This is a genomic window from Heyndrickxia sp. FSL W8-0496 (assembly GCF_038007825.1).
Lineage (GTDB): Bacteria > Bacillota > Bacilli > Bacillales > Bacillaceae_C > Heyndrickxia > Heyndrickxia oleronia.
Genome location: NZ_JBBOXX010000001.1, coordinates 692,843 through 750,513, shown reverse-complemented (window position 1 = coordinate 750,513; position 57,671 = coordinate 692,843). Strand labels below are relative to the sequence as shown.

The 57,671-nt window shown below is 36.1% G+C and carries 48 protein-coding genes and 1 riboswitch (1 of these 49 cut by a window edge); of the genes, 10 read left to right on the top strand and 38 right to left on the bottom strand.

The window, feature by feature from the left end:
• The 3 genes in view from NST63_RS03955 to NST63_RS03945 are tightly spaced (at most 59 nt apart) and all read right to left on the bottom strand, a layout consistent with a single transcriptional unit that may run on beyond the window.
• On the bottom strand, positions 1 to 36 hold the 5' portion of the coding sequence (locus NST63_RS03955; protein ID WP_078109614.1) for a PTS fructose transporter subunit IIB. 264 nt of this gene lie to the left of the window's left edge; the window shows 36 of its 300 coding nt (coding positions 1–36); it begins with the start codon at positions 34 to 36; its stop codon lies off the left edge, out of view.
• A gap of 27 nt (positions 37 to 63) precedes the next feature.
• Complete coding sequence (locus NST63_RS03950) at positions 64 to 510, bottom strand: PTS sugar transporter subunit IIA (protein WP_078109615.1); 447 nt, start codon at positions 508 to 510, stop codon at positions 64 to 66.
• Between the two features lie 59 nt (positions 511 to 569).
• Positions 570 to 2,633 carry a PTS sugar transporter subunit IIA gene (locus NST63_RS03945; RefSeq protein ID WP_180212241.1) on the bottom strand — a complete coding sequence of 688 codons (2,064 nt, stop codon included), beginning with the start codon at positions 2,631 to 2,633 and terminating at the stop codon, positions 570 to 572.
• 337 nt (positions 2,634 to 2,970) lie between these two features.
• Here NST63_RS03945 and NST63_RS03940 point away from each other — a divergent pair, with 337 nt between their 5' ends.
• The 5 genes from NST63_RS03940 to NST63_RS03920 all read left to right on the top strand — a co-directional run bounded on the left by NST63_RS03940 (position 2,971) and on the right by NST63_RS03920 (position 7,240).
• Positions 2,971 to 3,204 carry a glutaredoxin domain-containing protein gene (locus tag NST63_RS03940; protein ID WP_058004634.1) on the top strand — a complete coding sequence of 78 codons (234 nt, stop codon included), beginning with the start codon at positions 2,971 to 2,973 and terminating at the stop codon, positions 3,202 to 3,204.
• Positions 3,204 to 3,584 carry a ribonucleotide reductase stimulatory protein gene (locus NST63_RS03935; RefSeq protein ID WP_078109617.1) on the top strand — a complete coding sequence of 127 codons (381 nt, stop codon included), beginning with the start codon at positions 3,204 to 3,206 and terminating at the stop codon, positions 3,582 to 3,584. The genes NST63_RS03940 and NST63_RS03935 overlap by 1 nt, the downstream gene beginning before the upstream one ends.
• Positions 3,556 to 5,748, top strand: a complete 2,193-nt coding sequence (gene nrdE, locus NST63_RS03930) for a class 1b ribonucleoside-diphosphate reductase subunit alpha (protein WP_341041345.1) — start codon at positions 3,556 to 3,558, stop codon at positions 5,746 to 5,748. The genes NST63_RS03935 and nrdE overlap by 29 nt, the downstream gene beginning before the upstream one ends.
• 11 nt (positions 5,749 to 5,759) lie before the next feature.
• The gene (nrdF, locus tag NST63_RS03925) at positions 5,760 to 6,722 is read left to right on the top strand and encodes a class 1b ribonucleoside-diphosphate reductase subunit beta (protein ID WP_078109619.1); all 963 of its coding nucleotides are present in this window, start codon (positions 5,760 to 5,762) and stop codon (positions 6,720 to 6,722) included.
• A gap of 89 nt (positions 6,723 to 6,811) precedes the next feature.
• Entirely contained in the window at positions 6,812 to 7,240 is a 429-nt protein-coding gene (locus NST63_RS03920; RefSeq protein ID WP_180212244.1) for a dUTP diphosphatase, read from the top strand.
• A gap of 99 nt (positions 7,241 to 7,339) precedes the next feature.
• Here NST63_RS03920 and NST63_RS03915 read toward each other — a convergent pair whose 3' ends face one another.
• The gene (locus NST63_RS03915; RefSeq protein ID WP_071974743.1) at positions 7,340 to 8,098 is read right to left on the bottom strand and encodes an SDR family NAD(P)-dependent oxidoreductase; all 759 of its coding nucleotides are present in this window, start codon (positions 8,096 to 8,098) and stop codon (positions 7,340 to 7,342) included.
• Between the two features lie 168 nt (positions 8,099 to 8,266).
• On the opposite strand from NST63_RS03915, the gene NST63_RS03910 reads away from it, so the two are divergent.
• Complete coding sequence (locus NST63_RS03910; protein WP_341041344.1) at positions 8,267 to 9,499, top strand: helix-turn-helix domain-containing protein; 1,233 nt, start codon at positions 8,267 to 8,269, stop codon at positions 9,497 to 9,499.
• A 47-nt stretch (positions 9,500 to 9,546) separates the two neighbouring features.
• Here NST63_RS03910 and NST63_RS03905 read toward each other — a convergent pair whose 3' ends face one another.
• Positions 9,547 to 10,482 (bottom strand): nucleoside hydrolase, encoded by a 936-nt coding sequence (locus NST63_RS03905; RefSeq protein WP_058004720.1) that lies wholly within the window; start codon positions 10,480 to 10,482, stop codon positions 9,547 to 9,549.
• Positions 10,483 to 10,666: 184 nt separating this feature from the next.
• Positions 10,667 to 10,770: riboswitch (purine riboswitch) on the top strand.
• 170 nt (positions 10,771 to 10,940) lie between these two features.
• On the opposite strand from NST63_RS03905, the gene NST63_RS03900 reads away from it, so the two are divergent.
• Positions 10,941 to 12,134, top strand: a complete 1,194-nt coding sequence (locus NST63_RS03900) for a nucleoside transporter C-terminal domain-containing protein (RefSeq protein ID WP_341041340.1) — start codon at positions 10,941 to 10,943, stop codon at positions 12,132 to 12,134.
• 405 nt (positions 12,135 to 12,539) lie between these two features.
• On the opposite strand, the gene NST63_RS03895 is transcribed toward NST63_RS03900, so the two are convergent.
• The 9 genes from NST63_RS03895 to NST63_RS03855 all read right to left on the bottom strand — a co-directional run bounded on the left by NST63_RS03895 (position 12,540) and on the right by NST63_RS03855 (position 22,736).
• A complete protein-coding gene (locus tag NST63_RS03895) occupies positions 12,540 to 13,040 on the bottom strand; it encodes a cupin domain-containing protein (protein WP_078109624.1) in 501 nt (166 codons plus the stop codon).
• A gap of 189 nt (positions 13,041 to 13,229) precedes the next feature.
• Positions 13,230 to 14,330, bottom strand: a complete 1,101-nt coding sequence (locus NST63_RS03890) for an SEC-C metal-binding domain-containing protein (protein WP_341041338.1) — start codon at positions 14,328 to 14,330, stop codon at positions 13,230 to 13,232.
• A 587-nt stretch (positions 14,331 to 14,917) separates the two neighbouring features.
• Entirely contained in the window at positions 14,918 to 16,276 is a 1,359-nt protein-coding gene (locus NST63_RS03885) for an FAD-dependent oxidoreductase (protein WP_445663888.1), read from the bottom strand.
• Between the two features lie 13 nt (positions 16,277 to 16,289).
• Positions 16,290 to 17,126 (bottom strand): carbohydrate ABC transporter permease, encoded by an 837-nt coding sequence (locus tag NST63_RS03880; RefSeq protein ID WP_341041336.1) that lies wholly within the window; start codon positions 17,124 to 17,126, stop codon positions 16,290 to 16,292.
• On the bottom strand, positions 17,116 to 18,051 hold the full coding sequence (locus NST63_RS03875; RefSeq protein WP_436580529.1) for a carbohydrate ABC transporter permease: 936 nt from the start codon (positions 18,049 to 18,051) through the stop codon (positions 17,116 to 17,118). Before NST63_RS03875 ends, NST63_RS03880 begins: the two co-directional genes overlap by 11 nt.
• 14 nt (positions 18,052 to 18,065) lie before the next feature.
• Positions 18,066 to 18,764: a hypothetical protein gene (locus tag NST63_RS03870; RefSeq protein WP_436580530.1), complete on the bottom strand. Its 699-nt coding sequence runs from the start codon at positions 18,762 to 18,764 to the stop codon at positions 18,066 to 18,068.
• A 95-nt stretch (positions 18,765 to 18,859) separates the two neighbouring features.
• Positions 18,860 to 20,128 carry an ABC transporter substrate-binding protein gene (locus NST63_RS03865; RefSeq protein WP_341041333.1) on the bottom strand — a complete coding sequence of 423 codons (1,269 nt, stop codon included), beginning with the start codon at positions 20,126 to 20,128 and terminating at the stop codon, positions 18,860 to 18,862.
• A 96-nt stretch (positions 20,129 to 20,224) separates the two neighbouring features.
• A complete protein-coding gene (locus NST63_RS03860; RefSeq protein ID WP_180212250.1) occupies positions 20,225 to 20,926 on the bottom strand; it encodes a response regulator transcription factor in 702 nt (233 codons plus the stop codon).
• Positions 20,904 to 22,736: a sensor histidine kinase gene (locus tag NST63_RS03855; protein ID WP_341041331.1), complete on the bottom strand. Its 1,833-nt coding sequence runs from the start codon at positions 22,734 to 22,736 to the stop codon at positions 20,904 to 20,906. Before NST63_RS03855 ends, NST63_RS03860 begins: the two co-directional genes overlap by 23 nt.
• Before the next feature lie 227 nt (positions 22,737 to 22,963).
• Between NST63_RS03855 and NST63_RS03850 the strand changes: the two genes are divergently transcribed.
• Positions 22,964 to 23,497 (top strand): RNA polymerase sigma factor, encoded by a 534-nt coding sequence (locus NST63_RS03850; protein WP_341041330.1) that lies wholly within the window; start codon positions 22,964 to 22,966, stop codon positions 23,495 to 23,497.
• On the top strand, positions 23,481 to 24,389 hold the full coding sequence (locus NST63_RS03845) for a hypothetical protein (RefSeq protein ID WP_341041328.1): 909 nt from the start codon (positions 23,481 to 23,483) through the stop codon (positions 24,387 to 24,389). The genes NST63_RS03850 and NST63_RS03845 overlap by 17 nt, the downstream gene beginning before the upstream one ends.
• Positions 24,390 to 24,457: 68 nt before the next feature.
• Here the strand turns inward: NST63_RS03845 and NST63_RS03840 are convergent, their stop codons facing one another.
• On the bottom strand, positions 24,458 to 25,321 hold the full coding sequence (locus NST63_RS03840) for a polysaccharide deacetylase family protein (protein ID WP_341041326.1): 864 nt from the start codon (positions 25,319 to 25,321) through the stop codon (positions 24,458 to 24,460).
• Positions 25,322 to 25,619: 298 nt separating this feature from the next.
• On the opposite strand from NST63_RS03840, the gene NST63_RS03835 reads away from it, so the two are divergent.
• Positions 25,620 to 26,462, top strand: a complete 843-nt coding sequence (locus NST63_RS03835; RefSeq protein WP_216384265.1) for an aldo/keto reductase — start codon at positions 25,620 to 25,622, stop codon at positions 26,460 to 26,462.
• 208 nt (positions 26,463 to 26,670) lie between these two features.
• Here NST63_RS03835 and NST63_RS03830 read toward each other — a convergent pair whose 3' ends face one another.
• The 23 genes from NST63_RS03830 to NST63_RS03720 all read right to left on the bottom strand — a co-directional run bounded on the left by NST63_RS03830 (position 26,671) and on the right by NST63_RS03720 (position 57,516).
• On the bottom strand, positions 26,671 to 27,441 hold the full coding sequence (locus tag NST63_RS03830) for a fumarylacetoacetate hydrolase family protein (protein WP_341041325.1): 771 nt from the start codon (positions 27,439 to 27,441) through the stop codon (positions 26,671 to 26,673).
• A gap of 50 nt (positions 27,442 to 27,491) precedes the next feature.
• On the bottom strand, positions 27,492 to 29,669 hold the full coding sequence (locus tag NST63_RS03825) for a malate synthase G (RefSeq protein WP_341041323.1): 2,178 nt from the start codon (positions 29,667 to 29,669) through the stop codon (positions 27,492 to 27,494).
• A gap of 15 nt (positions 29,670 to 29,684) precedes the next feature.
• On the bottom strand, positions 29,685 to 30,758 hold the full coding sequence (locus tag NST63_RS03820; protein ID WP_341041321.1) for an NAD(P)/FAD-dependent oxidoreductase: 1,074 nt from the start codon (positions 30,756 to 30,758) through the stop codon (positions 29,685 to 29,687).
• Between the two features lies 1 nt (position 30,759).
• Positions 30,760 to 31,089, bottom strand: coding sequence for a (2Fe-2S)-binding protein (locus NST63_RS03815; RefSeq protein WP_212945473.1), 330 nt, complete (start codon positions 31,087 to 31,089; stop codon positions 30,760 to 30,762).
• Positions 31,090 to 31,126: 37 nt separating this feature from the next.
• Positions 31,127 to 32,215 carry an NAD(P)/FAD-dependent oxidoreductase gene (locus NST63_RS03810; protein WP_341041319.1) on the bottom strand — a complete coding sequence of 363 codons (1,089 nt, stop codon included), beginning with the start codon at positions 32,213 to 32,215 and terminating at the stop codon, positions 31,127 to 31,129.
• Positions 32,205 to 32,528, bottom strand: coding sequence for a (2Fe-2S)-binding protein (locus NST63_RS03805; protein WP_071974725.1), 324 nt, complete (start codon positions 32,526 to 32,528; stop codon positions 32,205 to 32,207). The genes NST63_RS03810 and NST63_RS03805 overlap by 11 nt, the downstream gene beginning before the upstream one ends.
• Positions 32,529 to 32,644: 116 nt before the next feature.
• Positions 32,645 to 33,766, bottom strand: coding sequence for an NAD(P)/FAD-dependent oxidoreductase (locus NST63_RS03800; protein WP_341041318.1), 1,122 nt, complete (start codon positions 33,764 to 33,766; stop codon positions 32,645 to 32,647).
• 40 nt (positions 33,767 to 33,806) lie between these two features.
• Positions 33,807 to 34,832 (bottom strand): ABC transporter ATP-binding protein, encoded by a 1,026-nt coding sequence (locus NST63_RS03795; RefSeq protein ID WP_341041317.1) that lies wholly within the window; start codon positions 34,830 to 34,832, stop codon positions 33,807 to 33,809.
• Complete coding sequence (locus NST63_RS03790; RefSeq protein WP_341041316.1) at positions 34,829 to 35,821, bottom strand: ABC transporter ATP-binding protein; 993 nt, start codon at positions 35,819 to 35,821, stop codon at positions 34,829 to 34,831. The genes NST63_RS03795 and NST63_RS03790 overlap by 4 nt, the downstream gene beginning before the upstream one ends.
• 15 nt (positions 35,822 to 35,836) lie before the next feature.
• Positions 35,837 to 36,763 (bottom strand): ABC transporter permease, encoded by a 927-nt coding sequence (locus NST63_RS03785; RefSeq protein ID WP_436580532.1) that lies wholly within the window; start codon positions 36,761 to 36,763, stop codon positions 35,837 to 35,839.
• Between the two features lie 11 nt (positions 36,764 to 36,774).
• Positions 36,775 to 37,692, bottom strand: a complete 918-nt coding sequence (locus NST63_RS03780; protein ID WP_180212263.1) for an ABC transporter permease — start codon at positions 37,690 to 37,692, stop codon at positions 36,775 to 36,777.
• A 75-nt stretch (positions 37,693 to 37,767) separates the two neighbouring features.
• Positions 37,768 to 39,321 carry an ABC transporter substrate-binding protein gene (locus tag NST63_RS03775; RefSeq protein WP_180212264.1) on the bottom strand — a complete coding sequence of 518 codons (1,554 nt, stop codon included), beginning with the start codon at positions 39,319 to 39,321 and terminating at the stop codon, positions 37,768 to 37,770.
• A 37-nt stretch (positions 39,322 to 39,358) separates the two neighbouring features.
• Positions 39,359 to 40,714, bottom strand: a complete 1,356-nt coding sequence (locus NST63_RS03770; protein WP_212945472.1) for a M20 family metallopeptidase — start codon at positions 40,712 to 40,714, stop codon at positions 39,359 to 39,361.
• Between the two features lie 100 nt (positions 40,715 to 40,814).
• Positions 40,815 to 41,537 carry a GntR family transcriptional regulator gene (locus tag NST63_RS03765; RefSeq protein ID WP_180212266.1) on the bottom strand — a complete coding sequence of 241 codons (723 nt, stop codon included), beginning with the start codon at positions 41,535 to 41,537 and terminating at the stop codon, positions 40,815 to 40,817.
• Positions 41,538 to 41,826: 289 nt separating this feature from the next.
• Positions 41,827 to 42,624, bottom strand: coding sequence for an ABC transporter permease (locus tag NST63_RS03760; protein ID WP_341041312.1), 798 nt, complete (start codon positions 42,622 to 42,624; stop codon positions 41,827 to 41,829).
• Positions 42,621 to 43,544, bottom strand: a complete 924-nt coding sequence (locus tag NST63_RS03755) for an ABC transporter permease (protein WP_071974836.1) — start codon at positions 43,542 to 43,544, stop codon at positions 42,621 to 42,623. Before NST63_RS03755 ends, NST63_RS03760 begins: the two co-directional genes overlap by 4 nt.
• Positions 43,545 to 43,548: 4 nt before the next feature.
• The gene (locus NST63_RS03750; protein ID WP_341041309.1) at positions 43,549 to 44,616 is read right to left on the bottom strand and encodes an ABC transporter ATP-binding protein; all 1,068 of its coding nucleotides are present in this window, start codon (positions 44,614 to 44,616) and stop codon (positions 43,549 to 43,551) included.
• Positions 44,617 to 44,631: 15 nt separating this feature from the next.
• A complete protein-coding gene (locus tag NST63_RS03745; protein WP_242598293.1) occupies positions 44,632 to 45,708 on the bottom strand; it encodes an ABC transporter substrate-binding protein in 1,077 nt (358 codons plus the stop codon).
• Between the two features lie 359 nt (positions 45,709 to 46,067).
• Positions 46,068 to 46,790 carry a GntR family transcriptional regulator gene (locus tag NST63_RS03740; RefSeq protein ID WP_341041308.1) on the bottom strand — a complete coding sequence of 241 codons (723 nt, stop codon included), beginning with the start codon at positions 46,788 to 46,790 and terminating at the stop codon, positions 46,068 to 46,070.
• Positions 46,791 to 47,335: 545 nt separating this feature from the next.
• Entirely contained in the window at positions 47,336 to 48,445 is a 1,110-nt protein-coding gene (locus NST63_RS03735; RefSeq protein ID WP_212945471.1) for a response regulator, read from the bottom strand.
• Complete coding sequence (locus tag NST63_RS03730) at positions 48,442 to 51,495, bottom strand: ATP-binding protein (RefSeq protein ID WP_341041307.1); 3,054 nt, start codon at positions 51,493 to 51,495, stop codon at positions 48,442 to 48,444. The genes NST63_RS03735 and NST63_RS03730 overlap by 4 nt, the downstream gene beginning before the upstream one ends.
• 45 nt (positions 51,496 to 51,540) lie before the next feature.
• The gene (locus NST63_RS03725; protein WP_212945469.1) at positions 51,541 to 51,681 is read right to left on the bottom strand and encodes a hypothetical protein; all 141 of its coding nucleotides are present in this window, start codon (positions 51,679 to 51,681) and stop codon (positions 51,541 to 51,543) included.
• A gap of 87 nt (positions 51,682 to 51,768) precedes the next feature.
• Positions 51,769 to 57,516, bottom strand: a complete 5,748-nt coding sequence (locus NST63_RS03720) for an S-layer homology domain-containing protein (RefSeq protein ID WP_341041306.1) — start codon at positions 57,514 to 57,516, stop codon at positions 51,769 to 51,771.
• Between the last annotated feature and the right edge of the window lie 155 nt (positions 57,517 to 57,671).

The window sequence follows — 57,671 nt, the reverse complement described above, 5'->3', positions numbered from 1 at the left end:
TGATCCACAAATAGATAACACTTTAAATTGTTTCATATCCAATTTCCTCCTAATTTTTTTGAACTATTGGATTTGTACTAGCTTTAATATTTCATTGCAATCTTCTTCACTTTGTGCATTTTTTATCTTTTCTAAAGATTGGTCATCCTTAAAAATAGCCATTAATGCACTTAATAATTTTGTCTGTTCCTTTGGTTGCTTTACACCGAGGAGAAATACAATATCTATGTCCACTTCTTGTGAAGGATCTTCCATCAATCGAAATTTAACAGGATTTTCTAGAGTTGCTATAGCCAAAAACGTTTCGTTCACATGCATAATATCTGTATGAGGGATTGCTACATTAATACTTCCGGTTTTAAGCCCTGTAGGTAATTCTTTTTCCCTTTCTATTACAGCTCCAATATAGGAATCCTTTACATAGCCTTCTTCATATAATTGTTTACCTAGCCTCTTAATCACTTCTCTATCCTTTTCTGCTCTCACCTTAGCTTTAAACAACATATTCATTCCCCATTAACTCCCTTCTCAGGATTCAACTTATTACCATTTATAGACTTAAGAACCCTTTAATCTCCCGAATAGTTGTCAATGATTTTACTAACCACTTTAATGGAAGTTGCTTTAACTAATTGTTCTCTATCTTCCCTTGAGCCTGCTAATTTCATCAATTGCATTAAAGCATGAATATGCTCTTGCTTATCCTTCGTTGCAATGACAACTATTAGATTCATTTTACTATTTCCATAGGGAACACTTTGTTTTAGGCATAGTAAGCTCATTCCTACCTGATTGACCCCATCTTCTGGGGCAGCGTGAGGAATAGCTATATTAGGACCAATGACAATATATGAATCCTGTAAACTATTCCGTATCATTGCATCTACATATCGTGGTTCTACTTTTTTTCCTTCGACTAACGGTTTGGCACAAATCCTAATCGCGCTCTCCCATGAATCAACTGTATCAAGTAAAGTAATCGTTTCTGGAACTAATAATTCATTTAATTGAATGACATGATCCGCTTTTCTACTATTAACTACGGTTGTGTTCATATCACGATGAATATATCTCTTTAGCTCTTTTTTCAATGCCTTTTCATTTTTTATTTCTGCATAATTAGATATAATTCGCATAAGCTCGTTCTCATCGATATCAGTTGGAACATAACCATGAACCGTTAGCATCACCTGTTTTCTTAGTCGATTCTTTTCTTCTTTTCCAAGTACGACCTTTGTAACAAACAACTTCTTATTGGTCTCTAAATATGTAGGGGAGAAAACTACATCATATTCTAATGGATAATTTAGGAACTCCCTTACAGATAAATTATCTAAGAAAATAAATTCTGGAAATAATTCGACCATTTCATTGTACATAAGCTTCGAAACAGATATACCTTGCGGGCAAACAACGACAGCTTTAACTTTTCGTTCAATGCTCTCTCCCTGCTTCTTCATCCAACCGCCGATAAGCATTGTAATATAGATTGTTTCATGCTCCGGTATTTCTATTCCTATTAAACTTTCTAGCGGTTTTGTTGATTGCTTGACTAAGTGATGCATTTCTTTCATCTCATCCTGAAGTGTACCTTGCATGTAAATTTTATCTGTTAAGTGATATTTGATTCGATAATAAGCAGGTTTAATATGCTGTAACAATTTATCTAGAAGCTGTTCTCGATCTTCGAAATAAATGCACGCTCTTTTCTCAAATTTTCGGAGCATCCGATCAATGGCAGGGAGTAAGTTTGGAATCCTATCTTCTAGCATATCGTCTGATGAAACGACATTTGTTGTTAGCAAATGTAAAGTGATAAATAGACGTTCTGTTTCTGGTATCTTAGGATAATCGTATAGAATTTCTTCTGTTGCCTGATATTCCTTTGTATTAGATAATTCCTCATAATTAATGGAAAATGAATCGATTATATTTCCTTTTTCTATTCTTTTTAGAATAAATATGAGGATCATAGGCATCATTTTTATTTTTTCATCGGTAAATTTAAGATTTAGCTTATTTTCTACCTTCTCTACCCTCTTAGAAAATTTAAGTAATTGTTGATCATTTACTCCTGCCATTTCTTTCAATCTGCGCTCTCCTGCATGTACATTCCACATCATACTAATAATATGGATAAGAAGTTTTCGGATTTGAAATTCCTTCCCTTCTATTACATATCCACTCTTTCTCGAATAACGAATGATTAATCCATATTCCTCCTCCAATTGTTTCTGTACTAGCTTTAAATCACTCAGTACTGTATTTTTGCTAACTTTTAAATATGAAGTAAAATGATTCAAAGACAGTTCTTCCGTAGACAATATAAGTAGCGAAATGATCATATTTAGACGTTGTTCCTCCGTGAATAGAACCTCATCCTCTTTTTGCTTTTTACTTTCATTCGCCACATTAAATTTCTCAAAAATAGTTCGATCAATGATAAAATGTGCTTTCCTTGTTCTTTCAATAACAGGAAGATTATGATCCAAGAGATATTTATTGATTTTGTCGATACTATATCCAAGTTGTCTACGGGATAATTGATATTTTTGCTCTAAGATCATGCTTGTCGTACTAGGATCATTAAACAACTCATTTAAAATCAATTGATCTCTTTCATTCAATCTCAACCGATCGCCTCCTCCCTCGCATTCATTATAACTCCTATTTTTCCAACACTGTAAACGATTTCATCCAAGCTTAATGAACATTTACTGTTCAATATTGTGATTTACAAAAACATTCCAAAAAATCAATAAACAATCATACTGTTAATATCACAACAAAATAAAAAATCCCTGTAGACCATGTATCATCTAGCTTTACATGTTGATATTTTACCACTTTAAAGCAGTGGGGGTCTGACCCCCAAAAAATTTTAAAAATTCCTTTTGATGAAATCGTGAGAGGGAGTTGTTATAATTACATAATATGATATGAAAAATATGTAGAATGGTGGTATAGATTATGTCGAAAGTTACGGTGTATACAAAGAATGGTTGTCCTCAGTGTGAGATGACGAAGGTAGTTTTGAAGGGGGAAGGTATTGAGTTTGACACATTTAATGTGGAAGAGGATCAAAAGGCATATGATTTTGTTGTTAATACACTAGGGCTTCGTCAAATGCCAGTTGTGGTAGTAGAGGGGCAAGAACCATTTACTGGTTTTCAACCTGATAAATTAAAGGAACTTGCTAATTAATGCTAATTGTTTATCTTTCGTTAACTGGTAATGTTCGAAACTTTGTAAGGAGAACTGGTTTTGACTCTTTTGAACTTAGTTACACCAATCCATTATCAGAGATTAACGAGGATTTCATCGTCATTGCCCCTTCCTATGATGACGATATTACAGAAATTATTAGTTCATTTATCGATTATAAAAATAATCAAGACTATCTAAAAGGATTTGTAGGTAGTGGAAGTTTAAATTATGATGATAAATATTGCTTTAATGCAAAGGATCTATCATTAAAATATAGAAAACCATTAATTTTTACATTTGAATTTAGTGGAACCGATAACGATATCATTAATTTTAAGAAGGAAGTGAATGAATTTGGAATCGCCAGCGTTAAGTAAAAAAGTAAAAGAGGATACATTCTTTACTTTAAATAACCTTTTGAATATACCGAAGGACGGGAGAATTCAATTAGATAAAGATAAAGAAGCTGTAAAAGCATACTTTTTAGAATATGTTAACCCAAATACCGTTTTCTTCTATACATTAGATGAAAAATTAGACTATCTAGTTGAAAATGAATACATTAAAGAAGACTTCTTAACAAAATATACTCGCGATTTTGTTAAAAAATTATTCAAAAAGATTTATAATAAAAAATTCCGTTTTCGCACCTTTATGGGCGCATATAAGTTTTATTCACAATATGCCATGAAAACGAATGATGGTAAAAGATTTCTAGAAAGATATGAAGATAGATTAGCATTTAATGCCCTTGCATTAGCGGATGGCAATGAACAATTGGCATTAGACTTTGCCGATGAATTAATTCATCAACGATATCAACCTGCTACACCTACCTTTTTAAATATCGGTAAAAAAAGAGCGGGAGAAATGGTTTCATGCTTCTTATTAACCGTATCAGATGATATGAACTCAATTGGTAGAAGTATTAATTCAGCATTGCAGCTTTCGAAATTAGGCGGTGGTGTTGGTATTAGTTTATCCAATATTCGTGCGAATAACGATCCAATTAGAGGGGTTTATGGATTGGCTGATGGGGTCGTACCTGTTATGAAATTGTTTGAAGATGCCTTTTCCTATGCCAATCAAGGTGGTGCCAGAGATGGCGCGGGTGTCGTTTATTTAAATGTCTTCCATCCCGACATTGTAGACTTCCTATCTGTTCGTAAAGAAAATGCGGATGAGAAAGTACGGATTAAAACACTCTCACTTGGTTTAATCGTTCCAGATAAATTCTATGAATTAATTAAGAACAATGACTATATGTATCTATTCTCACCACATGATGTCGAAAAGGTTTATGGCAAACCATTCGCTTATATTGATATCACTAAAGAATATGACAAAATGGTTGAAAATCCTAATATTCGTAAATCAAAAATCAAAGCTAGGGATTTAGAGACTGAAATTAGTAATCTGCAAAATGAAAGTGGATATCCTTATATCATCAATATTGATACAGTTAATCGTGCAAATCCGATTGATGGAAAAGTGATCATGTCCAATTTATGTACAGAAATTTTCCAAGTGCAAAGAGACTCAATGATTAATAATGATCAAACCTATGAAATTTTAGGAAACGATGTTAGCTGTAATTTAGGATCAACGAATGTCGTCAACTTAATGTCGTCACCTGACTTTGGAAAATCTGTAAGAACGATGCTCCGTGCCTTAACTTACGTAACAGACAATTCAAAAATTGATGTTGTTCCTCCTGTTAAAAATGGGAATGATATGTACCATTCAGTAGGTTTAGGGGCTATGAATTTACATGGGTTTTTAGCAAAAAGTAAAATTCATTATGGTTCTCCTGAAGCATTAGAATTCACTGATATTTATTTCATGCTATTAAACTATTGGACTTTAGTAGAAAGCAATAATATTTCAATAGAAACTGGACAAGTTTTTAGTGAATTTGAAAAATCAAAATATGCTACGGGTGAATATTTTAACAAGTATTTAGAGGAGCCTGAATTCGAGTTTAAGCATGAGAAAGTTAAAGATTTATTTAAAGATATCTTTATCCCTCGTCACAAGGATTGGCTTCAATTAAAAGAGTCAGTCATGGAGCATGGACTTTATAATGCCTATAGACTCGCAGTTGCACCAACAGGATCGATTTCATATGTCAACGAAGCGACTGCATCCATCCACCCAATTACGCAACGAATTGAGGAACGTACAGAAGGAAAACGCGGTAAGGTTTATTATCCTGCACCTTATCTATCTAATGAAACGATTCCTTACTATGAATCTGCCTATGATATTGATCAAAGGAAAATTATCGACACCTATGCCACTGCCCAAAAACATGTTGATCAAGGTTTAAGTATGACTTTATTTTTGAGATCAGAACTCCCATACGGAATGTATGAATGGAAAATTGATAGCGAATATCCTACTAAGAAAACAACTAGAGACTTAAGTATCTTAAGAAACTATGCTTGGAAACAAGGGATTAAGTCGGTTTACTATATTAGAACCTATACGGATGATGGAACCGAGGTTGGAGCTAATTATTGTGAATCGTGCAGTATTTAAGGAGGATTCGAATGTCAAAAGAATGGGATTATTATGAAGCGATAAATTGGAACAATATAGAAGATATGTTAGATAAAATTACGTATGAGAAATTAACTGAACAATTTTGGTTATCAACTCGTATGCCTGTATCAAAGGATAAATCGGATTGGACAAAATTGCCGGACCCTGAGAAGCGTTTGGTGGAAAAAGTATTTGGCGGATTAACCATGCTAGATACCCTTCAATCAGAAAACGGAATCGATGCATTGAGAAAAGATGCAAAAACACAACATGAGATCGCCGTCCTAAATAATATTCAATTTATGGAATCTGAGCATGCACGAAGCTACTCATCTATTTTTAGTACATTGAATACGAAAAAAGAAATTGACGATATATTTAGATGGGCTAGAGAAAATGATCTTCTGCAAAATAAAGCACGGATCATTGACGAAATATATAAGAATGGTACGCCGCTTGAAAAGAAAGTTGCCAGTGTTTTCTTAGAGTCATTTTTATTCTACTCAGGGTTCTACACGCCATTATATTATTTAGGAAGAGCAAAATTAATTAATGTTGCTGAAGTCATTAAGCTGATCATTAGAGATGAATCAGCACATGGTGCATACATTGGATATAAATTTAAGATCGGCTTTGATCAATTATCAGATACGGAAAAAGAAGAAATCAAATCTTGGACTTATTCATTGCTTTATCAATTATATGAGAACGAAGTGAAATATACAGAAGCTTTATATGATGAAGTTGGTTGGACAGAGGATGTTAAAGTGTTCTTACGATACAATGCAAATAAAGCATTAATGAATCTAGGCTTATCACCTCTTTTCCCAGATTCCGCGGATGACGTGAACCCGATTGTCATGAATGGATTATCTACGGGAACAACCAATCATGATTTCTTCTCAACAGTTGGGAATGGCTATTTACTTTCCGTTGTGGAAGATATGAAGGAATCAGATTATAACTATTAAGCAAATGATAGATAGGGTTGTCTTGGGGGTCTGACCCCTTCGCTTTTTGGACGACCCTATTTTTTATTCAATAGAAAAGGAGAACTATCATGCAAATTAAGATAAAGTATTTTGATGAAAAATTAACGAGAATTAATAAAATTGTGCAAGGTGACTGGTTAGATTTACGTGCAGCGCAAACAATTGAAATGAAAAAGGATGAATTTAAATTAATTCCACTAGGGGTAGCTATGGAAATACCTGAAGGCTATGAAGCACATATTGTCCCACGTTCAAGCACATTCAAAAACTTTGGGATAATTGAAACCAATTCGATGGGAGTTATTGATGAATCTTATAAAGGTGATAATGACCAATGGTTTTTCCCCGCATATGCCTTACGCGATACTGTCATTGAATTCAACGATCGAATTTGCCAATTTAGAATCATGGAAAAAATGCCAGCTGTTGAACTAATAGAGGTTGACCACTTAGGAAATGAAAACAGAGGTGGACTAGGTTCCACTGGAGTGAAATAAGCTTGTATTTGCTTGAAACAGCTGCTCATAAAATGACTGAAAGCCCTGCTGAGATAATCTCGGACAGGGCTTTTCACATCTATTTGACTTTCGAATTTTTTATAATGTTAAGCCGCCATCGACAACAACAATGGATCCTGTCATATAGCTTGCACGATCCGATGCTAGGAAGGAAACCATTTCTGCTAATTCTTCAGGTTCGGCATAACGACCGATTCTCATGTTTGGAATTTCTTCTGGAACATAACCAGATGTTTCAAACATTTCTGCCACACTTTTTGTGATACCTGTTTGAACACCACCAGGGCAAATGGCATTAATACGAATGCCCTTTTTCACATATTCCAATGAAGCTGATTTCGTTAAACCAACTACCGCATGTTTTGTCGCAGAGTAAGCTGCTAGGCTGTGTTCACTGCGGATACCAGCCGTTGATGCAGTATTAATGATTGAACCGCTTCCTTGGCTTTCCATCACTTTTATCACATGTTGCAATCCTAAAAACACACCTTTTATATTAACAGAAACTAGACGATCAAATTCTGATTCCTCTATTTCAGTAAGTGGAGCAAACTTTTGAATGATCCCTGCATTGTTGAAGAAAATATCAATACGTCCAAATGTTTCAACTGCCTCATTAACATAACGCTTTACATCTTCACTTTTAGATACATCTGCTTGAACAAAGATTCCTTCTCCACCCTGTTCTTTTACCAACTTTAATGTTTCTTCCCCTGATTCCTTGTTGAAATCTACTAATACAACCTTTGCACCATTATTTGCAAGTTTAAGACTACTCGCTCTTCCAATCCCACTTCCAGCGCCAGTTATAATTGCAATTTTGTTTAATAATTCCATGTTTTTTTCTCCCCTATCTTTTTTGACTTGGTTTACATAGAAAATTGTATTACTTAATCATATTGATTTATTGTACTTTTTTACGCAAAATAGTATTTTTTTAATATATAGATAAAAAATATAATCGCTTTCATTTTTTTGATACAACATACGAAATGAGGAAATCAGATGAAAAACTCCTTAACTGATTTACCATATATTTGCAAACTTTTACATGATACCCATCAAATTTCGGTGTTTTTTCTTAATTCATTCCAAGAATTTGAATATGAATATTTATCAAGTGACATTCGAAATGGACCCTATTATATTCCGTTGAAGGAACTACTAGTTGTCCATTCCTATCAGAAGAATCCAGAGGAGTTCCCTATCTTTTTTACGAAAGCAGAAATGAATTTTTTTATTATTCACCTGCAGGAAAGCAAGCAATATTTAGGTTCCCTTATCATTGGTCCATCTTTAAAAAGTGAAATATCCGATGAGAGCATTCGTATTATTATGGATACATATAAAGACAACCCTAATAAAAGAAAACTGATTGAATTTTATCAATCATTACCCATCATTGATCAACCTGCATTTCTTTCACTCAGTTTATTAGTTTATTACATGATCTATCATCAACCATTAGATTCTTCATTAGTGATTCAAAATAACAAGGAGCTCGCATCCTTTCATGCTCAAATTGAAAATTCCGAGCTTGAACTCTCAAAAGGTCGGCGAAATTCTATTTTTCATACAAATCTTTCCTATGAAAGAGTGCTACTGGACTATGTAAGAAAAGGTCGTAAAGATCAATTAAAGGAAATCATCAATTACTCGATTGTAGGGGAAGCGGAGCTAGGCTTATTATCTAAACGGAGCCGTATAAGAAGCGAAAAGAATTTAATGATTACTGGAATTGCCCTTGTATGTAGAGCAGCAATTGAAGGTGGATTAAATGAAGAAACCGCGTTCACATTAAGTGATTTCTATATTCAACAGCTAGAAGAGCTGGAACACATAAACGCAATATTAACGTTGATGGAAGAGGCCATTTATGACTTCACTAATCGAGTATGCGAAGCCAATCAACAAAAATATTCTACGGCCATCACAATCTGTCAACAGTACATCTATAACCATTTGTATGAGGATATTACATTGGATCAACTAGCCGAGATCAGTCACTTAAGTTCAAATTATCTATCCTCTCTCTTTAAAAAGGAAGTAGGCCAATCTATCAGTGAATATATTCAACAACAACGAATAGACGAAGCAAAAAAGCTACTAACACTAACCAATTACCCAATCACCGACATCAGTGCATGGCTAAGCTTCAACGACCAAAGCTACTTCATCAAGATATTCAAAAAATTCACCGGACTCACTCCAAAACAATATCGAAATGACAAACAATAAAAGCAGTGGGGGTCAGACCCCCACTGCTTTAAAGTAGTAAAGAACAATTACGCTTGTTTAGCCAATTCTGTTATATAGTCAAAGAATTCATCACGATTTACATCGTAAACGAGATTGACTGGACGACCCTCATCTGTTTCAACTGTTCGGCCTTGGCTTGGTCCATTTGTGTGAACAATGCTGTTGATCCGTTTAACCTTCACAAGATCACTATTGCCAACAAATGCCGTTGTTAACACATCCCATAAATAATAGGTTGAGTTGGTTGCAAAGTGCACAAGTGGTGGTACCATTGCATAGCATTGGCCAAGAAAGTCGACACCAATGTATTTACGCTCCGCTGCCCAACGATTCCGAACATCAACCGTGAGTGGTACTTGGTTCGTGCTTTCAAGGGCGACTAAATCAATTTCTATCTTCGATTCCCATACACGTCCAGCTGCTTCCGGATCCCAAAATACATTCCATTCCGCAGTCCCATCATGCTCAGGCTCGGCTACATTTCCTGCTTCACGGAAAGTGCCTCCCATCCAAACAAGTCGTTCAATTTTCTCCTCAATATCAGGTGCTACATCTAATGCACGGGCAAGATCAGTAAGTGGCCCAGTAAATAATAAAGTCGTTTTCCCCTCTGTCGCTCGAAGGCAATCAATCATATGAAGATGTGCAGGCTTCTCAGCTACAGGAGTTTCGACTTTTCCTGATTCATTTAAAATAGGCAAAGCATCGACATAAAATGCATGCATACGCCAATCTTTTGGAAAAGGATTTTTCCCACGAGAATTGGATTCGGCTACATCCAGACCACCCTGTCCGAAGCGATCAATGATTTTTCTACTTGCAAACACAGCAGGCTCCAAATAGCAATCTGCTGGAATAACCGATACACCCGTTAGCTTAACATTCTCCATTTTCAACAATAAGAATAACGAAATTAAGTCATCGACTCCACCATCATGATTAAAATAAATATTCTTTTTCATGTCGTTCTCCTTTTCCATTGATTTCACACCCATTATACAAGATTATTCTAATATATCAATAATTCGAACCTTGTCAACTATTAACAAAATTACATAACTAACTTTTAATAATAATATAAATATTAAAACATCTCATATTTCCATTGATTCATACCCCACTCTAAGTTAGAATGTGTTTATTCTTAAAAACACAAATTAATATCCTTGTATAATATCAGTGGTAATGGTCTGATAGTTTCTACCTGGCAGCCGATAAAATGCTAGACTACAAGGAAGTATGAATAATGAGAGATTATGAATACATTTAATTAATTGCTCCTACCTTAAGAGCAACTAATTCTTAGTATCCCAATTATTTAAAAACTCTTATTTTTTCATGCTTTCTGTCAGTCGGCTGAAGGTATGAAAGAATAAGGGTTTTTTAATTTATCAAATAACATTTAATTGGGGTTGATGACTTGTTCTTTTTATTAAATATACTAGGTGTACTAATTGTTGCAGGACTTGTATTCCTTTGTTCACCAGCTAAGCGAAAAATAAAGTGGCGACCGCTTGCTAGTCTGTTTATTGTTGAACTCATAATTACATGGTTTATGTTAAGCACCCCTGTTGGAACATGGATTATTAATCAAATTGCTAGATTCTTTACTTGGTTAGTATCATGTGCAAATGCTGGAATTTCGTTTGCTTTTCCATCAGTGATGGCAAATGAGACCGTTGATTTCTTCTTTAGTGCTTTAATGCCAATCATTTTCATAGTAACATTCTTCGATATTTTATCTTATTTCGGAATTATGACTTGGATCATTGATAAGGTAGGCTGGGTCATCTCAAAAATTTCTGGTTTGCCAAAAATGGAAAGCTTCTTCTCTATTCAAATGATGTTTTTAGGAAATACAGAAGCATTAGCCGTTATTCGTGAGCAGCTAATGGTGTTAAAAAGCCAGCGACTTCTAACATTCGGTATCATGAGTATGAGCAGTATCAGCGGTTCCATCATCGGAGCTTACTTAACAATGGTACCAGCTGAATACGTATTTGCAGCGATTCCATTAAACTGTTTAAATGCCCTGCTATTAGCTAGTATTTTAAACCCTGTTGATGTTAGCAAAGAAGAGGATATTGTCTATGTTCCACCGAAAGAGGAGAAAAAGGACTTCTTCTCTACGATTTCAAACAGTATGCTCGTCGGAATTAAAATGGTTATTGTTATCCTAGCAATGGTTATCGGATATGTTGCATTAACCACTTGTCTTAACGGGATTCTCGGATTCTTCATTCATGGCTTAACCATTCAAAAGATTTTCGGAATTATTTTCAGCCCATTCGCTTTCCTTCTTGGATTAGGAAGTCACGATGCCATGTATGTTGCCTCATTAATGGGAATAAAAATCTCAACAAACGAATTTGTTGCCATGATGGACTTAAAAAACCATTTGAAAGACATGTCACCACATACAGTTGCCGTAACCGTTACATTCTTAACCTCATTTGCCAACTTTAGTACAGTCGGCATGATCTATGGGACATATAACTCCATTTTCGGGGAAAGCAGTTCAAGTATTATCGGGAAAAATGTTTGGAAGCTTTTAGTCAGTGGTATGGCCGTATCTTTACTAAGTGCGATGATTGTTGGATTGTTTGTTTGGTGATAGAAATTAATTTTATCATTGCCATTAAGGGGCTGTCTGAAAAGACAGCCCCTTCTTTTTTTTTAAGCAACTTATGCGTATAAATTCTAAAGTCTATTTTCGCCAACATTGTTACTATTTAAGGAAGGTTTTTACTAATAACTATCAGTTCAAGAACGCTCTTTCTTTCATTTCACTTAGAATAGAACTGCAAACTCCATAGACCTCTGAATCCCTTTTTGGAAAACCTGCAATTGAACATTTCAAAAGCATGCGAAAACAGCCTTTCTAAAAGACTCAGGCGGTATCCATTTTTATCTGTGTACCCCCACCAAATCCAGAATGCTAAACAAATCGCGAGGAAAAAAATAAAGGGATTCCCAAGTGGGTTATCCCTTTTATTTGACTATTTTTATAAAAAATTATTTATTCCGGAAGATTCTCATAAGCCAGCTTTTTAATTATTTCCTTATGTTGAGGATATTGAGAAATAAGATCTGCCTGCGTAAAAAGTTCAAAATCCTGAAAATCAAATCCTGGGGAGACCATACATCCAACTAAAGAACCTGTATCGTTCTCCAACACTGAAGATCCGAAAATGGCGTGTTTCGGAACTAAAAATTGTGGCACCTCTCCGTTCTCAATATTCAATCCTAATTTAACTTCCTCATATTCCCCGTTTTCATGAATCATATGAATGGTTAACGGACTTCCAGCATGGAAATACCATAATTCATCCGATTTCAATCTGTGAAAATGAGAAACATCCTGAGATCTTAATAAAAAGTAAATACTTGTATAAAGCTTTCGCTCACCATAAATATTTACCTTTTCCCCCGATTGAAAAGTTTCCTTGTAAAATCCACCCTCTGGATGAGGAATCAATTCTAGTTTTTCTATCCAATATTCTATTTCACTTTTTTTCATTGTCATAATCCTTTCAACAACGTTTTAACGTCTTTATAAGGAAAGTATAGCAAATATTTATGTCGTTCTCCAAAGGGGCACTTTTGTCCTTTGAAGAAATATCTAGCAACTAAGAAAAAAAGAATGCCCCCCCACAATGTATATACAATGAGGGAACATTCTTTTCTTAGTGGAACTATGGATGCTTATTTAACCTAACACTTCGTTAATGGTGTCCGCTTCACCAGAATTAAATTCATCTAGCTCAAGCTTGTCATGCAATTTTTTAATTTCATCAACAAGGACATATTCAAGATCTTTAAATTTTGATGATATACTACTGCTTGAAACATTAAAATCATCAGCTAATTTCTTTTGTGTGAGGGATCCCCCTACCGACAGAATTCTATCAACTAGATAGACCAAGGCTGCTTCATAAATAGCTGACTTTTTAATGGATGGTTTTTTCATCATGCAGTATTTATGCCAAAGCAATATCCCCATTTCTGTAGCAGTTTCACCAAGTGGGTATGCTTTCATATATTCTTGATAATCGACTGCCACTTCCTTATGCTGTGGCGCTATCCACTCTAAATCATCAATCGATACTTCCACTTGCCCAAATAAAAAGTAATCTAGCACCTCAAGAAATGAGGAAGACATAAAGTGAATAGGAGTTGCTTTCCCACTTCGTTTATATAAATTAATGATGCCCTCTTCTATTCTTACTGATGTACTAGCCGGCATATCTAAAAATGTCGCAAAGAAGAACGATTCTCCTCCTGCAGTTAAGATGGTTCCTAGGATCATGCCTTCTGGTTCTATATTATGTTCTTCTTCTAGCACCTTCACCTTTGTTATCTCATTAGTAAAGATGTCTCGAACGATCACATAGTCATTTTCCACTTGTTGTTGAATTTTGAATACAGAAGGGGTCACATTTCTCCATGTTTGTAAACTATCCTTTATTTTTTGTCTATTAAACGTATGTATATGCTCGTCGATATACTCTGCTATAATCGTCTTTCCTTTTAACTCAACGGAAGTAATAAACCATAATAGATTAAAGAAGTAATATAATTCTTTCACCTCTTTTGGAACATCATATTCCTTCAGGTACTTACCCAAATTCGCATCTATCTCTTCTTGATGATTTTTCATTGCAAATTTGATAATATCCATCTGGATATCAGATAGTTCTTTTTCTATTAAATGTTCCATTGATACAACCGTATTATTTTTTCCACAGCATTTTTTATACTTTTTCCCGCTTCCACATGTACATAAATCATTACGTCCTATCTTCGCCATAATCAACTTACCTTTCCTCTGCTAATCTTATGTTGTAAAATATATTCCAAAAATGGACACCATTCTTCTTCATTTCATCACATACGTACATTATCTCTTCAATAAGTCATTGATCAGCAATGCCCCATAAAACTCATAGAAAAACTATGAACTTCGCATTCTTTGCTATTCTGATGACAATATACTGCCTACAATGAGCCTTATCCAGCACGTATCCCACAAAGGGCGAGTATTGTTCAAAAAGCTAAACTACTATCATTTGTAGAAAAATGGGGGCAAAAATTTTTTGCCCCATTTGTCCATATATAATAGTGAGCAATCATAGGAGCTTTGTCAAATAATTTTCATGGGAAGAATCACATAAAAATATCTCTTGGACGATGTTTCGTGTTTGAGTCGGGGACTGAAGAACTCTTTCCCGGCGCTCCATTCTTTGTTTCGTGGTAGATTGATATATAGTGAGGAGAAACCAAAATAAGGGGAGCAATCCAATAATTACTTTTAAAAACTTGTGGATATTGATTTGATTTAAAACCTACAAAACTGGATATCCCTCAACCAAAAAAGGGGGATCACCCATCCCCTTTTCACAAAACTACCCCGTTCTCACGTAACTGTTCTCTTAATAGAGAAATATTCAAATCTTTAGGATGAACTCTTTCTTTTAATGAAAGGGCCGCAGCAGTCCCAGCGGCTTGCCCTGTTGCCATGCAGCTTGGGGATAATCTTGTTGTTGCCAGAGCTTCATGGGTGGTTGAAATACATCGTCCACCAATTAGTAGATTATTAATTCCTTTAGGTACGAGACAACGATACGGAATACCATAGCTTCCATCTCCTTGAATATCATTTGCCTGTACACCTTTTCCAGTAGGATCATGAATATCAACTGGATAACCACTAAGAGCAATTGTATCCTCATATTTCCTACCGGCAATGACATCCTCAATGGTTAATGAATATTGTCCATCTATTCTACGTGTTTCTCGAATACCAATTTGAGTGCCCACAGCAGATATTGACGCCTTTTCAAAACCAGGAATTTTCTCTTTCAAAAAATCTGCCATCATTAAGACTTGTTTACGTCCTTCCTTTTCCCCTTCTGTTAAATCAAACACATTTGTACCATCTAATCCTTGAACACGTGTGCAATTTACTAACACTTCATCCTCTTCAGGTCCTGCAAAGAATAATACTTGGTCTCTATTAATCGGAACACCTGATTCATTCCATTCCTTATAAAAGCCTTGAACTCCTGTTAAAGGAAGCTCATCTAATTCATTAATCGGCGTTTTTTTATAAAAATTGCTTGGGTTTTCTTTCATTATCTGCTTTACCTTATTTAAATCTACTCCGCGCATTCGAAACTTCATTGTCATAGGCTGAGTTTTATGATCACTTTCTCTTCCCTTCAAACAAGGCGCCCCCGATAGATAGGCAATATCTGCATCACCTGATGTATCAACAAAGCTTTTTCCAGTTACATGAATCGAGCCAGATTTCGTCGTTAAGTGAATGGAGGTAATGCTATTTCCTTCTACTTCTACCTTATCAACAAAGCTATGCACCAATACATCCACTTTCGCTTCCTCTAGCATTTCTAACGCTAAAATCTTATATTTTTCAGGATGATAGGGAGTTACCGTATTAGTAAATCCAACGGTATCTCGTAAATGACCCGGTGATCCTCCACAAGCCATCAACCGTTCAACAATTTCTTGTGCGATTCCTTTAATGACTTGCTTTCCAGAGCTTGTGTGGAACGTCATCCACGGATAGACTAAAGCAACTGTTGACATCCCTCCTAAAAAACCATATCTCTCAATTAACAGTGTTTTAGCTCCCATTCTACCTGAAGCAATCGCTGCATTAATACCCGCAGGCCCGCCTCCAACAACTACGACATCATATTCTAATTTTTCCTTCAACACTCCACTCCCCTTCATAAGCTAAATCTTTTTATTTCCCTCCAGTCATGGACACACCTTCAATAAATTGCTTCTGGGCAAAGAAAAAGATAATTAGTAATGGAACAGTTGCCATAACGGATGCACTCATTAATAACTCCCATTTCGTACCTACTTCATCGGTAAATAATGCTAAAGCAAGTGGTAAAGTCATTAATTCCTTCGAGTTAATATAAATAAGTGGTTCATAAAATTCATTCCAGCTAGTTAGAAATGTAAAAATGGTCAGTGTTGCAATCGCTGGCTTTGCCAATGGAAGCATAATGTTCCAATAAATTCGGAAATATGAACATCCATCCAATTTCGCCGCTTCCTCTAATTCTTTAGGTACTAATAAAAAGAATTGCCTCATAACAAATACACCAAATACTCCCGCAGGTCCTAAGATCGGAATAGCAATTAACGGAACATGTGTATTGATTAATCCTAAATCCCTCATAAAGAGAAATAAAGGAATCGTAATGACTTCAACGGGAATCATCATCGTACTTAATAAACAAAGAAACAAAATAGAACTTCCTTTGAATTTTAATTTTGCAAAAGCATATCCTGCCAAAGAGCCTAAAAATATCGTTCCAACCGTTACTAATACAGCTATATAAAAACTATTAAAATAAAAAAGATGAAAAGGAGTTGATTTTAACACCTCGATATAATTTTCCCAGCGAAACGGTTTAGGAATTAGCTGAAAAGTAAAGATCTTTGTAGGATCTTTGAAACTAGTATTAATCATCCACAAAAATGGAACAATCATAATTAAAGATAGGCCAGTAAGCACACCGTAAAATGTAAATCTCGTTAAGATTCCATTTTTCTTTTTATTCCTCATGGAAAACCCACCTTTTTCTAACCCCCCATTGAATAAGAGTAAAGACTAAAATAATGACAAATAAAACAATGGCAATTGCAGATGCATATCCAAAATCAAATAGTTTAAAGGCATTTTCCCAAATATAGTAAACCAATACTTTCGTACTGTTTCCCGGCCCTCCGTTAGTCATCACATAAATTTGCCCAAATACCTTCATGGAACCAATAATCGTTAAAATTAGAGTCAAAAATACAGTAGGAGTAATCATCGGTAAGGTAACATGTTGAAATTGCTTCCATTTATTCGCTCCATCTAAATAAGAGGCTTCATAAAGATTTTTATCTACTTGCTGTAAGGCCGCTAAAAATAAGACCATGTTTAAACCCACATTTTTTAATGCGCTAACAAAAATAACGGCCCCCATTGCTAATTTTGGATCATATAACCATGCAGGTCCTTCTATTCCTAACCAACCAAGCAATTGATTAATAAAGCCCTCATCTGTACCAAACATATACTTCCAAATAATTGACCAAACAACAATCGAAGTCATAACTGGAATGAAGATTGTTGTTCGAAATAAACCAATTCCTTTCAGATTTCTCTGTAATAGCAAGGCTAATAACAGAGCTAAAATAATATTGATCGGTACCAAGCCACCCGAGAAGATGAGTGTGTTTTTTAACACAACTAGAAAGTCTAGATCATTTACAAGTCTTTGATAATTTTCTGTTCCGATAAAATTAGGGTCATTCAGTAGCTTCCAATCTGTTAAACTCATATAAATTGAATAGATTAGAGGGAATAGCATGACCAACAGGAACCCCAGCATCATCGGACTCGTAAATAGATAGCCATAAAAGGATTCACTTCCAATAAATTTTCGTCGGTTTTTATTTTTCCTCAAATGAAATTTCTTCTCTGTCTGTATGTTCGTTTCCATTTTTCCCTCCCCCTTTATAACGAATCAATCGCTTTTCTAAAAGAAGATACGGCCTTTTTTATACTTTGCGTATCATGACCGAGAACAATTGCTCCCAGCATAATCGCCTTAATTCCAGTCTGATAGAGCAACGGAATATCCGAAGGGGTAAGTTTGCGTTGTGACGGCACAAGAACTGGTACATCCACCTTCTGAACAAGTTTCTGATAAGCAAGAGCATCTTTAAAGGTTAAAGGGAATCCATATTCTTCACCTGGGATGATGGATGCCTCAAGTGCTGTTACCCCCATATTCTTCACATTTCCGAGTATATTGAAAGAATAATCAACTGAAATAGCAAATGTCTTTTCCATTTGGTCAATAGACATCATCCAACCAGGCATATGATGCGCATAGATAGAAAAATAATCGAATCCACAATTAATTAATTCTTTCATTTCCCTTTCACTGATACTCTCTAATGCCCCTCCAGGCACAATTCCAAGTGGACCTGTAAACTCACTTCTAATTTTGTAAAATTCCGTTCTATACGCCTCTGTCGAATAAAAATGATTTCCAGAGGCACGATGTTCTACATTAACATGTAGCTTTATTGCATCCACCCCAGACTCAATCGCTGCCCTAGCAAGCTCCCAATTATTTTCTGGTAAACTAACAATCAACGCTATTTTCTTTTCTTTTAATAGTTGCGCTAAAGAAGTAGTCAACTTCATTCACCCCTATGAATAACGAACGGGTACTCTAAAAGCAAAGGGGCTGACCCCAAATTCACGAGGTCAGAACCCTTATTAGACAACCCCCTCATCGATTATTTCAACAATGGATCTATCTTTTTCTCCATCCCTTCAAGAATTTCCTCTGGCTTTTTCAATTGACCAAACAGTTCATCAAATCCAAATTGGATGGCATTATCAATTTTTTGCCATTCTATATGTCCTGCTTGTAAACGGGCATTGTTCATTTCATCGATCACAGCATGCTGAATACTTTCTTTTGGTGGATTATTTGGTTGATTGACAAACTGATCAGAGCTTAGGACTGACTCACGTGGTGGTACGAAAAATGTTGATGTGGCAGTGATTCCTTCCTCACTAGTAAAAAACTTCAGTAGCTCTTTTGCCTCTTTCGGGTGCTTTGATCCTTTAAAGATTGAGTATCCTGCTTGACCCAGCATTGGGAATCGGCCTTCTCGCCCCTCTGGAAGTGGCGCAATATCCCACGTAAAATCCCTTACTTCACGTGCACTGGATACATAACTGTATACATCAAAAAACATGCCTATTTTTCCTGATTCAAAGCTAACCTGTTCCCCAGCTTTTGGATGGGATTTATCTGCAAACATCATTCGATCAAGCATTTTTAATGTATCTACACCTTCTTGACTATTCCACGTGAACTTTGTCTGATCCTCATTAAATAAATCCCCGCCATAACTCCAAGTTCTCGATAATAATGAAATCCAAGTATTCCAATCACGAAAGAAATTTGCGCCATAAACACCATCTGCTGTGATCGCTTTAGCAGATTTCTCAAATTGCTCCCACGTCCATGTTCCATCCGCAAAATGTTCATTTGGCGTTTTCTCCCCAGCTTTTACAAATAGGTCCTTGTTATAAAAAATAACCATTGGCGGCGTGGAAAAAGGAATTCCATACAGCTTATCCTCTTTTTTAAATAGATCTAATGTTGACGGAAAGAAATCATCCATCTTGTAATCCTTATCCTCTTTAAATGAAGTAATATCTTCTAAAATATCATTATCCATAAATTGTGGTACCATCCGCTCAGCTACCCAACCTACATCCGGCAATTCCCTTCCTGCCGCTAAGACTGATATTTTTTGCTGATAATCTGGAAAAGGTACACTTTGCAAGTTCACCTTAATATTAGGATGTGTTTTATAATATTTTTCTAACAGTTTCTTATATACTTCCTGATGTGCTTCATTTCCCCAAATCATAAAGGTTAATTCAACTTTTTCATCTTTTGATCCACTTGTTTTTTCCTTGCTGGAACACGCTGATGTAACCGTTATCAAAATAATCACCAACAAAATCAATCCGAATTTCTTTATCATTGTATTCCCCCCTCCCTTTTGCTACATTTTAAAACAAATACCTCCCCAATAAATATCCTGTAAAAAGTAGAAATAGTTCGTTATTGATAGATATTTTTATAGTGATTGCCGATATTGAATTGGGGTCATCCCAACCTCTTGTTTAAACAAGGTCATAAAATGCTTCGCACTTTTGTATCCAGATAGTTGTGCTACCTCATACACCTTTAAATGAGTTTGCCTCAATAATTTTTGCGCATACTTTATCCGTTTATTCGTTAAATAGTCCGTAAAGGTTTGATTTAGCTCTGTTTTAAACAACTGACCGATATATTGCGGATGAAGATATACATGCTCTGCAATCATCTTTAATGTGATTTCTTGGCTTAAATGGTCATCGATAAACTGAAGGATCTTTTGAAATTGAGTCGATGTACCATCGTTAGTACTTTCATTTGTTTTAAAAACCTTTGAAACGACTTCGGACAACTCAATCCGGTTGACTGGTTTTAATAAATAATCAGTAATTCCATATCGTAAGGCTGTGCGGGCATATTCAAAATCATTATGTCCACTTAAGATAATAATAGGAATATCTTTAGATACCTGCCTTGCTTTTCCTATAAAAGTAAGACCATCCATTGCTCCCATTCGGATATCTGTAATAATAAGGTGTGGCAACCGTTGATGAATTCTTGTAATCCCCTCTTCGCCACTCTTTGCCTCTATTACCTGAATTCCACCGATAACCTGTTCAAGTAAAACCTTTAGCCCTTGTCTAATAATCTGTTCATCTTCAATGACTAGTACTTCCTTCAACCTTTTTTCCTCCTTCATTTATCAAAGGTAAAACCACTTGAATCGTAAATCCTTTATTCACTTCACTTTGAATCTCTATTCCGTATTGCCTTCCATATAACAACTGGATCCGCTCATGTATATTGGGTAAAGCAATCCCATGATACTTTTTTGATGCTATCGGTACAGGAGAATGAATAGATTCATATAGCTCTTTTAGCTTTTTAGAGGAAACTCCTTGCCCGTTATCAGATACAATAAGGGTAAGCTTTTGTTCCTTTCTATAGCCTCTAATAAAAATCGTTCCCCCCTGTGCTGAAATTCCATGAATAATCGCATTTTCTACAAGCGGCTGCAAAATTAGCTTAGGAATAGAAATATCTAGTATGGACGGATCGATTTCTTCTCGATATTGAAGCTTCTCTCCTATTCGTACCTTTTGGATCATTACGTATGAATGAATAAACGAGATTTCTTCTCCCAATGTTACTAATTTGGAAGAATGGTCTATCGTATATCTCATTAACTTCCCAAGTGAACTAACCATATCCGACACATCTAAACTTCCTTGTGTGATTGCTAGCATATTAATAGATTCCAACGTATTGTAAAGAAAGTGCGGATTTAATTGACTTTGTAATGCACGAATTTCTGCTTCCTTCTCACGAAGATTGGTTTTGTATACTTCTGTTACGAGTCGATCAATTTCATTTACCATATGATTAAAGCCTTTGCCTAGCTCTCCTATTTCATCACCGGATTCAATCTGGACCCTCTGTGATAAATTTCCTTTTTCTACCTCACGCATGGAAGTACGTAATTTATGAATGGAACCTACTAAGGGCTTGGACAATATGACACCTAGTAAAGAGGAAATGATCATTCCAAGTAATACAACGAGCACAAGTACTTTCTGTAAATGATTCACTTCACTAAAAATTTCAGAACGAGGGGTCAGCATAATAATCTTGATTCCGGAGTAAGACGAAGTATTAGCAACCATCATATAGCTTTGTCCATCCATTATTGTCTTTGTGTAATTATCCCTTTTTCCTTTATCAATCTGTAAAAGTAACGAATCGGGTATCATTTTCCTAGTGTTATTTGGATAAATTGAACGATTATGTTTGTCTACTATATAAATAAAGCTATTTGCCTGTGTATTTGATAAAATTTCTTTAAACAGTTCCTGTTTCAGGTCAATTTTTATAATCCCTAAAGATTTCTGTGTCGCTGGGTCTCTAATCAGTCTTGCAACCGAAAAAACATTCTCCTTTCTATTGATATAATAATTTGGCTGATGGAGAGGAAGAATAATCCATCCTCCATCTGCCTGCCTAATTTCTTTAATCCACTCACTTTTATTATCAAATACCTTTAGTAGCACCGTATTTGAATCCAAATTACTAAAAACAGTTCCATCGTTCGCAAGAATATGGATTCCTTTAATTTCATCTCTCATATGAATGAGACTAGAAATATATCTCCAAATTTTTACTCTTTCACTGGCTGGTGGAAGAGAAGCACCTTCCTTCATCACTTGATGATTTTTAAGAGTATTCAAGACATCTTGATCGTATAAAGGGGATAAGGAGATAATCTGCATTTCTTTAATATAGCGATTTAAATTACGATTCATTTGATCAGCAAGCTGAAGCTGATACTCTTTTGTTCGAAGTTGACTCGATTTTGCAAATTGATAATAGGTAATGCTTCCAAGAATTGTGGCAGTTAGAAGTATGAGCAACGAAAAAACTAATATGAGCTTTGAACGATATGGAAGTGACAGTAATTTTCTTTTTACCATCCTTTTTAATTTTGTATAGTTCATCAGACACCCCTCTTATAAATAGTTGTTACAAATACTTCGAGGTTTTCTAATGAATTCCTCTAAGAAGGGGAACTGTGCTACTCCTACGTGTTAACATCATACTTTTCAATAGACTCCATTAAAGAACTACTTTAAACGTTTCATTTATATCGGAATAAAATCACTGTCACAAATTTTTAATTTGCACGACTAATAATTAGAAAGCATGAAGGTAGGTGAGGATGGAGTTGAATATTGATAAGAGGCAACTTGTCATGGAGTGGTATGAATTGTATTACGATGATATGTACCGTTTTATTTGGCTAATGCTGGGCGATAAACAGTGCTGCGAGGATTTTGTGCATGATACCTTTGTACGTGCGTACACAGCATATGACCGATTCGATCATCGTTCCAGTGTTAAAACTTGGTTGTTTAGCATTGCAAAGCACCTTGTTCTCGATGAAATTCGGAAACGAAAAAGAAATAAGCTTATACCAGTACTTTCATTTGAAAAAGAGTTATCCTCTTCCTTTAATTTAGAAAAATATATTGAAAACAAGGAAGCAGTTAACCAGCTATTCACCGCGATCCAACAATTAAAGCCTAATTATCGAATGGTCATTATATTAATGAAGGTCGAAGAATACTCCACCAAAGAAACGGCAAACATTCTTGGCTGGTCCGAGGTTAAAGTTCGAAAAACATTATCAAGAGCACTGCAATCACTTAGAAAACGGAATACAATCCAAGGTGGTGAACAAGTTGAGCAATCATTATGATGACCAATGGAAATTGCTACAAAAACTGAAGCCAACAATTGAGGAAAAAGAAATTACAAGAATGAGGATATGGCAAACAATACAAGCTTCTTCACCGAAAATCACTCGCACCTCTCCATTTTTTTCATGGAAAAGTCTATTAGCTACTTGCTTATTCTTTCTTATTTGCGGAGGATTTTGGATTATTTTTCAACAGGAAAATAAAGTGCAGCATTCCGTAACCGAGAAAGGAATTAATTCTAATCAAATAAGTTGGAAATTAGAAGATATGTATAGTAAAAAATCCAATAATGGCTTAGCATTCTATCGAAAAAATCAAGCTAAAAAAGTCGGATCCGTTCATGAAGTAACCGAAGAAAAAAGGAAGGAGATCATTCAAAATCATGCTATGTTTGTAGAGGAGCAAATGGAGAATTTCCCTTATCCAACATCCATGTATATCGAGCATGTGAAGCAAATGAATGTAGCTTTGCGTTATCACTTTTTTATTCCATTAGAAAATCAAAAATACTTTCATTTTACCTTTGATTATCCAAAACTTGAGTATGCTGAAATTTTCACCGTCATTTCAACATTAAGAATAAAAGGAATGGAACCCAATAACTATCCTGAACAGCTATATGTGAACCATGGCTATGGGAAAATGCTCTTCCCCATCAACTTACAACCCATTTCTATTTCTGCAAATAAAGAAGTCTATAACTGGGAAAGTGGATCAACCGAAGCATTCAATGCATATATAAAAAAAATCACCGAGCAAAAGGGACTCTGGAAGAAAAAATCCACCACCAAAGATTCCCACACATTCGAATCCGTCGATGGATATGAAATCATAACAATCACCATTAAAGACAAAACATTAACATACGATTTTATCTATCCGAACCGTTAGGGACAGGGGGTCAGGTCCACTGTCCCTTCCTTCCTTTTACACTTTAAAGCAGTGGGGGTCTGACCCCCTTATTGTAAATTTTCAACAAACTCATCTAGTGTTGTTGAGTTTTTGACATAGATTCGTGGGAGTAGGTAGTTTTCGTTTGGTTTGCCTGTTTTTACATATGGTTCGGGGATTGTTGTTAGGCCAAATTGATAGTATTTTTTCGTTTCTGCTGTTACTTTCTCATTAAAAATCCCGTACGGATAAGCAAGGGCAATGACTGGTTTTCCTGTCATTTGCTGAATTTTTTCTTTAGATTCTTTTAATTCATAGTCAATATCTTTAACTTTCGTTAAATCAGGGTGTGTAGCTGTATGGGATTGAACAGAAAAAATTCCCGAATCCACCATTTGCTTTATGTCACTCCTGGATAGTCGATTCGATCTACCGACAAAGTCCGAGATAACAAAAAGCGTGGCTGTTGGATGAAAATTTGCCCCTTTTAGTTTTTGGAAGATGGCAAAAGCATTTACATTATTTTTATATCCATCATCAAAAGTAATGAATATGGGCTTTTTCACTTGATTGACCTCGCCCCATCTTTCAAATGTCATTAATGTAAATCCATGGTTTTTTAAATAGGCCATTTGCTTTTCAAAATTTTCAGGCGATACATATAAATCCTTCGAGCCCTGTCCTTTAAATTCATCAATTGAATGATAGATGAGGATAGGAATCTTTTTTTGAGCAAAGGTATGAGAGGGAATTCCAACTAAAGAGAAAAAAACGAGTAGGAATACAACCTTTTTCATTATGTACCTTTTCTTAAACTTTGTTGCTAGGAAACGAAATAAATGAATGGAAGCCGCGTATTCCCACCCAATGAATTTTTTAGTAGAAATAATACTATACGAATAACCAATTATCTTTGCGAAAACGGCACTCATAAAATTACCACCTTTACTTGAATTAACCAATCGTACAGTTATTATTTCGAAATTCTTTATTTTTATTTGCATTTTTTTCAACACACCTACATCTAAGGAAAAATATTTAATGTCATACCCTAAAGATTAAAACGAAATATTCTACTACACTATCCATCATTCATTATTTAATCCTGTGTTAATACGTTCAAAATTAAAAATGAAAGCTCCGACCAGCGCTCCCCTTACCGAATCAAATATTTGAACTTTCCTTCAAGAGGGTGATATTCTAACATTACTATAGGAAGGAGTGTCTAATATGAGTAAATCCATTCCAGAGATAACTCTTAATGATGGGCTTGTTTTGCCAGCTATCGGTTTTGGTACATACAAACTGAATGGGAATGAAGGGGCTAATGCAATAAAGAGCGCCATTGATGTAGGTTATCGTCTTATTGATTCCGCTTATAATTATGAAAATGAAGGAACCGTTGGAGAGGCCGTTCGACGCAGTTCAGTTCCAAGGCAGGAATTGATTATTACATCCAAATTACCAGGTCGCTATCATACATATGATAAAGCCGTTACAACGATTCAAGAATCATTATACCGAGCAAATTTGGACTATTATGATTTGTATTTAATCCATTGGCCTAATCCAAAACAAGATCATTATGTAGAAGCTTGGCAAGCATTAATTGATGCAAAAAAATGGGGATTCATTCGTTCTATCGGTGTTTGCAATTTCTTACCTGAACATATAGAACGGTTGGAAAAGGAAACTGGCGTTTTACCAAGCATTAACCAAATTGAATTACATCCTTTCTTCAATCAGGAATCACAAAGAACATTCCATCAAGAAAAAAACATTATAACAGAATCCTGGAGCCCAATCGCTCGAGCAAACCTCCTACTAGAAAATGAAACGATTAAACAGATCGCCGAGCAGCATAATAAAACTGTCTCCCAAGTGATATTACGCTGGCATGTTCAGCTAGGAGCGATTCCAATCCCTAAATCCGCATCTCCAATACGTCAACTTGAAAATATCTCAATCTTTGACTTTTCACTAGATGATGCAGAAATGAAACGAATTAATGAACTGACACAACCGGATGGTAGAATGAAAAATCAAGACCCTGCAACGTATGAGGAGTTTTAACTAAAAGGCAAAACACTAGTAATTTTTTGAGGTTCTACCTTACACAACTAGGGCTGTCTGATACTTTGTTTTTCAGACAGCTCCATCATAACAAGTCCTTTTTACTAACATGTTCACAATCTTTTATTTCACAGGACACTTCTGCCTTTATTCTAGTAAAAACACGTTAATAGGTTTGAAGACATTAGGCTTTAGGTAGCAAAAGTGATCATGTCAATATTTTTGCCGTAGCGAACCTATTTCGAAGTCTACCAATCCCTTTTATTTCACACTCAATAACATCTCCTTCTCCTACGAACTCTGCACCAACAGGACTTCCTGTTAAAATCACGTCACCTGGTTTAAGAGTCATGACTGTTGTAAGATAGGAAATCATTTTGCGAATCGGTATGATCATTAATTCAGTTGGGCTATTTTGCTTTTGTATATTGTTTAGGCTTGCTTCAACATGAACCTGAAACGGGTTCAGTTCAGTTTCAATAACCGGTCCTAAAGGTGTGAATGTGTCAAATGATTTACCGATTGTCCAATGGCCATCTTGATGGAAATATTGTGGGGCAGTTACATCATTGGCAATGGTATAGCCAAATACATAATTTAGCACTTCAGCTTCAGGGATGCTTTTTGCTTCCTTCCCAATAATAATCGCTAATTCCGCTTCAAATTTCACTTGGTCAATCCCTTCAGGAATGACAATGCTTTCCTCCGTTCCGATAACGGATGAAGTAGGTTTAAAGAAAAATACAGGAATGTCTGGTTGTTCACTTGGTAAATCTTCTACCTTGGAAACATAATTTGCTCCGATTCCAATAATTTGGTTCGGCTCTATGGGAGCCAATAATTTCACTTCATTTTCTAGGAATTCCGAACCTGTATATTTCCAATCTCCAAATATATCCCCCGTTATTGCCTTAACGACTCCTTCGATAATTACTCCAGTATAAATGGTAGAATCCACTTGAAATCTAGTAAATTTCAACACACTAACTCCTCTCTACTTATTTCCGGAAAAAACTAGAATGCCCCCATTTATTGTTTAACAGCAAATTTTGCCTTTGCCTCTAAACGGCGACGATGTAAGATTGGTTCGGTATATCCATTTGGTTGATCATAGCCTTTGAAGACTAGGTCACAGGCAGCTTGAAAAGCAATAGAATTAGAGTAATCCTCTGACATCGGTCGGTAATTAGAATCTCCCGCATTTTGCTCATCGACTATTTTGGCCATCCGCTGGAATGTTTCCCGTACTTGATCCTCCGTGCATATTCCATGATGGAGCCAATTCGCGATATGCTGACTCGAAATTCGTAAAGTTGCCCGATCCTCCATTAAAGCAACATTATGAATATCAGGGACTTTCGAACAGCCGATACCTTGTTCCACCCAGCGAACAACATAGCCAAGAATGCCTTGTGCATTATTATCTAATTCTTGCTGAATCTCTTCAGGCTCCCAATCAATCTGACTGGCTGCAGGAATCGCGAGAATATCCCTCAGTAAATCCACGCTTTCTTTTTCCAGCTTTTCCTGTACCTCTGTCACATTCACTTGATGGTAGTGAAGAACATGCAAAGTGGCAGCTGTTGGTGAAGGCACCCAAGCTGTATTAGCCCCTGCTTTGACATGACCAATTTTTTGCTTTAACATATCTGCCATTAAATCTGGCATCGCCCACATCCCTTTCCCAATTTGTGCATGACCCTTGAATCCACTTGCTAGACCTACCATGACATTTGATTTCTCATACGCCAGGAGCCATTTCGCTGATTTCATATGATTTTTCCGAATCATTGGACCCATTTCCATCGAAGTATGAATTTCATCTCCTGTCCGGTCCAAGAACCCCGTATTAATGAATACAATTCGATCCTTCACCTGTCGAATGCATGCCTTCAAGTTTAATGATGTACGTCGTTCCTCATCCATCACCCCAATTTTTAACGTGTTTCGTTTTAACCCGAGCAAGTCTTCCACGCGATCAAAAAGTTCATTACTAAATGCTACCTCTTGTGATCCATGCATTTTGGGCTTGACGATATAAATCGATCCCTTCGTGGAATTTTGATAGGCACCGTTTCCAAGTAAGGAATGTTTGGCTAGTAAACTAGTAAACACGGCATCTAATATTCCTTCAGGAACTTCGTTGGCATCTTGGTCTAGTATCATATTACTGGTCATTAAATGTCCTACATTTCGTACAAACATGAGAGAACGACCCTTTAAACGAACCTCTTCTCCAGTAAGCGAAGTATATAGTCGATCACTATTTAGAGTTCTGGTGATTATTTGGTCTCCTTTTTTAAACGTAGCACTCAAATCTCCCTTCATAAGTCCAAGCCAATTACGGTAAACGAGTACCTTATCCTCAGCATCTACTGCAGCAACTGAATCCTCACAATCCATAATCGTCGTTAATGCTGATTCTAAAAGAATATCTTTAATACCCGCTTGATCGGTTTGACCAATTGGATGAGTAGGGTCAATTTGAATTTCTAAATGGAGTTTATTATTTTTTAATAAAATAGCGGATGGCTCCTCCGCTGTTCCTTGATAGCCAAGACATTTAGACTCATCTTGGAGACTTGTCATTTGGCCATTTCTAAGTAAAATCGTTAGTTTCCCATCAACAATAAAATATTTCGTTGCGTCACTATGTGAAGCTCCTTTTAATGGGACGACTTGATCCAAAAACTCTCTAGCAAACTGAATGACCTTTTCCCCGCGAATCGGGTTATAGCTTCCTTCCTGTTGAGCTCCCGCTTCCTCACTTATTGCATCAGTCCCATAAAGCGCGTCATACAGGCTTCCCCACCGAGCATTTGCAGCATTTAATGCATAGCGTGCATTATCAACAGGAACGACAAGCTGTGGTCCTGCTTGAATGGCCACCTCGTCATCGACATGTTCAGTTAGTATGTTAAAATCCTCGACCTCAGGCTCTAAATAACCAATTTCCTGCAAAAATGTTTGGTATTTATGAAAATCAAACTCCTGATTTTCACGGTGCCAAGCGTTTATTTGATTTTGTAAATTATCACGTTGAGCCAATAATGCTCTATTTTTCGGAGTTAAATCTTTTATTAAGGTTTCTAATCCATTCCAAAATGGCTCCTGATCCACCTTGCTACCTGGTAAAGCTTCGGTATTAATAAATTCATAAAGTATTCGGGCTACTTGAAGATTACCTACCTTTACAAAATCATTCATCGTTTCTTTTCCTCCTTATTTAAATCTTTCAATCGAATATGGAGCAATCGATAAGGATGTATCTCCGTCGACTAATAATTCTGTCATTAATGTCCCTACTAAAGGAGACAGCGTGACTCCACTATGCATTGTTGCGACATAAAGGTTTTTGACAGAAGGAACCTTCCCAATAATCGGCAACCCATCTTCTGGGACAGCACGAATACCTGAAAAGGCTCTGACAACCTTTGCTTTACCAAGATCAGGTATGTAATACTTCGCCATATTTGCGGTCTCTTGAATGACATCTAATGTAGTTGAGCGATTAAAGCCTGCTTCCTCCATAGAATAGCCGATTAATACTTCGCCATTATTTGTCTGTCTCATCCCACTGATCGTATAATTGATAAACGGCTTTAAAGGTTCAGTTACGAGAATTTGGCCCCTTACCTGGTTCACGGGTATATGAATTCCTAGCATTTTCCCCAGTTCTATCGACCATGTGCCACCAGCTAAAATCAAGTTTTTACAAATATACTCACCTTTTTTGGATACAATGATGAATTGGTCGTTTTTCTTTTGAATATCGAGGACTTGATTATAATACGAATAATCGATGCCATTCTTCTTTGCCGCTCTCATATACATATCAACCAATCTGAAGGGATTTACATTTCCATCGATTTTGCTAAACGTTGCCCCAGCAACATTTGGATTAATAGACGGTTCCTTTTCGATCACTTCTTCACGTGACAAAACCTTGATTTTTATTCCTATTTCCCGATAGGAATCTGCTAATCGTTTGGCTTTATCACGATCTTTCTCATTAAAAAATGGGGAGAGCCCACCCGTTCTTTTATATTCCACATCTCCAATTTTTTTGGCTAAATAGGGATAAAGTTCAGCACTGTACATACTGAATTCAGCATAGGATGATGGGGTTTTATTATGTACCCAAACCCAGGCTTGGGTGGATCCCGAAGTACCGGAAAGGGGATATTTTTTATCAATGACGAGGACGCCCTCTTTATACCGTTCAGATAGATGGTAGGCAATACTATTTCCAATGACTCCCCCTCCAACGATAATCGTTTCATAGGCTGTAATCATTTCATCTCACCTTCCCATCTTCGAGCTCAACCTCATCAAGAACCGACTTCACAGCAGAAAAATGTTGACTGTTTGTAGACAATGTTTCTATTGAAATAGGAGATATAGGCATTCTTGTTCGTGGGAGGGGGATCTCCTCATACTCTTTTCCCGTTTGTTCATGAATCATTGCTGAGACAAGATCAGCACACATCTTTGCTTGACATGGCCCCATGCCACATCGTGTGATCCGTTTAATATCATCAAAGGATTCCGCACCTAGACGAATAACCTCTTCAATTTCCTCATAACTTAACTCCTCACAGCGACAAATAATCGTTTCTTTATCCATATGATTCTCCTTTCATCCTTTCGAGAGTAAGTTGTCTCTAAGAAATAAATTGATCCTTTAGCTGAGGATGGAGGAAATTTTGAATATGTGTCATTCTTTCTATCCATAAATGAGGATCTTGTTTAGACTCTATTATTTTTATCTCTTTAAATAATGAATCTCTTAAGCTATTGGCTTCATCAATCTCCAAAGCACCAAGATCCTCACACACACTTATTCCGGCGAGCATTCCTGTTAGCAGAATAACTCCATGAAACGATACTCCAGCAGCATTTCCACCTAGATAGACCCTATTTTGACTAGATTGGAGGCGTTCATTATATTGAGGGACCCATCCTCCAAGCTTTTCCTGGTAGCTAAAGGCACAATCCAATTGGTAAAATACGTCTGTAATCGGTTTTCTCCCACCATCTACACAAACAAGATCCGCATGGAATGCTTTTATTTCCTGATCGAGCTGCACATAAACCTCTTCAACCTGACCATTTCCTTTTACCTCAGTAATAAAGGAATCGAGATAATAAGGGATATGTTCTTCTTTTATTCTTGCTATTTTGTCTTGATTGAGTGCTGTTAGTTTATTGGATTTCTCAATGATTCCTTCTATTTCAACGCCAACTTGTTTCAATTGAATCGCTACATCTAGCGCAAAATCACTTGAACCGCAAATGACTGTCTTTTTTCCTGGGACGACAAAATTTCGATTGATTAATGTTTGCGCTGCACCAATCGTCATCACACCTGGTAATGTCCATTTCTTAAAAGGAACAGCCCGTTCAGCAGCACCTGTTGTTACAATGACTTTCTTTGCCGTTATCGAAAAAACATTATTGCCATCGGATACACCAATACTTCCATCTTGATATAATCCTACAAATGTATGATTTAGTAGTATTTTCGCGTGATATTCATTTAATTGACTGATTAATAACTCGGCTAATTCAAATCCTCTCATTGGTGAAAATTGCGCTGGTAAAAGCGATAGCATCTGGGTTTGTTGGACAAGCTGACCACCAAGATAGCTAGATTCATCAATCACAACAACATCTAATCCTCTCGATACGGTTTCAAATGCTGCCATTAATCCTGCAGGACCTGCACCGATAATGAGTACATCAGTTTCCATGGCTATCTCTCCTTACATCTGGATCCCCCATATTCGGAAATATCTCCATTTTATCCTCAACCATTTTCATACAAGTTCGAACATGGTCTTCGCCGTTCACTGTCATATAGCAGCTACAGCATCTGCCACGGGAACAAAATAGACCTCTCGCCTGCATAAGCTTTCGACTTTCCCCGAATTTTTTTACACCGTTTGCGATTAATGCAGCAGCGACAGTCTGTTGTTTATAGGCACGGAGTGGATTTCCATTAAAATAAATGGTAACGGGGTCGTGTAAACGCTCTCCCAATATTGGATGGTTGTTGATATGCATGAATACACCTACTTTTCTTTTGCTTTATTCGCATCCATTTACTATATTTCAAATGATATAATATTATAACTTTTATAATGAAAAATCCTTGCTTATTTCAAGACAGCAAGATTAGTTTAGTTCACCTTTAAACGATTTCTAAGAGGATTATAAGCAGTAATATCCATTTCCAACTCTTCACCCATTGCTAAATTTGCAGCTAGTGAACCAACATATGGACCCATTGTTAATCCTGAAGCACCTAGTCCGTTAGCAATGACTATTCCTTTTACAGTCGGAATCTGTCCTAAATATGGTAGAATATCTTGCCCAATTGGTCTAAATCCAATTCTTACTTCCTGCAAAGTACCCTCTGAAAGTCCTGGAGCAACATGGAGTGCTTCATGAAGAACATCCTTTAAACCTGCTGCGGTTACACGATAATCAAAACCGGAGCCAGTTTCCCGTGTTGCACCAACGACTACCCGTGAATCTTCAAATGAAACGAGATAATGGCTACTTTGCGGTAGAATGACCGGCCATTTTGATGTATCCTGATCTGGAAGATGTAAATGAACAATTTGACCACGCTGTGGTTCAACCGGCGTATCAATACCAAGTGGCGCAAGTAACTCTGGAGCCCACGCGCCTGCTGCTATAACCACAGAGTCAGCCGAAATAAATTCATTATTTACATAAGCTCCTACTACTCTCTCATTTTTAATCTCGAGACTGGCAACACCAGTATAGGACTGTGCACCATGTTTCTCTGCTCCTCGTTTAAGAGCATCTCTTAGTAATCGACCATCTACTCTAGCGGCTCCAGTGACATGGACAGCTTGTAGATCTTCTCTTAAAGGAGGAAATAGTTGACGTGCTTCTTCGGCAGATAATCGACTAACAACTCCTACCTCCGGTGTTTCTGATTGACGCTCTCTAACCTTTTGTTCAATCACATTTAATTCATCCTCGTTAGTACTAACAGCTAAAGCACCTACTAATCCATATCCAAGATTGCTTTCACCATCTTCTTTTAGTTGGGAAACAAGTTTCGGATAGTAGCAGGCACCACCTCTAGCAAGGGTGTAAAAATCTGGATCATCAACCCTAGAAATCCATGGACATACGATTCCAGCGCCAGCAGCAGTCGCTTGACCTTCATGTTGTTTATCAATAATAATTACTTCTGCTCCCTTTCTAGCCAAATGGTAAGCTGTACTAGCTCCAACAATTCCTGAACCTATTACAATTATTTTCATTCCTTCACTGCCCTTCTTTATTTTTTCTACCGGTACTCTATCAAGATAAAGTACTTACATTTATTGGGTAATGACAGGATACAAAATGTTCATCCCCAACATTTCTAAATTCTGGTTTTTCTACTTTACATTTTTGCTTTCTAAATGGACATCTTGTATAGAATCGGCAACCACTTGGTAAATCCGTTTGGTCAGGTAGATCATCTTCCAAAATAAACTGTTCCTTACGCTCTCTTAATGTTGGGTCTGGGATCGGAACAGAAGATATTAAGCCACGAGTATATGGATGAAGTGTATGATTAAAAAGCTCTTCTTTTGATGATAGCTCGACAACTTCTCCCATATACATGACAGCGATTCGATCACTTATATATTTAACTGCCGGAATACCATGTGCGATGAAAATATAGGTTAAATTAAATTTTTTTTGTAAATCCATTAATAAATTTAAGATTTGTGCTTGAATAGAAACATCTAAAGCCGAAACAGGCTCATCACAAATGATTAATTTCGGTTTTAAAGCTAGTGCACGAGCAATTCCGATTCTTTGCCTTTGCCCACCACTAAATTCATGGGGATATCGCCCAGAGAATGATCGATCTAACCCAACTGTTTCCATTAATTCATAAACTGTTTGCTCTAATTCCTTTCCTTTTGCTACTTTATGAGTTCGAAGTGGTTCTGCAATAATATCAAATACTCTCATTCTAGGATTAAGTGAGGAAAATGGATCTTGAAATACCATTTGGATATCTTTTCTTATTTTTTGCATTCCTCGTTCTGATAGTTTCGTAATATCAGATCCTTCAAAAATGATTTTTCCTTCTGTAGGCTCAAGCAATCGTAAAATAGTATTTCCAGTTGTAGATTTTCCACATCCTGATTCGCCTACTATCCCTAATGTTTCTCCTTTTTTTACAATTAAATCAATTCCATCCACAGCTTTTACATACTGCTTTGTTTTTCCAAAAAAACCTGTAGAAATAGGAAAATATTTTTTTAACCCTTCAATTTCTAATAGGGTTTCATGCTCTTTTTTCGTATCATCGTTGGTGGTAACAGTCATAGATTAATCACCTCTTCGTCACTATGAAGCCAACATCTTACTTCAGAACCATCTTTAGCTTGAACTAATGAAGGTTCTTGTTTTCTACAAATATCCATCGCATAAGGACAGCGCGGATGAAACTTACATCCAACAGGCAATTCAGAAGGAATAGGTACATTTCCTTCAATCGATTCTAATTGATCCTTTAATTGGTGTATTTTTGGTGTACTATTTAGTAATCCCTTTGTATAAGGATGCTTTGGATTCTTAAAGATGTTAAAAACATTATCTTGCTCTACAATTTGACCAGCATACATGACAATCACTCGATCCACCATTTCTGCCACTACACCTAAATCATGAGTAATCATAATAATGGATGTTCCATATTCTTCACTTAATTTTTTCATTAGCTTTAAAATTTGCGCTTGAATGGTAACATCAAGAGCAGTTGTCGGCTCATCCGCAATTAGTAATTGTGGATTACAGGATAATGCCATTGCGATCATGACCCTTTGCCTCATTCCTCCGCTAAGTAGGTGTGGAAAGGAAAAATAGTGTTTTTCCGCTCTCGGGATTCCAACCTTTTTTAACATTTCGATTGCTTTCTTTTTCGCTTCTTTCTTATCTACATTTTGATGGAGTCGAATCGCCTCTGATATTTGACTTCCAACAGTAAACACTGGATTTAAGGAAGTTAATGGCTCTTGAAATATCATTGAAATTTTATTGCCTCTTAATTGCCGCATTTCCCGCTTGGAGTACTTCAATAAATTTTTTCCATCGAACAGTATTTCCCCACCAACAATTTTTCCAGGCTCACTAACCAATTGTAGAAGAGAAAGAGACGTTACACTTTTTCCACATCCTGATTCACCGACAATACCAACTGTTTCTCCTTTTCTCACTGAAAAGGAAACACCATTTACAGAAGCAACCGTTCCACTGTCTGTAAAGAAATGTGTTTGTAAATCCTTCACTTCTAATAGTGTTTGAGTTTTAGCCATGTTATTCCCCCCTTCCTATTTTCTTCCTTGTGTTCGTGGGTCTAATACATCACGAAGCCAATCACCTAAAAAGATAATCCCAAGAACGGTAATTGTTATGGCAATCCCAGGGAACGTTGCTAGCCACCAGTTCGTAGCTAGATAATTCCTACCATCCGTCAACATTCCTCCCCATGAAACAGTTGGGGGCTGTATTCCTAATCCTAGAAAGCTTAAGGAAGCTTCTAAGATAATGGTTGTAGCAACACTTAAAGTCGAAATAACGATAAAAGAGGAAATAATATTAGGAAATATATGCTTTAACATAATCGTTGCATTTTTTGTCCCGATGGACTTTGATGCCTTTACAAACTCCCTCTCTTTAATACTTAGTACCTCGCCCCTTACTACCCTTGCATATGTAACCCAGTTGGTAAATCCAATGACGACAATGAGAACCATAATGCTAGGTTCAAATACAGCTAGAACAACTAAAATAAATAGAATACTTGGTATTGCAAGGAAGGAATCCACGATTCTCATTAAGATATTATCGATTACTCCACCATAATATCCTGCCAATATTCCAACTAAGATGCCGATGATACCTGCTAAAATTACGGAAAAAATTCCTACTAACAATGACACTCGAGTCCCATATATAATTCTACTTAAAATGTCTCTCCCTAAATTGTCCGTTCCAAGTAGATAAGTCGTAGAACCTCCGTCCAACCAAGCAGGCGGCTTCAGCATGTCTCCTAGATTATTTGCAGCAGGGTTATGTGGAGCTAAAATATTTGCAAAAATAGCAATAAACACAACAGCAAAGACAATGATGAACCCCATGGTGCCCGTTTTACTTTGCAGTAATAATTTTATTAAACGCAAAAAATGGTTATGTTTCGTATTTGCTACCGGTTTATTTACGTTAACAACCTGATCCTGATTCACATTTACTTCCACATCTTCACCCCCTATGAATAATTAATTCTTGGATCAAGTAAACGATAAATGAGGTCGGTTATGAGGTTAATTAAAATAACTAGAATAGCAATAACGAAAACCGCCGCTTGTACCACTGCCATATCCCTACCATTGACCGCTTGAACTAATAATTGCCCTAGTCCAGGCCAAGAAAAGACAGTTTCGGTAATTAATGCACCACTTACTAAATGGGTTACTTGTAATGAAGTAATCGTTACAACTGGAATCAGTGAATTTCGAAAGGCATGTTTGTAAACAACCAGTGTCTCACTTACCCCTTTACTTTTTGCTGTCCGGATATAATCCTGGTTTAAAATGTCTAACATACTTGAACGAACTAACCTTGTCATTTCAGCTGCTACCCCAGTTCCTAGAGTAATAGCTGGCAAAATTAAATGAGCCCATGTTCCCCTGCCTGAAACCGGAAATATTTGATAGTTTACGGCTAACATGAGAATAAGCATAATTCCCAGCCAAAAACTCGGCATTGCCTTTCCTAAAACAGATCCACCTGTAATGAATAGATCTACAAAGCTATTTCTCTTTTGTGCTGAAAAAATCCCTAATGGGATGGCAATAATTATGGCAATCAACATAGAAGCAGCTGCTAGCTCAAAAGTAGCGGGAAGCCGTTCTAATACTAATGGCAAAGCTTCTTGATGATAGCGAAATGATGTTCCAAAATTCCCCTGAATTAAATCACCGATAAAATGAAAATATTGATATAAAAATGGTTGATTAAGTCCAAGTGCTGTTCTCAACGCTTCTCGATCAGCTTCAGAAGCATCTTCTGGCAACATTAAAGCAACCGGGTCACCAGCTAGATAAACTAAAACGAATACGACAAATGTAATAATAAATAAAACTGGTATAATTTGTAGCAATCTCTTCACCAGATACTTCTTCAATTCTTAGTCTCCTTTCAGAAACGGGACTAGCTTTTCTTTCCCAGTCCCGTTCATTTTCATCTCCCAAACAACAACTTACTTCAAAGAAATATCCGAAAAATTAATTACTTCATCTAACCTTGTTTGGAATGCAACCCGATCTGAAACTCCATAGTTAGCATTTTGTTGGAATAAGAAAATATGTGGTCTCTCCTCAGCAACAATGGATTGAATTTCTTGATACTGTTTGATTCGTTCCTCTTCATTCAAGTTTCTTCCGGCATCATGAAAAAGCTTTTCTACCTCCTGATTGTAATAATCGGTTTGTCCTGCTGCACGATCCTTTGTATAGTGAACCAATGAATAAGAAGCATCCAACAACCCATCTGCCAAGCCAATCATCAACAATTCTTTATTGGAGTTTGAATTATATTCATCTAAATACGCGCTAGACTCAAGTAACTTTAAATTAACTTTAATACCCGCCTCACCTAGCATACTCGCTACTAATTGAGCCACCTCTCCATCAAGTGGGTATCTTCCTTTCGGTGCTGTTAATGTAATCTCTAGTCCGTCCTTATAACCAGCTTCCGCTAATAATTTTTTTGCCTTGTCAAGATCATATTCATACGTGTTATATAAGTCTGGATTAGAACCAACTACCCCTTCAGGTACACGTGTTCGAACAGGGACTCCTGTCCCTTTTAGAACAGAATCAACAATTGCCTTTTCATTTATAGCTAAGTCAATCGCTTCCCTTACTTTTGGGTCAGAAGTAGCAAACCCCTTTGTTGTTCTAACAACTAAAAGCATGACACGAGTTGTATCTCCATTTAACAGTGACACACCCTCTTCTCCATTTACTCGGTCCCATTCATTCGGTGGAATATCCGTTGCAATATCTACTCCCCCAGTTAGTAATTCCCCGACTCGAGTAGAGCTCTCAGGTATTGCTCTCACAATGACTTCCTTCCATTTCGGTGATCCACCAAAATAATCAGTAAATCCTTCTAAAACAACTCGATCATCACGATCCCATTTAACAAATTTATAGGGGCCAGAACCGATTGGTTTCTTTAAAAACTCATCCATCCCTACTTTTTCGATATATTTTTTCGGCATGATATCTGCGCCACTTTTGGCTAAAAGTCTTAATAATGTAGGCATAGGACCATCCGTTATAATTTCAAAATTCAAGTCATCAATAACATTTATCTTTGAAAGCTGTGTAAAATACGGAAATTCCTTTAATGTCTGATCCTTCATCACTCGTTCAAGACTATATTTGACATCTTCAGCAGTCAAAGAATCCCCATTATGAAATTTTACTCCTTCCTTTAACTTAAACTTCCATGTTACTTCATCAACATTTTTGTATGATTCCACTAGTTCTTGTTGAATTTCCATTTTATCGTCCCTATTGAATAATCGACTAAACATGTTCCTAAACACACGATCACCGGTTGTACTTAACGAATTTTGCGGATCTAATGTCGTAATATCAGCACTTTGTGCTAAAATTAATGTAGTTTTGTCTTTCCCCTTTTTTCCATTACTACTTTCCCCTGTAGAAGATTTGCTACTACATCCAGCAATCATGAATGCCATAATAATACAAGCCACAAGAACGAACCTAAAAGACTTTTTCATAATTTTTCCCCTTTACCCATTGATAATTTTTAAAATTTCAGATTATTTTCCATCTAAAATTATTAATAACTGCGGCTGTAACCTTAATTCCTTGAATATAATCATCAATGAATATATTCTCATTCGGCGCATGATAATTAGATTGGAGATTAGCGACACCTATTTGTACTGCTGGAATATTTGTATTTTTTAACATTTTATACATTGGACTTGACCCTGCTAAATTGCGCAAAATAACAGGTGGTTCTTGATAAACTTCATCCATGCTTTTAAGAACAGTATTTACAAATGGATGATTAGGATCTGTATTAAATGGATGCAAACCATGTGCTTGCTTAATCTCAATATCGTTAAATCCATGTTTATCTAAGTAATTTCTTAACAATTGTGCAATTTTCTCGGGTGATTGATTGGGGACTAAACGAAAATCTAATTTTACCCTTGCAATTGATGGAAGGACGGTTTTTGACCCTTCTCCGATATAGCCTGACTCAATTCCACATATTGTGCATGTCGGGTCCGCAGTCAACCTTTCCTTTAATGCATCTCCTGATACATTTTTCAAAAATTTAGATATTCCGTATAATTTCTTTGTAGCTTCCTCATCATAAATCATCGATCCAATAAACTTTTTGTCTAAATCACTCAATGGGACGATATCGTCATAAAATCCTTCAATTAATATTTCTTCTTGTTCATTTTTCAATGTACTCAATGCCCAAATGAGCCTCCAAGCTGGATTCTCAATAATTGCTGCTTCTGAAGAATGTAAGTCCGTATTGGCTCCCTTACAAGTTAATTCAACATAACATATCCCTTTCACACCTAATCCAATATGTGGACGTTTGCTTTCAACTTCTCTCGAACCACCTTCCCAAATGATTCCATTTGTTTTAAGTTTGTTAGGATGCTCTTTCGCAAAAAATTCCAAGTGTGGACTTCCTACTTCTTCCTCTCCCTCAAAGATAAATTTAAGATTGATAGGTACTTTTCCATATATTTGTTGATAGGCATGTACAGCACATATTCGAGCAATCAGGTTTCCTTTATTATCCGCAACCCCCCTTGCAAAAATTTTCCCTTCTCTTATGCTGGCTTCAAATGGAGGGCTTTTCCAATGATCAATTGGGTCTTCAGGCTGTACATCATAATGATTATAGAATGTGAGTGTTTTATCATGACCTTCTCCTAGTTCGCCATAAATAATCGGATATCCATCTGTTGTTATTTCTTCAACCTCAACATTGATCATATTTAGAAATCTTTTTACAAGCTCTTTCATTTCTACCATTCCCCGATTTTGGGCAGATACGCTAGGTTGATTACATGCTTCGATTAACCAATCAAGATACATATCAGCATGATCTTCAATGTACCGAAAAACTTTTTCCATTCGAGCTTCATCCTTTCCAGGTTTGGGATAAATAAGTTAAAATATAAAAATATAATATTATAACTTTATATTTTATGAGTACAAATTAGACCTTATATCACTAAAGTCTAATTTCAATATAATATCTCGATTTTTCTTGTCTAATAATGAATCTTGAATATTCAATAATTTTCTGATCCTCTGTATGCGTAAACCTCTCTAATACAAATAGCTGCTCGCCTTTAGATATGTTTAAAAGGGCTGCTTCATACTCATCTGCAATAATGGTAGAGAAAAAGATTTTGGCTTTCTCTAAGTTCATCCCATATTTATTCGTAAAAACATTATAGAAAAGGTTATCTTCTATCATCGTTTCAGTGAGACCTGGAAATAAGGAACTCGGAATATATGTATACTCAATCCCAACGGGAGTGTCCTCTTCAATTTTTAATCTGTGAATTTTGTAGACTTTATCTTTGGCATGAATGTTAAGCATTTTACCAATTTTCACACCGGCTTCTTCTTCCTTAAAGGATAATGACTTATGTGGGTGGTGTTTATCTTCCCCTGCTTCATTCCGCAGTGAAACGAGCTGGTATATATCTTTATCCTCCTTTCTGCTTACAAAAGTTCCCTTTCCTCTCTGACGATATAGAATTCCTTTGTTGACTAAATCATGTATGGCCCTTTTAACAGTGATGGTACTTACTTGGAATTGGGCTGAAAGCTCCTTTTCTGTCGGTAATTGATACCCAGGATCCCATTCACCTAAAAGAATTTTTTCCTCCAAGTAATCCTTTACTTGATGATATAAAGGTGTAGGTAAATTTTTATTTACTTTCATGTAATTCTCCTTAAATTGTTATAATATTATATCTTTTATTTCCACAATTTAAGTTTACTATCATTTAACTTAAACGCCTAGAAAATTATTATTTTTAAAGTATAACAGCAATAAAATAGATAATCAACATTATTTTTAGTTAATTTAAAATATTTAATTATTATTTATCTCACTAAAGCTCCAAAGAGATTTCTCTCTACGGAGCCTTCCTATCTTCTTAATATATCTACTAAGCTTTTTAAAATCCGAGGAGTACCAGATACCATAAATGGAAGCACAAGAACCGTCCCTATTTAGATGCAAATACCTTGCCAACACCTAATACCTTTTCAATTACGATCATTAATATAATGGTCAATATAATCATGATGCTTGAGATAGATGTAATAATAGGGTCGTATTGGTATTGCATATACGTATAGATTCTTACTGGTAGGGTTACAACATCCGTACTAACGATAAATAAGGCTACAGTCAAATCATCAAAGGAAGTAATAAAGGCAAAGATACAGCCCGCAATCACTCCGGATTTGATCATTGGTAGGGTAATGTGGAAAAATACCTTCCAGGAACTCGCTCCTAGATTCATAGCAGCTCGTTCAATGGAACGGTCAAAATCTACTAAACTAGCAACGACTAAACGTAGCACGAAAGGAACAGTTAAAATGATATGTCCAATAATCAAGGCAAGCGGACTGGCGGCAAGACCAATCCATGAATAATATTGAAGGAGTGCGACCCCAAACACGACGGACGGAATTAAAAGTGGTGAACCGACTAACTGTACAATTGCTTCTTTTCCCTTGAATTGATTTCTTACAATTGCAAGTGATGCTAGAGTGCCAATAACTGTTGAAAATATTGCCGTTCCTAATGCGACAACAATACTCAAAATAAACGATTGCATAAATTCAGGATGATTGATTAATTCGGTGTACCAGCGTAATGTCAAACCCTTTGGTGGAAACGTAATATATTCTGTCTTCGTCAAGGATGAAAATAAAACAACGACAATAGGTGCCAGTAAAAATAGATATACGATGATACAAAATGTATTTAACGTAAGTTTTGGAAGTCTTTTTCTCATTGAATAGCCACTCCTTTTTCAGAATAAGCTAATATTCTACTATAGATAATGATCGTAATAATGGCTAAAAAGATGAGAAGGAAACCAATTGCTGAACCATATGGCCAATTCAACATCACAGCCGTTTGTTCATAGGTTAAATAAGACATTACTTTTACTTGGGGTCCACCAAGAATGGCTGGTGTGACAAATGAGCTAACACTTAAGCTAAATACCATCACTGAACCAGCAAAGATTCCTGGTAAAGTTAGCGGCAACATGACTGAAAAAAAGGTTCTTGCAGAACTTGCTCCAAGATTTTGCGATGCCCTAATGACAGACGGATCTATTCTTTCGAGAGATCCCATAATCGTTAACACCATATAGGGAAACAACACATGAATCATCCCTAAAATAACGCTGAATTCTGTATAAAGTAAGGTAAGTGGTTGATTAATAATCCCTAAATCCATCAATGTATTATTAATGACTCCTTTATTAGAAAGAATAATGACCCAACCATAAGAGCGGATGACCATACTTATTAATAATGGCGATAATACGATAAGAGTTAAGAAGTTTTTTAATCTCCCTTTAACCTTTGAGATTTGGTAGGCAACTGGATAGGATATGATGATTGTGATGAATGTCGTAAGTAGCGCAATTTTCACAGTCCGCCATAATACACTTAAATAAAAGGAATCAGTTAGGAATTTGATATAATTTTGAAACGTCCATTCATTTCCAATTCCACTATTCGCATCAAAGGTTTTGAAGCTAGTTACAAATAGAAAAACTAAAGGAACTAAAAAGAAAAAGATGAAGATAAGTAGTGTAGGTAATAGTAATAACCAAATATCAAGTTTTTTCCTGAAATTTTTCTTCTTTTTTTGCTGTATTAACAATGATTGATCTTGATTCGTTGCGATTTCTCCTTGCATCGTCTCAACTCACCTCTTTTGAAGGTAATAAGTCCTCAGGCTCCCAATGGGTATAAACACTCTTTCCCTCTTCAATATGATGGGGATTCAACTCTGTATTTGAAATATCTGCAATGAGTTTTTTCTCTTTCACATTTAAAATATATCTTGTTTTTGAACCAAGGAATATTTTCCTTTCGACTCTTGTTTTGAAACCAATCCCACCTTCCTCCTGTGATATTTTGATCCTTTCCGGTCGAATAAAGAAACTCATTTCCTTATTTCCAGAGGTTTGAACAGGCACAAGCTGTTCATTACCATAAAAGCTAATTTTACATACATTATTTTCAAAGCTCTCAAGAACATTCCCTTGTACTTGATTTACTTCACCAATAAATTTCGATACAAAATCCGTTTTGGGATGATTATAAATGGTTGTGGGATCATCGACTTGTTCAATACATCCTTCATTCATAACAGCAATGCGATCAGATATAGCAAGTGCCTCCTCCTGATCATGAGTAACGAATATCGTCGTAATCTTTACCTGTTTCTGGATTGTTACAATTTCTTCTCTCATTTCTTGGCGGAGCTTCGCGTCAAGATTACTTAAAGGCTCATCTAGAAGAAGCACCTTTGGTTTAACGACCAACGCTCTTGCCAACGAAACACGCTGCTGCTGTCCCCCTGATAATTCCCTTGGGTAACGATTCTCAAAGGCAGACAATCTAACCATTTCTAATGCTTCTGCTACTCGAATTTTGATTTCATTATTTGGAACCTTACGGAGCTTTAATCCATAGGCTACATTATTAAATACGGTCATATGGGGGAATAGAGCATAATTTTGAAAAACCATGCCCATTTCCCTTTTATTTGGCGGAAGTAAGTGAACAGGTGCCCCATCCACCATGATTCTTCCTCCGTCAACATCCAAAAAACCTGCAATCATATTTAAGGTCGTTGTTTTCCCACATCCGGATGGTCCTAGAAATGATATGAGCTCACCTTGCTGAATATCTAAACTTAGCTGTTTTACAACCTCAACTTGATTGAAACTTTTAACAATATCCTGCAAACTTAAATAACTCATCCTATCACCTCTTCATTAATGCGAGATTTCAATTTCTTTATTGGCTCTTTCCGTCCATTCCGCACGTTTTTCATTGACAAGCTTCCAATTTACTTTGATTAATTTGTCAATTTCCTCCTGACCATATGGAATCTTCTTCGTAATCTCTCCTTCTAGTTTCACATTTTTATTAACGGGACCATCAAATAGCGCTTGTGAAAAATCCTTTTGAACCTCTTCACTTAATACATAATTTACAAATTTTTGTGCTAAATCATTATTAGGTGCATTCTTTACGACACTTATTGTTGACATCAATGCAATCGCACCTTCCTCAGGTACAACATATTCAATCGGGAAACCTGTGTCCTGCAATGTATACACCCGACTACTTCCCCACGCACTCGCTACTGTTTGTCCCTGTAAGAAGTAGTTAGATACATCGGCTGTTTTATCAAACGTTACGGCATTCTTTGCGATTTTTTTCAGAGCTTCAAAGCCCGGCTCTATATCTTCTTCACTTCCTCCATTAGCTTTTGCTGCCATGATGAGCAAGTGGACACCATAAGTATTTGCAATCGATGGTAATACTAAATTCCCTTTAAATTTGGAGTCTGCTAGATCATTCCATGATTTTAATGGCTCCCATCCGTTTTTCTCAAATAGTTCTTTGTTATAGGCAAGCCCTGTTGAGATAATTCCAAAGCCAATCCCAATATTATCTTCATCTTTTGCTATGTCATAAACATGTTCCATATTCGTAACTACTTTTTCATCTAATGGTGCTAAAAGTCCAAAGGCTTTTGCTTGTGCTTGTGGTCCATCATCTAAAAAAGCAACATCGATCTGTGGGTGATCCTTTTGTGCTTGTAGCTTTGATAATGTATCAACCGAGCTTCCGGTTATATACTTAACTTTTACACCATACTTCTTCTCAAATTTTGGAATAACTGATTCCTTCATTTTTTTCTCATAACTACCACCATAAGCCGCTAAAACTAACGTTTTGTCACTACCGTTACCTTCATTCGCTTTATTTCCTGTTTTGTTCCCACATGCTGACATCATCATAAGGAAAAGGCAAATGAATAATACAAAGAATTGTTTTTTCAACTTATTTCCCCCTTGTTCAATTTGTTATAAAACCAAATAACATCTACTACAAAATCAACTTTATTGTGACAATTCTGAAATTTTATCCCCTTAAGATTTTAATCATATAATCTTTGAGAATAAAATTTCTTATTGGGAATACATAAAAGGTGAAAAACCAATATAGTGAACGGTAATACTTCAACAATGCTTACGTTTTGAGTATGTCTAAGAGGACGATAAGCGGTAATATCTAACTCCAATTTTTCATTAGTTCATGTAATCCTCTTTTAACTAAAAATCCACTAAACTAAAGTTATAAAATTATAATATTATATTCTTTTAAATTAAAAATTATATGTAAAATTACAAGATATTTTTTATAGCTTTACTTCGATATAATACCTGGATTTCTCTTGCCTAATAATAAACCTTGAGTATTCAATAATTTGCTGATCCTCTGTATGTGTAAACCTCTCTAATACAAATAGCTGCTCGCCTTTAGGTATGTTTAAAAGGGCTGCTTCATACTCATCTGCAATAATGGTAGAGAAAAAGATTTTGGCTTTCTCTAATTTCACCCCATATTTATTCGTAAAAACATTATAGAAAAGGTCATCTTCTATCATTGTTTCTGTGAGACCTGGAAATAGGGAACTTGGGATATAGGTATATTCGATTCCTACTGGCGTCTCTTCTTCAATTTTTAATCTGTGAATTTTATAAACTTTTTCTTTTGCATTGATTTCAAGCATCTTACCAATTTTCACACCAGCTTCTTCTTCCTTGAATGACAATGATTTATGGGGATGGTGTTTTGATTCATCCGCTTCATTCCGGAGTGAAACGAGCTGGTATATATCTTTATCCTCTCTTTTACTGACAAAAGTCCCTTTTGCTCTTTGACGATAGAGAACTCCTTTGTTTACCAGATCATGAATCGCCCTTTTTACCGTAATGCTACTTACTTGAAATTGGGACGATAGCTCCTTTTCTGTTGGTAACTGAAAACCTGGTTCCCATTCACCAGAAATGATTTTTTCTTCTAGGTAATCCTTTACTTGATGATATAAAGGTGTAGGTAAATTCTTGTTTACTTTCATGTAATTCTCCTTAAATTGTTATAATATTATATCCTTTCTTTCCACAATTTAAGTTTACTATCATTTAACTTAAACGCCTAGAAAATTTATTTTTTTAAAGTATAACAGCAATAAAATAGATAATCAATATAGTTTTTAGTTAATTTTAAATATTTAGTTATTATATATTACTTTAAAGGATTAATGTGTTTCTTTTGGACTACTTAAATGAATTTATTATAAATATCGCAAATAAGCTTTTTTGATGTTTGTTATGAAGCAAAAAAACAAATGACGGATGCAGTTCTATTAGAAGAGGCTACACAAAAACATTGGAGTAGTATTCCACACCCGTCAATCCACTTTTCGGAGCGAACGTAGAAGAACTCATTAAGATTATTTAAAGACTACTCTTTTAATTCCAGCTATCCAAACTAAAGGAAGAAAGGAGAGCTCCAAAGAGATTTCTCTCTATGGAGGTTTCCTTTCTTCCTTATCTATCTATTAAGCTTTCGACAAAATCAGAGGAATACCATGCATCCAAAATGGAAGCAGAAGAACCGTCCCTATGCTTCTTTCATGTAATCGTTATATATTCTTTGGATCTCCTCTGGAATGGGTAAGTCTATTTCGATTAGTTTGCTTTTTATGTGATTATAGTATTCTATGCATTGTTGTTTTTTGTTTTGTTTGATTAGGAATTCTAATAGTTGGTACATATACTGTTCATTAAATTCATCGAGTTCTAGCATTTTTTGTAGGCAATTATATTTTAATAGTGAATTGGTGGAGGTTGAATTTTCTGTATATTTTTCGAGGATATTCAATACGCCTTGCTTTAGGTAGGATCGTATATGAATAGCCCAAGAATATTCTTCCTCTGCTAAAAAGTCATTTTCATAGCAATTTAAGAGTTTCTGAATGGACACGTCATCGTGATTTTCTTGATCTAATAATGCGTTGAGTTCATCTAAATCGCTTTTCATCTCAACATTTAATTGATAATGGTTATTGACTAATAAAATTGGTTCTTTAAGACCATTATCTTTGAGAAGCTTCCTTAATTGATAAATCGTTGTATGTAAATTGCTCGATGCCTTTTCAAAATCTAAATCTGGCCATAACTCCTCAATGATGACTGCATTTGCCATAGGCTGTTTTTGATGTAACCATAAGTATAAAAAAAGCTCACGTACCTTTCTTGTTCGCCACTTCATTACTTCATGCTGAGTATTATGTAAATAAAAACTACCTAAAGTATGAACATATAGGAGGCTCTTTTCGTGTTCTTTATTTTCCTCCATTTGTAGTTTCAATCTTTTTTGGACTTTAGTTAACGCTTTGATCAGTCGGTTTTCATGAACAGGCTTTAATAAATAATCTGTTGCCTCAACCTCAAATGCATCAATGGCAAATTGGGAATGTGCTGTTACGAATATCACCTGTAGGAATGGGTTCCTTTTCACTAGTTGTTTCGCCACTTGTATGCCTTGAATATCGATCATTTCGATATCTAAAAATATAACATCGACCGATTCTTTTTCAAGGAAGTGGAGGGCATCTACTGCATTCGTAAATGCCCCTTTTATCGAAACCTGAAATTGTGTGAGTCGCTTTAGGATGATACTTAACACATCAATAGCCATTTTTTCATCATCCACAATAATTATATTCATGCACCGCCACCCCCCGGTAATAGAATGACAATGGTTGTCCCTTTTCCTTCCTCACTGTATAAACGAAAACTAGCATTTTTCATTAATTTAAATTTTTTTAATGGATTCATATAACCAATACGAGAGCTTTCCTCGTTTAATAGTTGCTGCAGTTTTCCCTCTGGAATACCAACACCATTATCATATATTTTAATACGAACAAATTGCCCTTCTCGTTGTACACTTACTTCAATCGTACCGCCCTCTGGTTTCTTAGAAATGCCATGAAAAACAGCATTTTCTACCAATGGCTGAAGTGATAATGCAGGAATCATTAATTCAATAGATTCATCAATATCGTATTTTATCGTTAAACGATCACCAAAGCGCATCTTTTCGATATACAAGTATGCCTTTACAAGTTCAATCTCTTCTTCAATGGAAACAAAACTATTACGATAATGAACATTAAGCTTAGCTCGGAAATACGTTGCCAAACAGTAAAGCGCTTCTCGTGTATTATCCATATCTGTATAGCTCATACCAATAATTGTATTAAGAGTATTATAGACAAAATGCGGTGTAACCTGTGAAAACAAATACTTCATTTCCACCTCAATTGCATCAATTGAAGATTGTTTAACAGCTAACAAAGATTCAATTCGGATAAACAATTCATCCATCGAAACAGGCTTTTGTAAATAATCATTAGCACCAACTTGCAAGGTTAGCAATAGATCAGAATGCTTCATAATGGCTGTTAAAACAATGATTGGAAGCTCTAGCATGTCATAGTGCTTACGTACTCGTTTACATAGCTCATACCCTGACATCCCATTCATCATTAAATCAATTAACATACAATCTACTTGGTTTGTTTTAACATAGTCTACTGCATCAAAGCCATTATCAACAGCTATTACTGTATATCCCTTAAGAGCTAATGCGTCGGCTAACACCTTGATATTCACATGGTTATCATCCACCACAAGTATTTTCTTATCATTCCCTTTATAGATTAAAGGTAAATTAAGTTTAAGAACCTCTGTGGATGGATACGGAGCAAGCGTAGCTGATTGCTCATTGATCACTTGTTTTTGCACTGCAAGTGGCATTGTAAATGTAAATGTCGTGCCTTCGCCTAGCACACTTTTCACATGAATTTCACCGTTTAATTTCTCGACAATATTTTTAGCAATACTCAAACCTAAACCGAGCCCTTCTTTTTTATATTGATGATTTACTTGATAAAAGGCATTAAAGATACGGTCCAAATCTTGTGGAGGAATACCAGAACCTGTATCTCGAACTTCAATCATCATATGTTGCTGATTGACATATGCCGCCACAATAATTTCCCCAGACTTTGTATGTTTTATGGCATTATGCAATAAATTATACAGTACTTGCTTAAAGCGTAATTCATCGGTAAACATAGATGGAAGTTCCAAGTCTACATCAGCGATTAAACGTACTTGGCTATCCTTTGGCATGACACTCCGAATTTCCTCTACTACTTCGTTGATAACGGCTACTGAAACTTCAACTGGAGAAACTTTTACTTCCCCAGTCATTTGATTGGAGGAAAACAACAAATCCTCCACTAAATAACCTAAGCGCTGTGTAACATTATGAATTAATATCACTTGCTCCTGTTGAGGACGCTTCAATGGTCCCTGTGCACCTTCCATTAATGATTTTGCTAGATTTAAAATACCATTAAGGGGAGTTCGTAGTTCATGTGATGTTTTAAGTAAAAATTCATCCTTCATTTCATTATGTTTAAGTAATTCATCTGATAATGCTTCTATTTTCATAAATGCTACATTGGATCGATAGTTTAATAGCGAAGAAAAGCCTAATATCACAAGTAAAAACAATACGATTTCAGTATAATCAATAGGTATCCCCACTAAAAAGTTAAGAATGAGTAAAATAGTATAACAGCAAATAGCTGAAACAACGATTAAAACATAGCGAATCCCTTCAAGACGATTCACCATAACCCGAAACAGGGTCCACACATTATAGAAAATGATAGGTGCAGTAACCCCAATATAGGCTATACTCCTATACAAGGATTCCTCCTCTGAGGTAGCTCTAAGATTTTTTGTAATTGGATTATATATACCATAGAAAACAAAAACGATACCAAGCAAAATCATTATTATATAGATGGTTCTTTTTTTATGTAATTGTGGATACATAAAATTGATAAAAAGGGTTAATGACATTAGAGCAATGGGTATTACTCCTAACTGAAAATGAAGTTGCTTCAAAGGCGGAATATCAGGAAATAATAGAAAAAACGTTTTTTGGTTAATAAATGACATGTATAGCCCTAATGCTATTGTAAAGAGACCAAAGAATAGTTCTTCTTTCCGTTTCCGATTTTGCACATATGCAAGAATATAAATTGCTCCTAAGACAATATGCCCAATACTTATTAAGGCATCTACTGACACTTTCCATCGGTAATGTGTCTGGATGACCTCTTTCGTACCAAATTGAATCGGGAAAATAATGCCTGCACGAGATGAATAATAATTAGTAACTTGAATAATAATGTCCAGTTCACGATTGATACTTCGAGCAAATACCGTATATTTATCATCATTCTCTGAACCATATTCACTCAAAACTGTGCTAGGATTTCCCTTTGCCCCTACCTCTACCCCATTTATAAAAACACGATTGGCTTGGCGGATAGCCCGAATATATAAGCCATACTCCGCATCAATCGGCACCTTTACTTTTAGATGGTAAGTCCCCACAGAAAGACCTTCGTCATTCGGCTCAACATACTCATGCCAATCAGACGGAACTTCAATCGTAGTCCTCCTGTTATTATAGTTATCTAGCTTTTCCCCTGCGGGTATCAAAACATTGGGATAAAAGGACCAATCCCCATCTAGCTTTATAGGCTTCTTTAATTGTTCCGAGTCAATACTCGCGATACCATTTTTCACCATCCGCGGATCGTCGTTTAAGAAATAATGCCTATTCCCTAAGAAAAAGACAATAACAAACAGCATGATAATGCTCACGATAATTAATAGATTCTTTTTCATTATCATGTCTCCAAAAATTAATTAAATTTTATGTATGTTTCCATCTTATGTCTTTCTTTTTTTTATATCAACTCCCTTTGAGATACTAACATAGATTCCATGAACAAAATCTGAACAACTATATGACATGCCCTTTTGGTAACCCATGCTTTTGTCTTCAGCCAACATTTCTTTTTTCACTACCATAAAAACGCCCCATTAAGGTTAGTATGTTTCATTCCTTAACGAGGCGATTTTTATTTTAGTTGATTTATAAGACCTACTTTAAGCTTATTATTTTAGTTGGGCTGAAATAGGTACATTTTGCGATTTTGTTTTGGATGTAATAATTACATCACTATTTTCTGCCGTAATATCGTAACCCGAAAATACATCTGCAAATGCCTCAGCAATGGCTGTTGCCAGAGTTGTATCCGTCGTTTCATTTGACAGTGTAATTACTTTTTCAACTTCTGTTCCATCAATAGTAATTGCAACCGTTTGATTACGTGTATTTGTTCCTTCCAACGCAATAACATCTGATACTTTAAAGGAAGCAATTTGTTGAGATCCTGGTGATGGAATTAAGCTTGGCTGGATGACCTCCGCTTTATACGTAGTTCCAGGATAGCGTATGTTTCTTGTCAGTGCTGGGTCTTTTCCACTTGCTACCTTTTCTGTTACCGTTACTACTGTATATGGTGATCCACCAAGATCTACAACAGTATCATATTTTTCAGTAGCAGTCCCAGTTTCAATTTTCTTCAAGACACCACCACTAACCTGAGCAACATATACGCCATCTAAAGCAAATCCTTCTCCATTTGTAGTAAGGTTTATATCAACAGAAAACTTATAAATACCTTGTTGTGTTATTGTTATAGGTTCAGCACCATTTTGTGTAATGTTTACATCAGAAATTTTAAATGCCTCGATTGCACTTGGTACTATTAATTCCACTGTACTTACATCTAAAGAATTATGGGCAGCATCCTCTAAGTTATTTGCCTTTACGGTTATAGTATCAGTTGCTGTAATATTATCTTGTAAAGTAATAGTCAGCTTCTTATGATCTTCTGACCAAGTTCCCAATTCCGAATTGATTTCTTGGTTTCCGATAAATAATTGACTGAAAGTAATTGGTTCACTAAATGTCAATTCAACACTTTCACCCTTAGTCGCTTTTCCATCGGCATTACCATCAACTAATGTTGCTGAAGTGATTGTTGGAACTTTACTTTCTTTAATGTTTACTTGGAAATCTTTCGTTTTCGTCATTCCATTTTGTGTAAGTGTTGCTGTTAATGTCACCGTATCATCTTCATCATCATTGCTGCTTCTAGTAACCGTACCATCAGCATTGACTGTTGCACCATCAACTGTATTAGCAGACCACGACACTGAAATACCATCTACTTCAGTTGGTAAATGTAAAGCCCCCGTTACTTCCTGTAAGGATGGATTATCGGCTTTAATTAAGTTTTCATCAATTTTTGCCCATGCTTTATCAAGTGCTGCTAAAGCTTCTGGATCATACTCATATGGAGCTTTTCTTTTTCCTGAAGCGGCTTCATCTATATCAAATAGAGTAGTATCCGAAACATTTAATTCTGAATAATTAACATTATTTCCGATCCCAAATCCATTTGCACTTGGGGCTTTGACACTAATTTTACTTGCGTCACTCATTGTTAAACTAGAGCCCTCTCCTAAGTAAATTCCATATACTGTACCATTGTAAGTAGTGGCTTCCGCATTTATTTTACTATTAGCGATATTTACAGAAGCACCTTTGCCAGTTTGAATAACCCTAGAAACTCCGTTTGCACCGTTTGATGAAATTGTAGAATTAATAATGTCTATTGAAGCACCTGCTACATCAGCTCGTATTCCACATGCATAATATGCTGGATTGTCAGATTTCGCAAAAATAGTTGAAACATTTGAATCTTTTATTACTAGTTTTGCATTAGCATTTTTTAATATTATCCCCGAAGCTCCATAACCACCAGAGCCTATAGCATCAACTTTAACATGATCAAGTGTAACGTCTGCAGCTCCGCTTAAATAAACTGGTCCACGTTCACCATCTTGTGCTGTGCCTGAATAACCACCTGTTACCGTTATATTTTTCAATAAAACTTCATCTTGTTTTACTGTAACCGCCAATCCAGAATTAAATACCAACTTATCCTTACCGTCTATAATAACGGGGTTAGCTAGGAATACTTTAGGAACTGAAATCGTACCTGTTACAGAATCATCCACTGTAATTGTTTTTACCAAACCATTTTGCACAAAAGTATGATTCACACTATTCGCTACTTCTGTACCGTCTTTTACACGTAATACAGATGAGGTAGTAACATTAAGTGTTTCACCATTAGTAAAGGTCACTTTTTCTGTTTTGCCATTTTTCGTCACGTTTACGGATTTTAACTTAAATGTCCCAGATTCAATGCTACCGCTACCTTCTAAAACATCTTCGGCTGCATATGTGATTTCTACACCATCTACTTGTTTCCCATTTCGTGTGAAAGTGATCGCATCTTTAATTTTTCCAGCAGCTTCACTTACAACTACATTGTTCTCCCAGATGAAGTCACCTGATAAATCATTTTGAACAATTTCATATTCATATGGTATTTGCTGTAATTTTACTGTCTTTGCTTCATTTGCTACACCATTCGCATCTTTGACAGCATTCGCGATTAAAGTGATATCAGAGTCAATCTTAAATACATTCGAAAGATCGCTACCACCAATTTTTACAGTTAATTTTGTTTTGTCTTCGGACCATGCCACTTCAATTGGCCCATCTCCAAATGCATTAGCGTTACCAAAAAATTGTTGGGCAATATCTTCTGGATTTCCTGCGTATGCTATCGGTTCACTAAATGTAAATGTGATAGTGTCATTAGCAGATGTATCTCCATCATTATCCTTATCATCTAAAATGGCACTTACTAGGTATGGCTTTTTCGATTCTATAACTGTTGTTTCGATGGAAGTTTCTTTAGATGCATTACCATTCGTTGCTGTAACATTTAATATCAGTTTATCATTTTCATCATCTGCATCATCTTGAGTTACATTACCTGTAGAAAGGTCGATGGTTGCATTATGGTCGCCCACTTTTGTTGCTGACTTCCATTCAAAGCTTGTACCATTTGGTCCCACTGTGACTAAATCTAGTGGGGTAGATACTTGTCGCAGACTTGGATTGTCTTTTTTAATCAGTGATGGAAGTAATGCCGTATCAACTGCTAACTTTAATTCATCCTCTGTTAACGGTTTGCCTTTATCCGCAATCGCTTTTTTCACTGCTTCTGTTATTTCTGTTGCATTTTCCGGGGTAATGCCTTTAATATCAATGCCTTCAAATAGTTTTACTACATCATCTACACTTGGTGCTGGTGTTTCAGTAATTTTATCTTGCATTACTTCAACAGGTCGTTTAATCGTATGGGCGATTTTGCCATCAGCATCCACTGTTACGATAATTTGTGCTTCTTTTAAGGATGGTGCATCTTCTTTTACTGATATAGTGGCTGTACCTGGTCCCTTTGATGTGATGATGATTTCTCCATCTTTTAATGTAGCTGTTGAAACATTTTCATTGCTTGATGTAACTGTTGTACCAATCATACCTACAGCAAGTGGATCTTTATTCTCTGCATCTACAATATTATTGGCTGTGAGTATTTGTGATTCAAATGTTTGTTCAGATGCTAAAATAGTTACGTTAATTTCGTTTTCTTTTGTTAAATTGCCATTCGTTGCTGTAACTTTTAAAGTCACTTTATCATTTTCATCATCGGCTTTATCTTGAGTTACGCCACCTGTTGAAAGGTCGATGCTTGCATTATGGTCTCCCACTTTTGTTGCTGACTTCCATTCAAAGCTTGTACCATTTGGTCCCACTGTAATTAAATCAAGTGGAGTAGATACTTGTTGCAGATTTGGATTGTCTTTTTTAATGAGTGATGGAAGTAATCCTGTATCAACTGCTAACTTCAATTCACCTTCAGTTAATGGCTTGCCTTTTTCAGAAATCGCTTTTTTCACTGCTGCTATTACATCAGTAGCATTTTCTGGTGTAACACCTTTAATATTAATACCTTCTAAAAGTTTTACTACATCTTCTGCACTCGGTGCTGGAGTTGCAGTCATTTTATCCTGTACTACTTCAATAGGGCGTTTAATCGTATGTGTGATTTTGCCATTGGCATCCACTGTTACGATAATTTGTGCTTCTTTTAAGGACGGTGCATCTTCTTTTACCGTAATAATGGCTGTTCCTGATCCTTTTGATATGATGATGATTTCTCCATCTTTTAATGTAGCTGTTGCAACATTTGCATTGCTTGATGTAACTGTTGTACCAATCATACCTACCGCAAGTGGATCTTTATTCTCTGCATCTTCAATATTATTGGCTTTAAGAGTTTGTGAAACAAATGGGTTTGTTGTCCCCCCATTATTTCCACCACCTGTTGAACCGCCTCCAGAGGTTGGAGGTGTTGTTGGTGTTGTCGGTGTTGTTGGGCGTTCAACCTCCGCTATATTTTTCACATTTTCAATTGTTGGTGATCCACCTGTAGGGTATTTTACTGCCTCTTCTGGCTTCACATTTTCAGGTTTAATTAGAGTACCTATTGTGCTATCTTTCGGTACAATTAATTGACTTCCATATTTTTGTGTTTCCACTACTGGTAATTTTGCTTTATTTTCAAGCGTTACTTTTATTGGAGTTTCAATAGTCAATTTATTTGACTCAAGAGTTCCTTTTACGAATACATCTTGATTCCCCACAAAATCAATCGTATTTATTTTACCTACAGCCTCAATTTCTGAAACATTGTTACCAACTTTAATGGTTGGTTCCGATTGATCCGTTACGATTTTCGTTTTATCACGATTGACAACCAGTTCATCGATTGACGATTTTGTAAGCTTGATAACGGATTCCTGATCACGTTTTCCTTCCCCTTCAATAATTAAACGACCCTTTAGCTCAAGACCATTTAATTCGATTTGCTTTTGGTCGCCTTTTTTAATCGTAATATCGCCAGTGATTTTTGCATTAGCAAGTTTAATATAATCACCAGCAATGGTTAGATTTGCTTCAACAGTCCCTCCAGCTAAATCCAGAGTGAGGGGATTTTCTCCTGTGCCACCATTTAATAACTCAAGATTGCGGATGCCAACAACCTTTGTCCCAATTTTAATAAAGTCTAAGTTTGCCTCTTTTAACACGGCTAAATTTCGTGCATGAAGTAACGGCTGTAACTCTTTTTTAATGTAGTACACTTGACCGCCGATTGTCATTTTATTTCCGTCAATTGAAGAAATGACATTCTCGTCTGGTCGACGGTTTTCACGGTAATCAGTTGTTTTTTCAGAACGGATAGTGAATGCCGCCATATTTGCCCGTGTTACCGTTGAATTACCACCATATGTTTTTGAAGTTTGGCCATTTGTAATTCCTAAATTATATAAAGTTTGAATATAAGGCGCAGCCCAATTGTTGTTTGCTTGTACATCTGTAAATGGCAAAGTAATTTCTTTTGCAGGCTCTAAACCATAGCCGTAGACGATGATTTTTGCCATTTCATTACGGGTTATCGGTGCATTCGGTTTAAATGTTCCATCCTGGTACCCATTAATAATGCCTGCTTCTCTCAATGCTGATATGTAAGGGTAGGCCCAACTATCTGCTGGAACATCTTTGAATGTATGATTAAATGATTGAGTCAGATCTAATCCTAAATTTAATGCTAATATTTTCGAAGCCTCTGCACGTGTTAATAATCCATTGGGCTTGAAAGAGCCGTCTTTATAGCCATTTACAAAGCTACGCTCAAATAATTCGTTCACATATTCATAGTAATAAGAATTCGCTTTAACATCTGTAAATATTTCCTCGTTTGTACTTGCTTCTGTCGAGTCTGGTGCAAGAACAGCAATTGCACTTGTTGCTATTGCCGTAGACATTGCTGTCTTGAATAGTTTGTCGTAAGGCGTTGTGCTTTTCTTCATCTATTTCTCTCCCTTTGTCTACAAATTTCACCTTTATATCCTACCTGACCCAACCTGAACAAAATCTAAACAACATTTCCAATCCTGTAAATTCTTTCAGTATTTTCCTGACAATAACTTACCTATCACGCTTTTCCCATTTTCATAGGAGGTAG

Bases quoted from the DNA above. Each gene is read 5' to 3' on its own strand.
- nrdF (WP_078109619.1), top strand. From the start codon at position 5,760: ATGTCAAAAGAATGGGATTATTATGAAGCGATAAATTGGAACAATATA.
- NST63_RS03895 (WP_078109624.1), bottom strand. From the start codon at position 13,040: ATGAAAAAAAGTGAAATAGAATATTGGATAGAAAAACTAGAATTGATT.
- NST63_RS03775 (WP_180212264.1), bottom strand. From the start codon at position 39,321: ATGAAAAAGTCTTTTAGGTTCGTTCTTGTGGCTTGTATTATTATGGCA.
- NST63_RS03870 (WP_436580530.1), bottom strand. From the start codon at position 18,764: ATGAAGTTGACTACTTCTTTAGCGCAACTATTAAAAGAAAAGAAAATA.
- NST63_RS03940 (WP_058004634.1), top strand. From the start codon at position 2,971: ATGTCGAAAGTTACGGTGTATACAAAGAATGGTTGTCCTCAGTGTGAG.
- NST63_RS03880 (WP_341041336.1), bottom strand. From the start codon at position 17,126: ATGAGGAATAAAAAGAAAAATGGAATCTTAACGAGATTTACATTTTAC.
- NST63_RS03905 (WP_058004720.1), bottom strand. From the start codon at position 10,482: ATGAAAAAGAATATTTATTTTAATCATGATGGTGGAGTCGATGACTTA.
- NST63_RS03865 (WP_341041333.1), bottom strand. From the start codon at position 20,128: ATGATAAAGAAATTCGGATTGATTTTGTTGGTGATTATTTTGATAACG.
- NST63_RS03720 (WP_341041306.1), bottom strand. From the start codon at position 57,516: ATGAAGAAAAGCACAACGCCTTACGACAAACTATTCAAGACAGCAATG.
- NST63_RS03890 (WP_341041338.1), bottom strand. From the start codon at position 14,330: ATGGCGAAGATAGGACGTAATGATTTATGTACATGTGGAAGCGGGAAA.
- NST63_RS03820 (WP_341041321.1), bottom strand. From the start codon at position 30,758: ATGATTACAGCCTATGAAACGATTATCGTTGGAGGGGGAGTCATTGGA.
- NST63_RS03790 (WP_341041316.1), bottom strand. From the start codon at position 35,821: ATGGCTAAAACTCAAACACTATTAGAAGTGAAGGATTTACAAACACAT.
- NST63_RS03760 (WP_341041312.1), bottom strand. From the start codon at position 42,624: ATGAGAAAAAGACTTCCAAAACTTACGTTAAATACATTTTGTATCATC.
- NST63_RS03840 (WP_341041326.1), bottom strand. From the start codon at position 25,321: ATGAGTGCCGTTTTCGCAAAGATAATTGGTTATTCGTATAGTATTATT.
- NST63_RS03770 (WP_212945472.1), bottom strand. From the start codon at position 40,714: ATGGAAAAAGTTTTTCGGTACATTGAAGATCATGCTGATATGTATCTT.
- NST63_RS03795 (WP_341041317.1), bottom strand. From the start codon at position 34,832: ATGACTGTTACCACCAACGATGATACGAAAAAAGAGCATGAAACCCTA.
- NST63_RS03885 (WP_445663888.1), bottom strand. From the start codon at position 16,276: ATGAAGGGGAGTGGAGTGTTGAAGGAAAAATTAGAATATGATGTCGTA.
- NST63_RS03910 (WP_341041344.1), top strand. From the start codon at position 8,267: ATGAAAAACTCCTTAACTGATTTACCATATATTTGCAAACTTTTACAT.
- NST63_RS03855 (WP_341041331.1), bottom strand. From the start codon at position 22,736: ATGAACTATACAAAATTAAAAAGGATGGTAAAAAGAAAATTACTGTCA.
- NST63_RS03810 (WP_341041319.1), bottom strand. From the start codon at position 32,215: ATGGAAACTGATGTACTCATTATCGGTGCAGGTCCTGCAGGATTAATG.
- NST63_RS03765 (WP_180212266.1), bottom strand. From the start codon at position 41,537: ATGAAAGTAAATAAAAATTTACCTACACCTTTATATCATCAAGTAAAG.
- NST63_RS03740 (WP_341041308.1), bottom strand. From the start codon at position 46,790: ATGAAAGTAAACAAGAATTTACCTACACCTTTATATCATCAAGTAAAG.
- NST63_RS03725 (WP_212945469.1), bottom strand. From the start codon at position 51,681: ATGGTAGTGAAAAAAGAAATGTTGGCTGAAGACAAAAGCATGGGTTAC.
- NST63_RS03815 (WP_212945473.1), bottom strand. From the start codon at position 31,089: ATGGATAAAGAAACGATTATTTGTCGCTGTGAGGAGTTAAGTTATGAG.
- NST63_RS03950 (WP_078109615.1), bottom strand. From the start codon at position 510: ATGAATATGTTGTTTAAAGCTAAGGTGAGAGCAGAAAAGGATAGAGAA.
- NST63_RS03800 (WP_341041318.1), bottom strand. From the start codon at position 33,766: ATGAAAATAATTGTAATAGGTTCAGGAATTGTTGGAGCTAGTACAGCT.
- NST63_RS03835 (WP_216384265.1), top strand. From the start codon at position 25,620: ATGAGTAAATCCATTCCAGAGATAACTCTTAATGATGGGCTTGTTTTG.
- NST63_RS03920 (WP_180212244.1), top strand. From the start codon at position 6,812: ATGCAAATTAAGATAAAGTATTTTGATGAAAAATTAACGAGAATTAAT.
- NST63_RS03825 (WP_341041323.1), bottom strand. From the start codon at position 29,669: ATGAATGATTTTGTAAAGGTAGGTAATCTTCAAGTAGCCCGAATACTT.
- NST63_RS03730 (WP_341041307.1), bottom strand. From the start codon at position 51,495: ATGAAAAAGAATCTATTAATTATCGTGAGCATTATCATGCTGTTTGTT.
- NST63_RS03735 (WP_212945471.1), bottom strand. From the start codon at position 48,445: ATGAATATAATTATTGTGGATGATGAAAAAATGGCTATTGATGTGTTA.
- NST63_RS03755 (WP_071974836.1), bottom strand. From the start codon at position 43,544: ATGCAAGGAGAAATCGCAACGAATCAAGATCAATCATTGTTAATACAG.
- nrdE (WP_341041345.1), top strand. From the start codon at position 3,556: ATGAATTTGGAATCGCCAGCGTTAAGTAAAAAAGTAAAAGAGGATACA.
- NST63_RS03915 (WP_071974743.1), bottom strand. From the start codon at position 8,098: ATGGAATTATTAAACAAAATTGCAATTATAACTGGCGCTGGAAGTGGG.
- NST63_RS03750 (WP_341041309.1), bottom strand. From the start codon at position 44,616: ATGAGTTATTTAAGTTTGCAGGATATTGTTAAAAGTTTCAATCAAGTT.
- NST63_RS03805 (WP_071974725.1), bottom strand. From the start codon at position 32,528: ATGCATATCAACAACCATCCAATATTGGGAGAGCGTTTACACGACCCC.
- NST63_RS03875 (WP_436580529.1), bottom strand. From the start codon at position 18,051: ATGGAAACGAACATACAGACAGAGAAGAAATTTCATTTGAGGAAAAAT.
- NST63_RS03935 (WP_078109617.1), top strand. From the start codon at position 3,204: ATGCTAATTGTTTATCTTTCGTTAACTGGTAATGTTCGAAACTTTGTA.